The 55,872-nt window shown below is 71.7% G+C and carries 54 protein-coding genes and 2 pseudogenes (1 of these 56 only partly in view); 22 read left to right on the top strand and 34 right to left on the bottom strand.

Features of this window, described 5'->3' with window-relative positions:
- Positions 1-538, top strand: partial view of an NACHT domain-containing protein gene (locus JW613_RS30830; protein ID WP_209214164.1) — the 3' end only. Its footprint begins 2,039 nt before the window's first position; only the last 538 of its 2,577 coding nucleotides appear in the window; its start codon lies beyond the left edge, outside the window; it ends in the stop codon at positions 536-538.
- 102 nt (positions 539-640) lie between these two features.
- Here JW613_RS30830 and JW613_RS30825 read toward each other — a convergent pair whose 3' ends face one another.
- From JW613_RS30825 to JW613_RS30770, 12 genes are all read right to left on the bottom strand, one after another.
- Positions 641-3,166 (bottom strand): ATP-dependent Clp protease ATP-binding subunit, encoded by a 2,526-nt coding sequence (locus JW613_RS30825; RefSeq protein WP_099883327.1) that lies wholly within the window; start codon positions 3,164-3,166, stop codon positions 641-643.
- Between the two features lie 584 nt (positions 3,167-3,750).
- Positions 3,751-4,089: a histone-like nucleoid-structuring protein Lsr2 gene (locus JW613_RS30820; RefSeq protein ID WP_099883326.1), complete on the bottom strand. Its 339-nt coding sequence runs from the start codon at positions 4,087-4,089 to the stop codon at positions 3,751-3,753.
- Positions 4,090-4,249: 160 nt separating this feature from the next.
- Complete coding sequence (locus JW613_RS30815; RefSeq protein WP_099883325.1) at positions 4,250-4,774, bottom strand: amino-acid N-acetyltransferase; 525 nt, start codon at positions 4,772-4,774, stop codon at positions 4,250-4,252.
- A 9-nt stretch (positions 4,775-4,783) separates the two neighbouring features.
- Positions 4,784-5,194: a BlaI/MecI/CopY family transcriptional regulator gene (locus tag JW613_RS30810; protein WP_209214163.1), complete on the bottom strand. Its 411-nt coding sequence runs from the start codon at positions 5,192-5,194 to the stop codon at positions 4,784-4,786.
- Positions 5,195-5,320: 126 nt separating this feature from the next.
- On the bottom strand, positions 5,321-5,491 hold the full coding sequence (locus JW613_RS30805) for a hypothetical protein (protein ID WP_209214162.1): 171 nt from the start codon (positions 5,489-5,491) through the stop codon (positions 5,321-5,323).
- 147 nt (positions 5,492-5,638) lie between these two features.
- The gene (locus JW613_RS30800; protein WP_209214161.1) at positions 5,639-6,367 is read right to left on the bottom strand and encodes a hypothetical protein; all 729 of its coding nucleotides are present in this window, start codon (positions 6,365-6,367) and stop codon (positions 5,639-5,641) included.
- A 138-nt stretch (positions 6,368-6,505) separates the two neighbouring features.
- Complete coding sequence (locus JW613_RS30795; RefSeq protein ID WP_209214160.1) at positions 6,506-7,303, bottom strand: type III pantothenate kinase; 798 nt, start codon at positions 7,301-7,303, stop codon at positions 6,506-6,508.
- A complete protein-coding gene (gene nadC / locus JW613_RS30790) occupies positions 7,303-8,319 on the bottom strand; it encodes a carboxylating nicotinate-nucleotide diphosphorylase (protein ID WP_209214159.1) in 1,017 nt (338 codons plus the stop codon). The genes JW613_RS30795 and nadC overlap by 1 nt, the downstream gene beginning before the upstream one ends.
- Positions 8,316-10,094, bottom strand: coding sequence for an L-aspartate oxidase (locus tag JW613_RS30785; protein WP_209214158.1), 1,779 nt, complete (start codon positions 10,092-10,094; stop codon positions 8,316-8,318). Before JW613_RS30785 ends, nadC begins: the two co-directional genes overlap by 4 nt.
- Positions 10,091-10,957 carry a pantoate--beta-alanine ligase gene (panC, locus tag JW613_RS30780; protein WP_209214157.1) on the bottom strand — a complete coding sequence of 289 codons (867 nt, stop codon included), beginning with the start codon at positions 10,955-10,957 and terminating at the stop codon, positions 10,091-10,093. The genes JW613_RS30785 and panC overlap by 4 nt, the downstream gene beginning before the upstream one ends.
- Complete coding sequence (locus JW613_RS30775; protein ID WP_307866109.1) at positions 10,954-12,012, bottom strand: Rossmann-like and DUF2520 domain-containing protein; 1,059 nt, start codon at positions 12,010-12,012, stop codon at positions 10,954-10,956. Before JW613_RS30775 ends, panC begins: the two co-directional genes overlap by 4 nt.
- Before the next feature lie 65 nt (positions 12,013-12,077).
- Positions 12,078-12,278, bottom strand: a complete 201-nt coding sequence (locus JW613_RS30770) for a hypothetical protein (protein WP_209214156.1) — start codon at positions 12,276-12,278, stop codon at positions 12,078-12,080.
- Positions 12,279-12,446: 168 nt separating this feature from the next.
- On the opposite strand from JW613_RS30770, the gene JW613_RS30765 reads away from it, so the two are divergent.
- Positions 12,447-13,568, top strand: coding sequence for a DUF5937 family protein (locus JW613_RS30765; RefSeq protein ID WP_209214155.1), 1,122 nt, complete (start codon positions 12,447-12,449; stop codon positions 13,566-13,568).
- Here the strand turns inward: JW613_RS30765 and JW613_RS30760 are convergent.
- The gene (locus JW613_RS30760) at positions 13,565-14,242 is read right to left on the bottom strand and encodes a response regulator (protein ID WP_209214154.1); all 678 of its coding nucleotides are present in this window, start codon (positions 14,240-14,242) and stop codon (positions 13,565-13,567) included. The genes JW613_RS30765 and JW613_RS30760 overlap by 4 nt on opposite strands.
- A 52-nt stretch (positions 14,243-14,294) precedes the next feature.
- Positions 14,295-15,539, bottom strand: coding sequence for a sensor histidine kinase (locus JW613_RS30755; RefSeq protein WP_209214153.1), 1,245 nt, complete (start codon positions 15,537-15,539; stop codon positions 14,295-14,297).
- Between the two features lie 185 nt (positions 15,540-15,724).
- On the opposite strand from JW613_RS30755, the gene JW613_RS30750 reads away from it, so the two are divergent.
- Positions 15,725-16,774, top strand: coding sequence for an SAM-dependent methyltransferase (locus tag JW613_RS30750; protein WP_209214152.1), 1,050 nt, complete (start codon positions 15,725-15,727; stop codon positions 16,772-16,774).
- A gap of 131 nt (positions 16,775-16,905) precedes the next feature.
- Positions 16,906-18,297, top strand: coding sequence for a dihydrolipoyl dehydrogenase family protein (locus JW613_RS30745; RefSeq protein WP_209214151.1), 1,392 nt, complete (start codon positions 16,906-16,908; stop codon positions 18,295-18,297).
- Positions 18,298-18,313: 16 nt separating this feature from the next.
- Here the strand turns inward: JW613_RS30745 and JW613_RS30740 are convergent, their stop codons facing one another.
- Complete coding sequence (locus tag JW613_RS30740) at positions 18,314-19,495, bottom strand: ABC transporter ATP-binding protein (RefSeq protein ID WP_209214186.1); 1,182 nt, start codon at positions 19,493-19,495, stop codon at positions 18,314-18,316.
- 229 nt (positions 19,496-19,724) lie between these two features.
- On the opposite strand from JW613_RS30740, the gene JW613_RS30735 reads away from it, so the two are divergent.
- The 4 genes from JW613_RS30735 to JW613_RS30720 are packed head-to-tail and all read left to right on the top strand — an operon-like array spanning position 19,725 to position 23,247.
- Positions 19,725-20,486, top strand: coding sequence for an ABC transporter permease (locus JW613_RS30735; protein ID WP_209214150.1), 762 nt, complete (start codon positions 19,725-19,727; stop codon positions 20,484-20,486).
- A gap of 5 nt (positions 20,487-20,491) precedes the next feature.
- Entirely contained in the window at positions 20,492-21,181 is a 690-nt protein-coding gene (locus JW613_RS30730; protein ID WP_209214149.1) for an ABC transporter permease, read from the top strand.
- A gap of 38 nt (positions 21,182-21,219) precedes the next feature.
- Positions 21,220-22,254 carry an ABC transporter substrate-binding protein gene (locus JW613_RS30725; protein ID WP_245226566.1) on the top strand — a complete coding sequence of 345 codons (1,035 nt, stop codon included), beginning with the start codon at positions 21,220-21,222 and terminating at the stop codon, positions 22,252-22,254.
- Between the two features lie 51 nt (positions 22,255-22,305).
- Positions 22,306-23,247: a coiled-coil domain-containing protein gene (locus JW613_RS30720; protein ID WP_209214148.1), complete on the top strand. Its 942-nt coding sequence runs from the start codon at positions 22,306-22,308 to the stop codon at positions 23,245-23,247.
- Between the two features lie 106 nt (positions 23,248-23,353).
- On the opposite strand, the gene JW613_RS30715 is transcribed toward JW613_RS30720, so the two are convergent.
- Positions 23,354-24,502 (bottom strand): NADH-quinone oxidoreductase subunit D, encoded by a 1,149-nt coding sequence (locus JW613_RS30715; protein ID WP_372448024.1) that lies wholly within the window; start codon positions 24,500-24,502, stop codon positions 23,354-23,356.
- A gap of 70 nt (positions 24,503-24,572) precedes the next feature.
- On the opposite strand from JW613_RS30715, the gene JW613_RS30710 reads away from it, so the two are divergent.
- The 7 genes from JW613_RS30710 (at position 24,573) to JW613_RS30680 (ending at position 29,841) form a co-directional block, all read left to right on the top strand.
- Entirely contained in the window at positions 24,573-25,070 is a 498-nt protein-coding gene (locus tag JW613_RS30710) for a PH domain-containing protein (RefSeq protein WP_209214147.1), read from the top strand.
- Complete coding sequence (locus JW613_RS30705) at positions 25,067-26,473, top strand: PH domain-containing protein (protein WP_209214146.1); 1,407 nt, start codon at positions 25,067-25,069, stop codon at positions 26,471-26,473. Before JW613_RS30710 ends, JW613_RS30705 begins: the two co-directional genes overlap by 4 nt.
- 126 nt (positions 26,474-26,599) lie before the next feature.
- Positions 26,600-27,535 carry a dihydropteroate synthase gene (folP, locus tag JW613_RS30700; RefSeq protein WP_245226565.1) on the top strand — a complete coding sequence of 312 codons (936 nt, stop codon included), beginning with the start codon at positions 26,600-26,602 and terminating at the stop codon, positions 27,533-27,535.
- Entirely contained in the window at positions 27,532-28,068 is a 537-nt protein-coding gene (locus tag JW613_RS30695; RefSeq protein ID WP_099883304.1) for a nuclear transport factor 2 family protein, read from the top strand. Before folP ends, JW613_RS30695 begins: the two co-directional genes overlap by 4 nt.
- A 218-nt stretch (positions 28,069-28,286) precedes the next feature.
- A complete protein-coding gene (gene folB / locus JW613_RS30690) occupies positions 28,287-28,646 on the top strand; it encodes a dihydroneopterin aldolase (protein ID WP_099883303.1) in 360 nt (119 codons plus the stop codon).
- Positions 28,643-29,239, top strand: coding sequence for a 2-amino-4-hydroxy-6-hydroxymethyldihydropteridine diphosphokinase (gene folK / locus JW613_RS30685; protein ID WP_099883302.1), 597 nt, complete (start codon positions 28,643-28,645; stop codon positions 29,237-29,239). The genes folB and folK overlap by 4 nt, the downstream gene beginning before the upstream one ends.
- A 113-nt stretch (positions 29,240-29,352) precedes the next feature.
- The gene (locus JW613_RS30680; protein ID WP_209214144.1) at positions 29,353-29,841 is read left to right on the top strand and encodes a DUF3180 domain-containing protein; all 489 of its coding nucleotides are present in this window, start codon (positions 29,353-29,355) and stop codon (positions 29,839-29,841) included.
- A gap of 18 nt (positions 29,842-29,859) precedes the next feature.
- Here JW613_RS30680 and JW613_RS30675 read toward each other — a convergent pair whose 3' ends face one another.
- From JW613_RS30675 to dacB, 7 genes are all read right to left on the bottom strand, one after another.
- Positions 29,860-30,819, bottom strand: coding sequence for a hypothetical protein (locus tag JW613_RS30675; protein WP_307866108.1), 960 nt, complete (start codon positions 30,817-30,819; stop codon positions 29,860-29,862).
- Positions 30,820-30,885: 66 nt separating this feature from the next.
- A complete protein-coding gene (gene folE / locus JW613_RS30670) occupies positions 30,886-31,491 on the bottom strand; it encodes a GTP cyclohydrolase I FolE (RefSeq protein WP_099883300.1) in 606 nt (201 codons plus the stop codon).
- Positions 31,492-31,659: 168 nt separating this feature from the next.
- A complete protein-coding gene (gene ftsH, locus JW613_RS30665; RefSeq protein WP_099883299.1) occupies positions 31,660-33,681 on the bottom strand; it encodes an ATP-dependent zinc metalloprotease FtsH in 2,022 nt (673 codons plus the stop codon).
- 182 nt (positions 33,682-33,863) lie between these two features.
- Complete coding sequence (hpt, locus tag JW613_RS30660; RefSeq protein ID WP_209214183.1) at positions 33,864-34,403, bottom strand: hypoxanthine phosphoribosyltransferase; 540 nt, start codon at positions 34,401-34,403, stop codon at positions 33,864-33,866.
- 100 nt (positions 34,404-34,503) lie between these two features.
- Positions 34,504-35,745 (bottom strand): tRNA lysidine(34) synthetase TilS, encoded by a 1,242-nt coding sequence (gene tilS, locus JW613_RS30655; protein WP_209214143.1) that lies wholly within the window; start codon positions 35,743-35,745, stop codon positions 34,504-34,506.
- A gap of 201 nt (positions 35,746-35,946) precedes the next feature.
- A complete protein-coding gene (locus tag JW613_RS30650) occupies positions 35,947-37,104 on the bottom strand; it encodes an Rv3626c family coenzyme F420 biosynthesis-associated protein (RefSeq protein WP_209214142.1) in 1,158 nt (385 codons plus the stop codon).
- 153 nt (positions 37,105-37,257) lie between these two features.
- Positions 37,258-38,826, bottom strand: coding sequence for a D-alanyl-D-alanine carboxypeptidase/D-alanyl-D-alanine endopeptidase (gene dacB, locus JW613_RS30645; protein ID WP_209214182.1), 1,569 nt, complete (start codon positions 38,824-38,826; stop codon positions 37,258-37,260).
- Positions 38,827-39,109: 283 nt separating this feature from the next.
- On the opposite strand from dacB, the gene JW613_RS30640 reads away from it, so the two are divergent.
- A complete protein-coding gene (locus JW613_RS30640) occupies positions 39,110-39,601 on the top strand; it encodes an inorganic diphosphatase (protein ID WP_099883295.1) in 492 nt (163 codons plus the stop codon).
- A gap of 118 nt (positions 39,602-39,719) precedes the next feature.
- Here the strand turns inward: JW613_RS30640 and JW613_RS30635 are convergent, their stop codons facing one another.
- The 6 genes from JW613_RS30635 to JW613_RS30610 all read right to left on the bottom strand — a co-directional run bounded on the left by JW613_RS30635 (position 39,720) and on the right by JW613_RS30610 (position 46,364).
- Complete coding sequence (locus tag JW613_RS30635) at positions 39,720-41,372, bottom strand: threonine/serine exporter family protein (protein ID WP_209214141.1); 1,653 nt, start codon at positions 41,370-41,372, stop codon at positions 39,720-39,722.
- A gap of 222 nt (positions 41,373-41,594) precedes the next feature.
- Positions 41,595-42,353 (bottom strand): MerR family transcriptional regulator, encoded by a 759-nt coding sequence (locus tag JW613_RS30630; protein ID WP_209214140.1) that lies wholly within the window; start codon positions 42,351-42,353, stop codon positions 41,595-41,597.
- A gap of 103 nt (positions 42,354-42,456) precedes the next feature.
- Positions 42,457-43,062 carry a PadR family transcriptional regulator gene (locus tag JW613_RS30625; RefSeq protein ID WP_209214139.1) on the bottom strand — a complete coding sequence of 202 codons (606 nt, stop codon included), beginning with the start codon at positions 43,060-43,062 and terminating at the stop codon, positions 42,457-42,459.
- 92 nt (positions 43,063-43,154) lie between these two features.
- Positions 43,155-43,781, bottom strand: a complete 627-nt coding sequence (locus JW613_RS30620; RefSeq protein ID WP_209214138.1) for a DinB family protein — start codon at positions 43,779-43,781, stop codon at positions 43,155-43,157.
- Positions 43,782-43,944: 163 nt separating this feature from the next.
- Complete coding sequence (locus tag JW613_RS30615; RefSeq protein ID WP_099883290.1) at positions 43,945-45,402, bottom strand: aldehyde dehydrogenase family protein; 1,458 nt, start codon at positions 45,400-45,402, stop codon at positions 43,945-43,947.
- A gap of 56 nt (positions 45,403-45,458) precedes the next feature.
- Entirely contained in the window at positions 45,459-46,364 is a 906-nt protein-coding gene (locus JW613_RS30610; RefSeq protein WP_245226563.1) for a Sco1979 family transcriptional regulator, read from the bottom strand.
- Between the two features lie 301 nt (positions 46,365-46,665).
- Here JW613_RS30610 and JW613_RS36125 point away from each other — a divergent pair.
- A pseudogene (locus JW613_RS36125) lies at positions 46,666-47,043 on the top strand (ATP-binding protein); the annotation flags it as partial.
- Positions 47,044-47,295: 252 nt separating this feature from the next.
- Positions 47,296-47,484 (top strand): annotated as a pseudogene (locus JW613_RS36120) (ATP-binding protein); the annotation flags it as partial.
- Here the strand turns inward: JW613_RS36120 and JW613_RS30600 are convergent.
- Positions 47,447-47,686, bottom strand: coding sequence for a DUF397 domain-containing protein (locus JW613_RS30600; protein WP_209214136.1), 240 nt, complete (start codon positions 47,684-47,686; stop codon positions 47,447-47,449). The pseudogene JW613_RS36120 and the gene JW613_RS30600 sit on opposite strands and share 38 nt — an antisense overlap.
- A gap of 190 nt (positions 47,687-47,876) precedes the next feature.
- On the opposite strand from JW613_RS30600, the gene JW613_RS30595 reads away from it, so the two are divergent.
- Together JW613_RS30595 and JW613_RS30590 are read left to right on the top strand one after the other, a co-directional pair.
- Positions 47,877-49,796, top strand: a complete 1,920-nt coding sequence (locus JW613_RS30595; protein WP_209214135.1) for an ABC transporter ATP-binding protein — start codon at positions 47,877-47,879, stop codon at positions 49,794-49,796.
- Positions 49,797-49,944: 148 nt separating this feature from the next.
- The gene (locus tag JW613_RS30590) at positions 49,945-51,144 is read left to right on the top strand and encodes a rod shape-determining protein (protein ID WP_209214134.1); all 1,200 of its coding nucleotides are present in this window, start codon (positions 49,945-49,947) and stop codon (positions 51,142-51,144) included.
- Between the two features lie 56 nt (positions 51,145-51,200).
- Here JW613_RS30590 and JW613_RS30585 read toward each other — a convergent pair whose 3' ends face one another.
- Positions 51,201-51,671 (bottom strand): Crp/Fnr family transcriptional regulator, encoded by a 471-nt coding sequence (locus JW613_RS30585; protein WP_209214133.1) that lies wholly within the window; start codon positions 51,669-51,671, stop codon positions 51,201-51,203.
- Positions 51,672-51,786: 115 nt separating this feature from the next.
- Between JW613_RS30585 and JW613_RS30580 the strand changes: the two genes are divergently transcribed.
- A complete protein-coding gene (locus JW613_RS30580; protein WP_209214132.1) occupies positions 51,787-51,999 on the top strand; it encodes a DUF2277 domain-containing protein in 213 nt (70 codons plus the stop codon).
- A 21-nt stretch (positions 52,000-52,020) separates the two neighbouring features.
- Here JW613_RS30580 and JW613_RS30575 read toward each other — a convergent pair whose 3' ends face one another.
- The 3 genes from JW613_RS30575 to JW613_RS30565 all read right to left on the bottom strand — a co-directional run bounded on the left by JW613_RS30575 (position 52,021) and on the right by JW613_RS30565 (position 54,303).
- Positions 52,021-52,617 (bottom strand): MarR family winged helix-turn-helix transcriptional regulator, encoded by a 597-nt coding sequence (locus JW613_RS30575; protein ID WP_209214131.1) that lies wholly within the window; start codon positions 52,615-52,617, stop codon positions 52,021-52,023.
- 132 nt (positions 52,618-52,749) lie between these two features.
- Complete coding sequence (locus tag JW613_RS30570) at positions 52,750-53,208, bottom strand: carboxymuconolactone decarboxylase family protein (protein ID WP_209214130.1); 459 nt, start codon at positions 53,206-53,208, stop codon at positions 52,750-52,752.
- Positions 53,209-53,331: 123 nt separating this feature from the next.
- Positions 53,332-54,303, bottom strand: a complete 972-nt coding sequence (locus tag JW613_RS30565; RefSeq protein WP_209214129.1) for a LysR family transcriptional regulator — start codon at positions 54,301-54,303, stop codon at positions 53,332-53,334.
- A 171-nt stretch (positions 54,304-54,474) separates the two neighbouring features.
- Between JW613_RS30565 and JW613_RS30560 the strand changes: the two genes are divergently transcribed.
- Positions 54,475-55,833, top strand: a complete 1,359-nt coding sequence (locus JW613_RS30560; RefSeq protein ID WP_209214128.1) for an ANTAR domain-containing protein — start codon at positions 54,475-54,477, stop codon at positions 55,831-55,833.
- Positions 55,834-55,872 lie beyond the last annotated feature (39 nt).

Below are 55,872 nucleotides of genomic sequence, written 5' to 3'. Positions count from 1 at the left end.
GCCCACCACCCTGGAGGGCGCCCGCAGCCTGGGCTGGGTGGGCCCCATAGTGCTGGAGATGCTGCCCGAGCCCAGCAGCGTCCCGGACAAGGAGGCGCACCGGCTCGCCGTGACCGTCACCCGGATCAACGACGACGCGGCTATCCACTACCTCGCCCAGCTGCGGAACCGGGCGTCCCTGGAGCTGCGTGCCGAGCTGGCGCGGGGATGGCGGAACTTCGACACCGACCGGTACGCCGAGGAGATCATCGCCCACCTCGATCCCGAGGGGCTCTACTACCCCGTCTCCGACCGGTTCGAGCTGGCCGCGTTGCGGAAGCTGGGCGGGAGGGCGCGGGTGCAGATCGTCGGGCCCTTCACCCCCGACGAACTGCTGGAGGGGCTGGTGCACGATCAGCTCACCCATCTGTGGCTCGCCTACGACCTCGGCGTACCGATGGGGTGGCTCGCCGCCTTCCCCCAGCTGACGACACTGCGGGTCAACCCGCGGCTGCCGCGCGTGACCGGGGTGCCGGACGGTGTGCGCATCCTGGCGTGACCCGGCCCACGGTGCCGCAGGGCGCCCGCGCAGCACGAGAGGGACCGACCCACTGCGGGTCGGTCCCTCTCGTGCTGCGCAGCGCTCAGGCCGTCGAGCCGGTCACGCCTCCTTGCTCAGGTTGGGGCCGCCGCCTGCGGCGGACTCCACCGGAGGCGCGTCCGGAAGGGCGGACTTCTCCTCGCCGCGGAAGGTGAAGGACTTGGTCTCGCCCTCACCCTCGGTGTCGACGACCACGATGTGACCGGGCCGCAGATCGCCGAAGAGGATCTTCTCCGACAGCACGTCCTCGATCTCGCGCTGGATGGTCCGGCGCAGCGGCCGGGCACCCATCACGGGGTCGTAGCCCTTCTTGGCGAGCAGCTCCTTCGCGTCGGTGCTGAGCTCGATGCCCATGTCCCGGTCCTTCAGCCGCTCGTCCACCTGCGAGAGCATCAGGTCGACGATGCGAATGATGTCGTCCTGCGTCAGCTGGTGGAAGACGACGGTGTCGTCGACACGGTTGAGGAACTCGGGCCGGAAGTGCTGCTTGAGCTCGTCGTTGACCTTCGCCTTCATCCGCTCGTACCCGGCCTTGACATCACCCTGGCCGGCGAAGCCGAGGTTGAAGCCCTTGGAGATGTCCCGGGTGCCGAGGTTGGTCGTCATGATGATGACCGTGTTCTTGAAGTCCACGACCCGGCCCTGGGAGTCGGTCAGCCGACCGTCCTCCAGGATCTGCAGCAGGGAGTTGAAGATGTCCGGGTGCGCCTTCTCGACCTCGTCGAACAGGACGACGGAGAACGGCTTGCGGCGCACCTTCTCGGTGAGCTGACCGCCCTCCTCGTAGCCGACGTAGCCGGGCGGGGAGCCGAAGAGCCGCGAGACGGTGTGCTTCTCGCCGAACTCCGACATGTCGAGGGAGATCAGTGCTTCCTCGTCCCCGAACAGGAACTCGGCCAGCGTCTTGGACAGCTCGGTCTTACCCACACCGGAGGGGCCGGCGAAGATGAACGAGCCACCGGGGCGCTTGGGGTCCTTCAGACCCGCACGGGTGCGCCGGATCGCCTGGGAGAGCGCCTTGATGGCGTCCTCCTGGCCGATGACGCGCTTGTGCAGCTCGTCCTCCATGCGCAGGAGCCTGCTGGACTCCTCCTCGGTGAGCTTGAAGACCGGGATGCCGGTGGCCGTCGCCAGGACCTCGGCGATCAGCTCCTCGTCCACCTCGGCGACGACGTCCATGTCGCCGGCCTTCCACTCCTTCTCCCGCTTGGCCTTCTCGGCCAGCAGCTGCTTCTCCGTGTCACGGAGAGAGGCGGCCTTCTCGAAGTCCTGCGAGTCGATCGCCGACTCCTTGTCCCGGCGCACGTTCGCGATCTTCTCGTCGAACTCGCGCAGGTCCGGCGGAGCGGTCATCCGGCGGATGCGCATCCGCGAGCCCGCCTCGTCGATCAGGTCGATCGCCTTGTCGGGCAGGTAGCGGTCCGAGATGTAGCGGTCGGCCAGCGTGGCCGCACCGACCAGGGCGGCGTCGGTGATGGAGACGCGGTGGTGCGCCTCGTACCGGTCGCGCAGGCCCTTGAGGATCTCGATGGTGTGCGGCAGCGACGGCTCCGCGACCTGGATGGGCTGGAAGCGGCGCTCGAGGGCCGCGTCCTTCTCCAGGTACTTGCGGTACTCGTCCAGCGTCGTGGCACCGATGGTCTGCAGCTCGCCGCGGGCCAGCATCGGCTTGAGGATGCTCGCCGCGTCGATGGCGCCCTCGGCGGCGCCCGCGCCGACCAGGGTGTGCAGCTCGTCGATGAACAGGATGATGTCGCCGCGCGTACGGATCTCCTTGAGCACCTTCTTCAGGCGCTCCTCGAAGTCACCGCGGTAGCGGGAGCCGGCGACCAGCGCGCCCAGGTCGAGGGTGTAGAGGTGCTTGTCCTTGAGGGTCTCGGGCACCTCGCCCTTGACGATGGCCTGCGCCAGCCCCTCGACGACGGCGGTCTTGCCGACGCCGGGCTCACCGATGAGCACGGGGTTGTTCTTCGTACGGCGGGACAGGACCTGCATGACCCGCTCGATCTCCTTCTCGCGCCCGATGACCGGGTCGAGCTTGGACTCGCGGGCAGCCTGCGTGAGGTTGCGGCCGAACTGGTCCAGGACGAGCGAGGTGGACGGCGTGCCCTCGGCGGGTCCGCCGGCCGTGGCGGCTTCCTTGCCACCGGAGTAACCGGACAGGAGCTGGATCACCTGCTGGCGCACCCGGTTCAGGTCAGCGCCGAGCTTCACGAGGACCTGGGCGGCAACGCCCTCGCCCTCGCGGATCAGCCCCAGCAGAATGTGCTCGGTACCGATGTAGTTGTGGCCGAGCTGAAGGGCCTCGCGGAGCGACAGCTCCAGCACCTTCTTGGCACGAGGAGTGAAGGGGATGTGGCCGGACGGCGCCTGCTGGCCCTGTCCGATGATCTCCTCCACCTGCTGGCGGACAGCCTCAAGCGAGATCCCGAGGCTCTCCAGTGCCTTAGCGGCGACACCCTCACCCTCGTGGATCAGGCCCAGAAGGATGTGCTCGGTGCCGATGTAGTTGTGGTTGAGCATCCGGGCTTCTTCCTGAGCCAGGACGACAACCCGCCGCGCGCGGTCGGTGAACCTCTCGAACATCGTTAATCGCTCCTCAGAGCGGTCAGGCAGTGAGGGGACGCTCCCCTCGCTGTCCTTCCGCAGCTTAGTCCCGCAACGGGGGACCGCTCATTCCAACTGCCGACTGCGGCCCGGTCGACCCGGTCGATCATGCGCCTCCTGCCCAGGACAGCCGACACCAGTTCCAACCCGATGGTGCGAGACGATGTTCCCGCAGGCCAGGCGTATTCACCTGGATCCACTACGCCGAAGGCGAACACCCCCGCACCGACGCATGCGCCGTGCGGCGACACCTGTCACCGAGCACCCCCGCTCCGCCCCTGCCACCTGGGGCTTCCTGGCCGTCAGAGCCTTCTTACCCGCTCGCAGTGACAATCCATGCGGCATCCGCCGGATACGGCGCCCCACATCCGCTGAGGGCGAACAGGCGGGCGCTCCTCCCGGAAGAAACCGTAGAGCGAGCACGGCGGGTGACGGGCATCAACAATGTGTGACAAGGAGGGCGGCGGCGGCTGGGCCGGGGTCCCTGGGGGAGGCCGCCGCACGGGGGCCTCCCGAACCGGGACGGCCTTCGGCGTCGAAGTCGACCGCTGGGCCGGAAAGCGTCAGCCGTTGGCCTTCTCGTACGCCTCGCGAATGCTGGCCGGAACACGACCGCGGTCATTGACCTCGTAACCCTGCTCCTTGGCCCACGCGCGGATCTTCGCGGTGTCCTGGCTGCTGCCGGAAGCGGAGCCGGAGCGGCTGCCCTTTCCGCGCGAGGAACGGCCACCGGTACGCCGGCCGTTCTTCAGATAGGGCTCAAGAGCGGAACGGAGCTTGTCCGCATTAGCGGTGGTGAGGTCGATCTCGTAGGACTTACCGTCCAGCGCGAACGTCACCGTCTCGTCCGCCTCGCCGCCGTCGAGGTCGTCGACAAGAAGAACCTGAACCTTCTGTGCCACCTGCTACTCCCATTCGTCCTTGGATAACGGATTACAGATACCGACGTGGAAAGCAAACCGCTTTTTCCGGAGAAACACAAACCCTGTGCTGAGTTTGCTCCGCGACTCCGCTGGGATTGGCGGGACCTTTCGGACATAGTGGCGGCGTACCGTCCACGGTTCACAGATGCAGCAGCATGCGACTGTTACCCAAGGTGTTGGGCTTCACTCGTTCGAGACCGAGGAACTCGGCCACGCCCTCGTCGGGGGAACGCAGCAGCTCGCTGTAGACATCCCCGTCCACCGGAGTCTCGCCGATCTCCGTGAAGCCGTGCTTGGCGAAGAAGTCGACTTCGAAGGTGAGACAGAAAATGCGCCGCACCCCGATCCACCGGGCGGTGCGCAACAGCTTCTCCAGCAGCAGATGACCGACGCCGGTTCCGCGCTGGGAAGGGTCCACCGCCAGGGTCCTGACCTCCGCGAGATCTTCCCACATGACGTGCAGCGCGCCGCATCCGACGACTTCCGCGTCCGCATCCCGTTCGGCCACCCAGAACTCCTGGATGTCCTCGTAAAGGGTCACGGTGGCTTTGTCGAGCAGGATGCGGTCGCGCGAGTAGGAGTCGATCAGGCGGCGCACCGCCGGGACATCGGCCGTACGTGCCCTTCGGATGGTGACCTGGGATAGCGGTGCGCGTTCTGCCATGAACGGACGCTATCGACCCTCGCCCTCGCCGCCCGCAGCGGGGGGATCGAGATGCACACCGTTCAGATGTACGACGCGCAAGGCGTTGCGGAGCACATCGACCTGTTCCGGCGACATCATCCCGAAGAAGTCGACAAGTGCGGCGGCGGGGTTGTCGCTGGCCGACCATGCCTCGTGCATGAGAGCCGCCGAGTATGCGGCCCGGGTGGAGACAGCCGCATATCGATAGGCGCGGCCTTCTTGATCCCGCCTCAGCCAGCCCTTCTGGCGCAGGTTGTCCATTACGGTCATCACCGTCGTGTACGCGACGGTGCGTTCGTTCTGGAGATCTTCGAGGACTTCCCGCACAGTGACCGGGCGGTTCCAGCGCCATACCCGGGTCATCACGGCGTCTTCCAGCTCTCCCAATGGCCTCGGCACAGAAGAATAATAGTGGAAAATGTCCGAATCGAGGGAATTACCCGGAAGGCGGGCGGGGTCGGCCGGAGACGGCTGCGACCCGGCACCGGTTCGGCATCGGCCGTCGGCGCCGACGGCGGCGCCGGTTCAGTTCCGGCGCTTCTGGCGGGCGACCTCACCACGCGGGACGGCGGCGTTCACGATGCCGTCCTCCTTGGCCTTGTTGGCGCCGCCCTGGGTCCTGACGATCGTCACGATGAGCGCCGTGAATGCCACTGCCATCACGAGCGGCGGAGTGAGTGCGGCGACGTAGTCCATGACTGGGCCTCCTCGGTGGACGGACCCCCAGGGTAACGCCGGGCCCGCACGCCTTACGGGCCCCCCTGCCGGGCGGGTCCGCCCGGCCCCGTACCGGCGGGGGCCGGGCGGCGGCGCTGCCGCGCGGGGGCGGATCGGTCGGAGCGGTCAGGCGGGAACGGACAGGTGCCGCGGGCCGGGCGCCGATTCCTCCGTGTCCGTCTCCCCGGGAGGCGGCTCGGAGGGGGGCGTGGGCGGGGACTGGCGGCGGCGGGGCGGGAAGACCTCGGCGGGGGTGGGCACCGGCCGGGAGGGCGCGGGCTCCGGGGAGCCGGGGCGCTTGGCCGGGCCGGGCTTCGCGGGGCCGGGCGACGGCTTCCCCTGCCGCTGCGGCGCCGACTCGGGCCCGTCGCCGCCCTGCTCGTCCTCCTCCGACGCCCTCCCGGCGGGGATCCGGACACCCGGGAGGCGGGCGGCGGAGTCGTCGCGGGGTTGGCGGCCCCGGGGGATGCGGGCCGCCTCGGCGCGCCGGAGCAGGTCCTGGCGGCGGGCCCGCTCCCGGGCGCCCGCCGGCCGGGCGGTCAGGGCGCGGAGCGCGGACAGGTCGGCGGGTACGGGGAGGTAGCCGGTGGCGAGGGCCGCCTCCAGCTGGTCCAGATAGCCGGCGGCGGCACCCGGCAGCGCCGCGCGGTAGCGGGCGAGGTCCGCCCGCACGAAAGAACGCAGCCGGGCACCCTCACGGACCGTCTCGTCCACGGCCTGGGCGAGCCGCAGATACTCCCGGGCCTGCTCGGGCGCGGGGTCGGACTGGAGGGCGATGGCGAGAGCGCCGCCGAGCACACGCAGCTCGTGCGGGCCGAACGCCACGCCGCCTCGGGAACCGTATGGCGTGGGCATGAGGCGACGATAGAGGACACAAGAGCTAAATGTGCTTATCGCCCGATTCACGGCGTGGCGCCCTACGGGCCGCCGAAACCGCCGACGGAACCACCGGCCCCGCCGGCCCCGTCAGCCCCGTCAGCCCCGTCAGCCCCGTCAGCCCCGGTCGATGTTGCGCTCGTACACCAGGCGCAGCCCGATCAGCGTCAGCCACGGCTCGTGCTCGTCGATCACCGCCGACTCGCCCAGCACCATGGGGGCGAGACCGCCGGTCGCGATGACGGTGACGTCCTCCGGATCGTCCGCCAGTTCGGCCGCCATCCGGTTCACGACTCCGTCCACCTGGCCGGCGAAGCCGTAGACGATGCCCGCCTGCATCGCCTCGACGGTGTTCTTGCCGATCACGCTCCGCGGCCGGGCGATCTCGATCTTGCGGAGCTGTGCGCCACGCACACCCAGCGCGTCCACCGAGATCTCGATGCCGGGGGCGATGACGCCGCCGACGTACTCACCGCGCGCCGAGACCGCGTCGAACGTGGTGGCCGTACCGAAGTCGACCACCACGCACGGGCCGCCGTACAGCTCGACCGCGGCCAGCGCGTTGATGATCCGGTCGGCGCCGACCTCTTTCGGGTTGTCCATCAGGATCGGCACGCCCGTCTTGACCCCGGGCTCGACCAGCACCGCCGGAATGTCGCCGTAGTAGCGCCGGGTCACCTCGCGCAGCTCGTGCAGCACGGAGGGAACGGTCGAACAGATGGCGATGCCCTCGATGTTGTCGCCCAGCTCCTCGCCGAGCAGCGGATGCATCCCCATCAATCCGTGCAGCAGCACGGCCAGTTCGTCCGCCGTACGACGCGCCTCCGTCGCGATGCGCCAGTGCTCGACGATCTCCTCACCGTCGAACAGGCCCAGCACGGTGTGGGTGTTGCCCACATCGATGGTGAGCAGCATCAGGGCTGCTCCTCTCGCAGGTCCAGGCCGATGTCGAGGATCGGCGCCGAGTGGGTGAGCGCTCCGACGGCGAGGAAGTCGACGCCGGTGGCCGCGTATTCGGCGGCGTTGGCCAGGGTGAGGCGCCCGGAGGACTCCAGCCGCGCACGGCCCGCGACCAGGGTGACCGCCTCGGCGGTCATGCCCGGGGTGAAGTTGTCCAGCAGCAGCAGCTCAGCGCCCTGATCCAGCACCGGCGGGATCTGGTCGAGGCTGTCGACCTCCACCTCGATGGGGAGGTCCGGGAACTCGGCGCGCACCCGCGCGAACGCCTCGGCGACCCCGCCCGCCGCGATCACGTGGTTGTCCTTGATGAGCGCCGCGTCCGACAGCGACATCCGGTGGTTGACGCCGCCGCCGCAGCGCACCGCGAACTTCTCCAGCGCGCGCAGCCCCGGCACCGTCTTGCGGGTGTCGCGCACCCGCGCCTTCGTACCCTCCAGCGCGTCCGCCCAGGCGCGGGTGGCGGTCGCGATACCCGAGAGGTGGCACAGCAGATTGAGCGCGCTGCGCTCGGCCGTGAGCAGGTCCCGGGTGCGGGTGCGGACGGTCAGCAGCCGCTGGCCCGCGGTCACCCGGTCGCCGTCCAGCGCGTGCCGCTCCACCTCGAACTCGTCCGTGCACACGACGGACAGGACGGCCTCGGCGACGCGGAGCCCCGCGACGGTACCGTCCTCACGCGCGGTGAAGTCGCCCGTGGCGACGGCGTCCTCCGGAATGGTGGCGACGCTGGTGACGTCCACGCCGCGGTCGAGATCCTCCTCGACCGCCAGATGCGCGATGTCCTCGACCTGCACCGGGTCCAGGCCCGCGTCGCTCAGCAGCTGGGCCAGGTCGGGGTCGAGACCGCACTCCAGCGGGTCCAGGTCGTCCGGGCCGGGCTCGGACGAGCAGCCGCAGCCGTCGCCGCAGCCACCTGACTCGGACGGTGCCGAGGGGCCCCTGCCGATCTGGAGGAGGGGGAGGTCGTCGGTCACTGTTGCTCCTTGGGCGGGGCGACGACCGCGGGGAAGCCGGTCGTCTGGGTCGTACGGAGGGTGAACTGGGCGTCGGGGCGCGCCGCGCCGTCCAGGCCGACGATGATGTGGCGGCGCCACACGGCGTCGTCGCGGCCGGGGTGGTCCTCGCGCCAGTGGCAGCCCCTGGTCTCCTCGCGGCGGAGGGCCGCCGCCACCAGCACCTGGGCGACCAGGTGGAGGTTGGCCGTCTCCCAGGTGTCGACACCCGGCTCGGGGTGCTTCTCGGCCGCTGTGGCGGTCAGGGCTGCCAGTCGGTCCGCCGCGCGGGTGAGGGAGTGCCCGCTGCGCAGGACTCCGGCGCCCGCCGTCATGATGTGCTGGATCCGGCCGCGGGCGGTGGCGGGCAGGAGAGTCGTCCCGGCTCCACCGCCGACGGCCGGGCCGCTGCCGACCGAGCGACTGCCGACCGCGCCGTCGTCGGCCACGGCGCCGGGCGGCGTCCGCACGGAGGCGAGCACCGAGGCGGCGATCCGTTCCGCGAAGACCAGGCCCTCCAGCAGGCTGTTCGACGCCAGCCGGTTGGCGCCGTGCACACCGGTACAGGCGACCTCTCCGCAGGCGTAGAGGCCGGGGACCGTGGTGCGCCCGGACAGGTCCGTTCGGACACCGCCGCTGGCGTAGTGGGCGGCGGGGGCGACCGGGATCGGCCGGGTGACCGGATCGATGCCGTGGGCTCGGCAGGCGGCCAGGATGGTGGGGAAGCGGGCCTCCCACATGGCGGCGCCGAAGTGCCGGGCGTCCAGATACATGTGGTCGGTGCCCTGCTCCGCCGCGCGCCGCATGATGCCCTTGGCGACGATGTCGCGCGGCGCCAGCTCGGCGAGGGGATGGGCGCCCTGCATGAAGCGGACCCCGGCGGCGTCGACCAGGTGGGCGCCCTCGCCGCGTACCGCCTCGGAGATGAGCGGCTGTTGGCCCTCCGCGTCGGGGCCGAGGTAGAGCACCGTCGGGTGGAACTGGACGAACTCCAGGTCCGAGACCTCCGCGCCGGCCCGCAGGGCGAGAGCGACGCCGTCGCCGGTGGAGACCGCCGGGTTGGTCGTCGCGGCGAAGACCTGGCCCATGCCGCCGGTGGCCAGTACGACGGCGGGCGCGCGGACGGCGCCGACACCGTCGTGCTGGCCCTCGCCCATGACGTGCAGTGTGACACCCGCCGTACGGCCGTCGGCGTCCTTGAGCAGGTCGAGGACGAGTGCGTTCTCGACGGTGCGGATACCCCGGTCGCGCACGGCGTCGACCAGGGCGCGGGAGATCTCGGCGCCGGTCGCGTCACCGCCCGCATGGGCGATGCGGTTGCGGTGGTGGCCGCCTTCGCGGGTCAGGGCGATCTCGCCGGTCTCGGCGGAGAGGTCGAAAGCGGCGCCCGCCGCGATGAGCCGCCGTACGGCAGCGGGACCCTCGGTGACCAGCGTGCGCACCGCGTCCTCGTCGCACAGCCCGGCGCCCGCCTCCAGGGTGTCGTCGAGATGCTGTTCGGGGCTGTCGCCCTCGCCCAGTGCCGCCGCGATACCGCCCTGGGCCCAGCGGGTGGACCCGGCGTTCAGCCGGGCCTTGGTGACCACGACGGTACGAGCGCCGCCTGCCGCGCAGTTCAGCGCGGCCGTCAGTCCCGCGACGCCCGAGCCGACGACCACCACGTCGGCGTCGATCGTCCAGCCCGGCTCGGGTGCGGGCAGCGCGCTGCCGGCTATGCCGGGTCCGACGGGTTCGCAGGGCCGGCCGTGGGCGGTCATCGCGCTTCTCCGAAGTGCAGGGGGACGTTGTCGATCAGCCGGGTCGCCCCCGCGCGGGCCGCCACGGCGAGGACCGCGGCACCGCGCCAGGCGTCGTCGGTGATCTCGGCGAAGCCCTCGCGGTCGACCAGCGCCACATAGTCCACGTCCAGGCCGTCGTGCCCGGCGGCGGACTCCAGCACCTGCCGTGCGGCGGCAAGGACCGCCGCCGGGCCCCGCGGCACGGCCTGCTCACCGGCGCGCAGGGCGCGGGAGAGGGCGAGGCCACTGGCGCGCTCGCCCTCGCTCAGATAGCGGTTGCGGCTGGAGAGGGCGAGGCCGTCCTCCTCCCGGACGGTGGGGACGGCGACGATCTCCACGGGGAAGTTCAGATCCCGCACCATGCGGCGGACGAGGGCGAGCTGCTGTGCGTCCTTCTGCCCGAAGAACGCCGCGTCCGGTGCCGTGAGGTGCAGCAGCTTGGCGACGACGGTGAGCATCCCGTCGAAGTGCCCGGGGCGGAACGCGCCCTCCAGCACGGCGCCCATCGGCCCCGCGGAGATCCGTACCTGGGGCTCGCCGCCCGGGTAGACCTCGGCCACGGACGGTGCGAACACCACGTCCGCGCCCTCCTTGCCGGCGACCTCCAGATCGGCGTCCAGGGTGCGCGGGTAGCGGTCCAGATCCTCCCCGGCGCCGAACTGGAGCGGGTTGACGAAGACGGTGACGACGACCTGTCCCTCGGGGCCCACCCGCTCGCGCGCGGCACGCACCAGCGCGGCGTGGCCCTCGTGCAGGGCGCCCATGGTCATGACGACGGCGCGCGCCCTCCCGCGGGCAAGGGAGCGCAGCTCGGCCGCCGTACCGACGACTCGCGGCGTCATGCGCCTGCCTCCCCGTCCTCGTCGCGGCCGACGCCGTCGTCACCGTCGTCGGTGTCGCCGTCGTGGCCGGTGGCGGAGGGGCGGTCGTCCGGGCGGCTGCCGCCGGGCGTGCTCGCCGCCGCGAGGACGTCCAGCAGCGCCTCGGCGGGCTCCGGCCGGAGCAGGCCGTGCGCGAGCGCGCGGTCGGCGGTGGCGCGGGCCATCGCGAGATAGCCGTCCACCGTCTCCGGAGCGCTGCGGCGCAGCTCGGCGACGTGTGCGGCGACGGTGCCCGCGTCGCCGCGCGCCACCGGGCCGGTCAAGGCGGCGTCACCGGAGCGCAGGGAGTTGTCCAGGGCGGCGCCCAGCAGCGGGCCGAGCATCCGGTCGGGGGCCTGCACACCGGTGGCGCGCAGCAGGTCCATCGACTGGTTGACGAGGGTGACCAGGTGGTTGGCGCCGATGGCCAGGGCCGCGTGGTAGAGCGGGCGGGCCTGTTCGGCGACCCACTCCGGCTCGCCACCCATCTCGATGACGAGGGCTTCGGCCGCCAGCCGCAGCTCGTCGGGCGCCGTCACCCCGAACGCGCAGCCGGCCAGCCGCTGCACGTCCACGGCGGTACCGGTGAACGTCATCACCGGGTGCAGCGCGAGCGGCAGCGCCCCGGCACGCAGCGCGGGCTCCAGCACCGAGACACCGAACCGGCCGGAGGTGTGCACCATCAGCTGACCGGGGCGGACGGCGCCGGTCCGCGCCAGCCCGGACACCAGATCCGGCAGCGCGTCGTCGGGCACGGTCAGCAGGACGAGCTCGGAGCGGGCCAGCACCTGCGCCGGGTCCATCAGCGGCACGCCGGGCAGCAACTCGGCCGCGCGGCGCCGGGAGGCGTCCGAGACGCCGGAGGCCGCCACCGGGCGGTGCCCGGCCAGCCGCAGCGCCGCCGCCAGCGCCGGGCCGACCCGGCCGGCGCCGACGACACCGACGGACAGCCGCGCCGGGCGGTCCTCGGCCCGTGCCGGGCCCGCTGGATCGGGCCCCGGCGGTCCGCCCGCGGGGTGGGATGGGTGTGCGTTCACGAAAGTGGCCTTCCGTATGCGTTCCGGTCCGCTCAGTTGCCGGTACCGGACGAGACCACGCCATGCTAAGCCCTCCGCGCGCGTCGGCGCGGGGTCCGGGTGGCGGTCCTCCGCGCGGTCGGGCCGAGCTGGTCGCGCGCCTCCTTGCGGGCCACCCACCACGCCCACAGGAGCTTCGCCTCGTGGGTGCCGGGTGCCGGGGGCGGCGCCTGCTGCTGGGAGCCGAGCCGCCAGGTGTCCAATGCGTACTGCTCAGAGATGCTCATGTGGACGACAGTGCGACGCGAAACGCACAGCAGCACGCGAATTGACGGGGCCGGTCAATCCACCCCCTCCCGATTGACCAACCTCGTCAATCGGGGAAGACACCGCGCCGGGGCAGGACCGGATCCGGACCGGAAAAAGGCGCTTGACCAGCGAGGCAGTATGGGGACATGAGCGTCACCATCGACATAGCGGGACTGCCGCAGGAGCGCATCGTCTTCGCCCCCTCGCCGCTGGCGGAACTGGGCACCGCGCTGCACACCCTGTCCGAGCCCGGGCACCACCCCGGGGCGCACGGCTGGGCGACCGCGATCAACGCCTCCCTCAAGCCGGACCTGGCCGACCGGCTGTGCGAGGGCGACTTCCTGTGGCGTACGACGTTCTCCGACATCCTGATGGGCTTCGCCGGGCTGCGGGACGCCTCCGTACAGCCCGGTGCGACGCTCACCGAGGACCTGGACCTGCTCGACAAGCTGGACGACGAGCAGTTCGTCACGGCCGCGCTGGAGTTCACCTGCGGCGCCGAGCACATGTACGAGGCGATGCTCTCGCCGCTGTCCGATCCGGCACTGCGGGAGCGCGCCGTCGAGCTGGCGTCAGCGCGCGGACCGCAGCAGCGACGGTTCACCCAGCGGCTGCTGGACGATCCGCCCGCGGTACGGGCCTGGATGCGGCGCCTGTTCGAGGACTGCGAGCAGGCGTTCTTCGCCGACACCTGGAAACGGGTGCGCGGCCAGCTGACCGCTGACGCACGGGAGAAGAGCGAACTGCTGCGCCGCCGAGGGCTGGCGGCGACCCTGGAGGCGGTCTCACCGTCGCTCTCGACCGACGAGCGGTGCTCGGTCATCTCCGTGGACAAGCTCGTCAGCGCGCGTGCCACAGCCGTGGACCCCGCGGTCGGCCCAGGAGTGACCTTCATCCCGTCCGTCCACCAGTGGCCGCATCTGCTGGTGCTGCACCGGCCCGGCTGGCGGCCTGTCGTGCACTATCCACTGGCGGCGCGCGAGATGCCGGGGGCACTCTCCGTCGAGCAGTTCCAGCTGCGGATGGAGGCACTGGCGCATCCCATGCGGATGCGGCTGTGCCGGAGTCTGGCGCGGGGCCCGTACACCACCTCGGAGCTGGCCGACCACTACTCGACCAGCTCCCCGGAGGTCTCCCGGCACCTGTCCGTGCTGAAGAAGGCCGGGCTGATCACCGCGCGGCGGCGCGGGCGCTATGTGCAGTACCAGCTCGACCTGAAGACGGTGGGACGGCTGGGCAGCGACTTCCTGGAGACGGTCCTGCGCTAACTTCCCGCCCGCACCAGTCCCGTCTCGTACGCCAGCACCACCGCCTGCACCCGGTCCCGCAGCTCCAGCTTGGCCAGGATCCGGCCCACATGCGTCTTCACCGTCGCCTCGGAGAGCACCAGCCGGGCGGCGATCTCGCCGTTGGAGAGGCCCTGCGCGATCAGGGTGAGGACCTCGCGCTCGCGCTCGGTGAGGCGGCGCAGCTCCTTGGCGACCGGTTCCGCGGCGGTGGCCGGCAGCACCGAGGAGAACCGGTCGATCAGCCGCCGGGTGGTGCTGGGCGCCACCACGGCGTCGCCGCTGTGCACGGCACGGATGGCGGCCAGCAGATCGCCGGGCGGCACGTCCTTGAGCATGAACCCGCTCGCCCCGGCCTTGAGCGCGGAGAAGGCGTACTCGTCCAGGTCGAACGTGGTCAGGATCAGCACCTTGGGGCTGCCCGGCCCGCCCTCGCCGCCCTCGCAGATCCGCCGGGTGGCCTCCACCCCGTCGACGTTGGGCATCCGTACGTCCATCAGCACCACGTCCACCGGCGTCTCGCGCAGCACCGCCAGCGCCTCCGCGCCGTCGCTCGCCTCCGCGGCGACCTCCATGTCCTGCTGGGCGGTCAGCACCATACGGAAACCGGTGCGCAGCAGCGCCTGGTCGTCGACGAGCATCACACGGATGGTCATATGGGGTCCTTCTCGAATAGGCCGAAGATCGAAGATGGGTCGCGGTGGGGCCTCAGTCTGCGCCCTTGAGGGGAAGGGCCGCGCGGATGCGGAATCCGCCGCCGGAGCGGGGCCCGGCCTCCAGCGCGCCGCCGACCATGCCGACCCGCTCCCGCATCCCGATCAGGCCGTGTCCGAGGCCGTCGGCCCCGCCTGCCTCATACAGCTCGTGCTGGGCGCCGCGGCCGTCGTCCTCGGCCAGTACGCACAGCTCGCCGTCGCCGTAGCACAGATGCACCGTGGCGCCCACGTCCGGACCGCCGTGCTTGCGGGTGTTGGTGAGCGCTTCCTGGACGATGCGGTACGCGGTCAGCTCGACGCTGCTGGGCAGCGGATGCGGGTCGCCCTGCACCTTGAAGTCCACCGTCAGACCGGCGCCGCGCACCTGCTCGACGAGATCGGCGATCTGCTCGACACCCGGCTGCGGCACGTACTCGTCCCCGTCCCGCCTGCCGGCGTCGCCGCTGCGCAGCACGCCCAGCAGACGGCGCATCTCGGCGAGTGCCTGGCGGCCGGTTCCCGAGATGGTCTCCAGCGCCATCCGCGTCTGCTCGGGCGAGCTGTCCAGCACATAGGCGGCGCCGTCGGCCTGGACGACCATCACGGACACGTTGTGCGCCACCACGTCGTGCAGCTCGCGGGCGATCCGGGCGCGCTCCGCGGCGACGGCCACCTTGGCCTGCGCCTCGCGCTCCTTCTCCAGCCGCTGGGCGCGCTCCTCCAGCTGCAGGTAGTAGGCGCGCCGGGTGCGCAGCGAGTCGCCGAGCACCCACGCCATCACGAACGCCAGCGTCATGAACAGCGTGCCGAAGATCTCGGCCGACACACTCTCGTTCGGCTGGTCGGGCCAGCGCAGCGTGTCGATGGTGGGGGCCAGCAGAGCGCCCGCCAGCGCGAAGCGGGAGGCCCAGCGGGTGTGCCGGGAGGCGACGGTGAAGATGATGACCAGGAAGGCGAAGTTTCCCGGGAAGGGGCCGACGTCGCAGATCAGCTGGGCGATGCCCGTGCCCGTCGCCAGCAGGAGCATCTTCTCCGGTGCCCGCCGCCGCAGCGACACCACGAGGCTCAGGGCGAGGGCTATCGGGATCATGGCTATCTGCTGGCCGGTCTCGTGCGGCAGCGGCGCCGGGTCCCGGGGGGAGGGGGGCGCGGTGAAGGCGGCGATGATCCACGCCGACGACAGCATCAGCAGGAACCCAGCCCAAAGGCTGTCCACCCAGGTGGGGTGCCTGCGTATGAAGTCGTAGAGCCGGTTCACGTAACTAAGCGTATGCAGGTCGAGTACGTGCAGAGGTCAACCGGACGGCCGATCCCTGGCTGCCGCGCATACTCCGGAAGGTGGAGGGTGGGGGTCCGCACCAACGGTGAGACCGGCCCGGCGGCGCGGCCCGGCGAGCACCGTGCGGCCGTGACCGCGGCGCGGGGCATGAAACGGTGAGGCCCATGAGCTCCGAGCCGCCCGGGTGGCGCACGGCCACCGAACGCGCACTGTACGGGCCGCACGGCTTCTACTCCCACCGGACGCCGGCGGCGCACTTCCGCACATCCGTGCACGCCTCAGCGCTCTTCGCGGAGGCGGTGGCACGCCTCCTGCTGCGGGTGGACGAGGCCCTGGGCCACCCCGAGCCGCTGGACCTGGTGGACGTCGGGGCCGGCGAGGGGGAGCTGCTGACCGGTGTACTGGCGGCGCTGTGGGAGCGGGAGGCGGCCGGTGCCGAGGTGGTGGCCCGGCTGCGTCCGCTCGCCGTCGAGCACCGGGAGCGGCCAGCAGGGCTGGACCCGGCGATCGGCTGGCAGCACGAGCTGCCCGGGCCGGGAGCTGCGCTGAAGGGCCTGCTGTTCGCCAACGAGTGGCTGGACAACGTGCCCGTGGACATCGCCGAGAACGACGCGGCGGGCACCGCGCGGCTGGTGCTGGTGGAGCCGGACGGCACCGAGCGGCTCGGGCCCCCGGTGGCGGACGACGACGCCGCGTGGCTCACCCGCTGGTGGCCGCTGGAAGGCGCGGGCGAGGGCGCGCGGGCCGAGATCGGGCAGCCGCGCGACGCCGCGTGGGCGCGGGCGGCGAGCGCCCTGCACCGGGGGGTGGCCGTCGCCGTCGACTACGCGCACGAGCAGGCGGCCCGGCCGCCCTTCGGGACCCTCACCGGCTTCCGGGACGGTCACGAGTGCCGCCCGGTACCGGACGGCTCCTGCGATCTGACCTCGCACGTGGCCCTCGACGCGGTGGCCGCGGCCGCGCCCGGCGCCACCACGCTGCTGACCCAGCGCGCGGCGCTGCGTGCGCTGGGCGTCACAGGACGCCGCCCCGCGCTCTCGCTGGCCGGCAGCGACCCCGCGGCGTATGTGCGGGAGTTGAGCGCGGCCGGCGAGGCCGCGGAGCTGCTGGACGCCGGGGGCCTGGGCGGTTTCGGCTGGCTGGTGTGCGAGGTGGGGTGCGGGGCGGGGTTCGAGGCGGAAGGCGGGTACGGGCCGGCGCCGGGGCTGCCGTAAGGCGCGGCCCCCGGGACCGGCGTGCGGGATGCCCCCGGCGGCGGTGGCTCTTATGCTCGCCGCAGGGCGTGGCACGGTCTGACGCGGGGCGGTGGCATCCGGCCGGGCCGACGAGCGAGGAGGCCGGGCGTATGGCGCGGGAGTGCGATGTCGTCGTGCTGGGGATGGGCCCCGGCGGCGAGGCGGTGGCGGGGCAGTTGGCCGAGGCGGGCCTGGACGTGGTGGGCGTCGAGGCCGAACTGCTGGGCGGCGAGTGCCCGTACTGGGCGTGCGTGCCCAGCAAGATGATGGTCCGGGCCGGCAATCTGCTCGCCGAGGCGCGGCGGGTGCCCGGCATGGCGGGCAGCACCCGGGTGGAGCCGGACTTCTCTCCCGTCCATGTACGCATCCGGGACGAGGCGACGACCGACTGGGACGACGCCGCGGCAGTCGAGCGGTTCACCGGCCAGGGCGGCCACTTCGTACGCGGTCGCGGCAGGTTCACCGGGCAGGGCCGGGTGGAGGTCGAGAGCGGGACGGGGCGGGAGACGTTCACCGCGCGACGCGGTGTCGTCCTGGCGACCGGCAGCGGCCCCGCGGTGCCGCCGGTCTCCGGCCTCGACCAGGTGCCGTACTGGACGAACCGCCAGGCCGTCTCCGCCGCCGAGGCCCCGGCCTCGCTGCTGGTGCTGGGCGCAGGCGCGGTGGGGGTCGAACTCGCCCAGGCCTACGCCCGGTTCGGCACCCGGGTCACCCTCGTCGAGGCGTCCGCGCGAGTCGTCTCGGTGGAGGAGCCGGAGGCCGGTGACCTGCTGCTGCGGGTGCTGCGCGAGGAGGGCCTGACCGTACGGACCCAGGCGCGTGCCAAGGCCGCGCGGTACGCGGACGGCGTCTTCACCCTCACCCTGGAGGACGGTGCGGAACTGTCCGCCGAACGGCTGCTGGTGGCCACCGGGCGGCGGCCCCGGCTGGACGCGCTGGACCGGGAGGCGCTGGGCCTGGCGCAGGACGCCCGCCGGGTGGAGGTGGACGCGCATCTGCGGGCCGCACCCGGCGTGTGGGCCGTCGGCGACCTGGTCGGCGAGGGCGCCTTCACCCATGTGGCGGTCTACCAGGCACAAGTGGCCGCACGCGCCATCCTCGCCGAGGCGGGGCTGGGCGAGCCCGGTCCCGGCGCCGACTACCGCGCGGTGCCCCGTGTGACCTTCACCGACCCGGAGATCGGCTCCGTCGGGCTGACCGAGGCCAGGGCACGCGAGCGGGGGCTGACCGTACGCACCGGGCTGGCCCAGCTGCCCGCCGGGGTCCGCGGCTGGATCCACAAGGCGGGCAACGAGGGCCTGGTCAAACTGGTGGAGGACGCGGACCGCGGCGTCCTGGTGGGCGCGACGGCGGCCGGGCCGATGGGCGGCGAGGTGCTGTACGGGCTCGCTGTCGCGGTCCGCGCGGCGGTGCCCACCGCGACACTGCGCGACATGATGTACGCCTTCCCCACCTTCCACCGCAGCGTCCTGGAAGCGCTGACCGACCTCGCCGCCGACTGAGCGGGGGCCCGCTGCCTCAGGAGCTCTCGATCGTCTCCAGCTCGACGTCCTGGCGGGCCACCGCGCGGGCGTCCGCGTCGACCGAACGCCGCAGCGCCTCGTGCAGCTTGGCCGGGGTGAGGACGCCGACGAACCGGTCCGCCTTGTCCAGCACGGCGATCCAGCCGGCGTCCTGCTGGAGCATCGTGCTGAACGCCTGCTTGAGTGAGGAGCCCAGCGGCAGCCACGCCTCCATGCGCCGCGCGTGGTCGCCGACCGTGCCCGAGCCGTCCGCGTCGCGGACCGCCGCCTCGGCGAGGGCGGTGGCGGAGACCCAGCCGTGCAGTTCGTCGGCGCCGTCCAGCACGACGGCCCAGCGGGCGCCGTCGGTCGCCATCCGCGCGGTCGCCTCGGACAGCCCGTCGCTCAGATGCAGGGTCGGCGGCTGCTCCAGGTCGCCGGTCTCTATCGGGGTGACCGACAGCCGCTTGAGGCCGCGGTCGGCGCCGACGAAGTCGGCCACGTACGGGGAGGCGGGAGCGCCCAGCACGGTGGCGGGCGAGTCGAACTGCTCGATGCGGCCCTCTCCGTAGACGGCGATCCGGTCGCCGAGGCGGACGGCCTCCTCGATGTCGTGGGTGACGAACAGCACCGTCTTGTGCAGCCGCGACTGGAGCCGCAGGAACTCGTTCTGCAGGTGCTCGCGCACCACGGGGTCGACGGCGCCGAAGGGTTCGTCCATCAGCAGCACGGGCGGGTCGGCCGCCAGCGCCCGGGCGACGCCGACGCGCTGCCGCTGACCGCCGCTGAGCTGCTCGGGGTAGCGGTCGCCGTACACGTCCGGGTCCAGGCCCACCAGGTCCAGCAGCTCCCGGGCGCGTTCGCGCCTGCGGGCCTTGGACCAGCCCAGCAGGTGCGGGACGGTGGCGGTGTTGTCCAGCACGGTGCGGTGCGGGAAGAGCCCGGTCTGCTGGATGACGTAGCCCATCCGGCGGCGCAGCTCGACCGGTTCGGCGCGGGCGATGTCCGCACCGTCGACCAGGATGCGCCCCTCGGTCGGTTCGATGAGCCGGTTGACCATCTTCATCGTGGTGGTCTTGCCGCAGCCCGAAGGGCCGACGAGAGTGACCAGTTCCCCCTCGGCCACCTCGAAGGAGAGCCCCTCCACGGCGACGGTCCCGTCGGGGTAGCGCTTGGCCACGTTCTCGAAGCGAATCATCTGCCCCATCCTCGTCTCCGGCCGGTCCGGCCCGGCTTTCCGGTTGTTCCGGGCGTACCGCACACCGAAACACGCGCCACCGACAATCCTCGGCCCAGAGGATGAACGGTGTGCTTCCGGGGTACTGCACTGCGGACCGATTGTCAGTCCGCCGGGATAGGGTCGGCCGTCGTCGTTGCATGACGCCCGGACCTCGTCGAGGACCGCACGGCGCAGGGAGGTGACCGGTATGAGCAGCGCGGCGGCAGGCGGCCCGCAGGGCTGCCTCGCGCAGAACGAGTGGCTGTGCGGGGAGTATCTGCGCACCCGGCAGAGCGAACTGCTCGACGCGACCGTGGAGCACATCTGGATCACCGCGCTCTCCATCGCCATCGCACTGCTGCTCGCCCTGCCGCTGGCGGTGGCGGCCCGGCGCTGGCGAGCGGCACGCGCCCCGGCGCTGGCGGTGACGACGATCCTCTACACGGTCCCCTCACTGGCGATGTTCGCGCTGCTGCTGCCCGTCTTCGGACTGTCGGCCGCCGTGGTGGTGACGGGGCTGGTGCTGTACTCCCTCACCGTGCTGGTGCGCAACATCCTGGCGGGACTCGACGCGGTGCCGGGCGAGGCCCGGGAGGCCGCGCGAGGCATGGGGTACGGGTCGGGAAGGCTGCTGTTCGAGGTGGAGCTGCCGCTGGCGCTGCCCGCGCTGCTGGCGGGCGTACGGATCGCCACGGTCACGGCGGTGTCGCTGACCACGGTCGGCGCGATCGTCGGTTACGGCGGGCTGGGCAATCTCATCTACGACGGTATGGAGAGCTTCTTCAAGGCACAGGTGCTGACGGCCTCGGCCATCTGCGTCGTGCTGGCGGTCGTCGCCGATCTGCTGCTGCTGTGGCTCCAGCGGGCGCTGACGCCCTGGACCCGCGCACGTACCCGCAAGCGCGCCGTACGCGGCCCGTCGGCACCGACCGCCGCCTCCACGCACGACCTGGTGGGGAAGGCGGGCTGAGCGGCATGGGCATCCTCACCGACGTATGGACCTGGCTGACCACGGGCTCCCACTGGACGGGCGACGGCGGCGTGCTCCAACGCCTGGGCGAGCACATCTATCTGACGGGTGTGTGTCTGCTGCTCTCCTGCGCGCTGGCGCTGCCGCTCGCGCTGTGGCTCGGCCATGTGGGGCGGGGCGGCGCACTGGCGGTGAACCTCTCCAACGCGGGCCGCGCCGTGCCCACCTTCGCCGTGCTGGTGCTGCTGTCGATGGGCCCGCTGGGCCGGTACGGCGACTGGGCGACGATCGTGGCGCTGGTGCTGTTCGCGCTGCCGCCCCTGCTGACCAACGCCTACACCGGAGTGCGCGAGGCCGACCGGGAGGTCGTCGAGGCGGCCCGGGGCATGGGGATGACGGGCCTGCAGCTGCTGCGCCAGGTCGAACTCCCCCTCGCCCTTCCGCTGATCATGACCGGGGTCCAGACCGCCGCGGTGCAGCTCGTCGCCACGGCGACGCTCGCGGCGCTGCCGGGCGGCGGCGGTCTCGGCCGGCTGATCACGGCCGGGTTCGGCAACTACGACACCCCGCAGGTGGTCGCGGGCGCCCTGCTCGTGGCCGTCCTGGCCCTGCTGGTCGAGCGCACCCTGACCCTCGCCGAACGGCTCCTGGACCCGATGCGGCGCCGGCCCGCCCGCAGCCCGGCGCCCACCTGACGGCCCCCACCACGAACCACACCTGGACGAATGGACGCATGATGGCCCCCTACCGCACCTCCCGGAGCGCGCACCCCACCGCCGCGCAGCACGACCCGACCGGGCAGCACACCACCACAGGGCGCAGAACGGTCACCCGGCGCGCCCTCGCCGCCGGCGGTGCCGTCACCGCACTGGCGCTCTCGCTGGCCGCCTGCGGCGGCAACGACCTGGAGAAGAAGGACGCCGGCTCCGGCGGCGGCAAGGGCAGCCTGGTCGTCGGCTCGGCGGGCTTCACCGAGTCGCAGATCCTCTCCGAGCTCTACGCCGGAGTGCTGTCCGAGGCGGGCTACAAGACCACCGTCAAGAAGGTCAAGAACCGCGAGCTGTACGCGCCCGAGCTGGAGAAGGGCCGCATCGACGTCGTACCGGAGTACGCCGCGACGATGGCCGAGTTCCTCAACGCCAAGAAGAACGGCCCCAAGGCGAAGCCGGTCGCCTCCAGCGACGCGGACAAGACCGTCGAGGCGCTGCGCAAGCTGGCCGGCCCGCGCGGGCTGAAGGTGCTGGAGGCCGGTGACGCGGTGGACCAGAACGCGTTCGCGGTCTCGAAGGACTACGCCGACAAGCACGACCTCAAGACCCTCAGCGATCTGGGCCGGTCCAAGCAGCGCGTCACCATCGCCGCGGGCGACGAGTGCGAGACCCGCCCGTTCTGCCGGCCGGGTCTGGAGAAGACCTACGGGATCGACGTCAAGGGCATCGACCCCAAGGGCGTCGGCACCAGCCAGTCCAAGCAGGCCGTCAAGGACGGCAAGGACCAACTGGTGCTGACGACCACCACGGACGCCACCCTCGACCAGTTCGACCTGGTGCTGCTCAAGGACGACAAGAAGCTCCAGAACGCGGACAACATCGTGCCGGTCGTCAACGCGAAGGACGCCGGCGGCAAGAAGGTCGCCGAGGCGCTCGGCAAGCTCACCCGCACCCTCACCACCAAGGACCTGACCGAGCTCAACCGCAAGGTCGACCAGGACCGCGAGAAGCCCGCGGACGTGGCCGAGGACTACCTCAAGAGCAAGGGACTCGCATGACACGGTTCGTCCGGTGTCGTCCCCGCAGCGGCACACGGTAAATTCCCAGCCATGCCACGTGGACGTCATCGCCATTCCCCGCCGCTGCACCGCCGCCTCCCTCCGGTGTCCGTGGCGGCGGCCGCGCTGGCCTGCGCCGGTAGCGCCTGGCTGATCGGTGAGCCGGGCGTCGCCGACTGGGAGACGGTCACGCTGCGCGCGCTCGCCGCCGCAGCGGCGGCCGCCGCCGTCACCGGTGCCGTGCTGCTGCGCCGCTGGGACCGCGCGGCGGGCAAACAGGTCGGCGACCTCAAGGCGCAGCTGGCCAGCTCGGCCTGGCGGGCCGAGGAGAAGCAGGCGGAGCTGGAGGGCGAGGCGGAGGAGCTGCGCGAGGCCCGCACCAAGCTGGACGGCAAGCTCCGCGAGAAGCGTGCCGAGCTGGCCCGGCTGCGCTCCGAGCACGCCGATCTGCTGCGCCGCTACGCCAACGCCGAGACGGAGCGGGCCAGTGCCCTGGAGGGGCGCAGACAGCTGGAGCTGGAGGCCGGCACCACGGGCCTGGCCAAGGCGCTCACCACCTCGGCCACCGACCACCGGCACAGCTCCGGGGCACCGACGCCGCTGACCTACCGGCAGGCGAACGAGGCCCTGGACGCGCTGGCCCGCAGCGCGGTGCGGCAGCGTGCGGAGGAGCGGCTGCGGGCCAGCCGGGCAGCCGCTGTCGTGCCGCCGCAGGCACAGCCGCGCACATGGGCGGAGGGTGAGCGGCCGGCCGGGCAGGAGAAGGCCGACCCCTCCGGCCCGGAGGCCCCCGGATCGGGCACCACCGGATCGGGCATGGCCGGTCCGGCCGCCATCGGACCGGGCTCCACCGGCTCGGGAGATGCCAGGAGCGACGTGAGCGGGTCCGGCGCCCCCGGGTCACCGGACGGCAGCGACGGCGACGACGGTGGCACGGACGGCGGTTTCGACTTCTTCGGCCGCAGCAGGCGCAAGGCACGCTCGTCGTCCTGACGGCGCCCTGACGGGACGGCGGGGCCGACGGCGGGACCGGGACCCCGCTCGGCCCCGGTCCGGTCTGCGCCCACGTGTCGCCGTCGGCCCACGTGTCGCCGTCGGCCTACTTGTCGATGTCGCCCACCACGAAGAAGAACGACCCCAGGATGGCGACCATGTCCGCGACCAGCGTCCCGGGCAGCAGCTGGGTCAGCGCCTGGATGTTGTTGAAGGAGGCCGAGCGCAGCTTGAGCCGGTGGGGTGTCTTCTCCCCCTTGGAGACCAGGTAGTAGCCGTTGAGGCCCAGCGGGTTCTCCGTCCAGGTGTAGGTGGCGCCCTCCGGGGCCTTGAGCACCTTCGGCAGCCGCTGGTTGACGGGGCCGGGCGGCAGCTGGGCGAGCCGGTCCAAACAGGCGTCGGCCAGGTCCAGGGAGTTGTGCGTCTGGTCGAGCAGCACCTCGAAGCGGGCCAGGCAGTCGCCCTCCTGCCGGGTGCTCACCCTCAGCACATCCGCCAGCTCGCCGTAGGCGAGGTACGGCTCGTCGCGGCGCAGGTCGAAATCGACGCCGGACGCCCGGGCGATCGGCCCGCTCACCCCGTACGCGTGCACCAGTTCGGGGCTCAGGACGCCGACGTCCCGGGTGCGGCCCCGGAAGATCTCGTTGCCGAGCACCAGTTTGTCGAAGGTGTCCATCCGGCTGCGGACGGCCGCCACCGCCTGCCTGGCCCGGTCCCGCCAGCCCGCCGGGAGGTCGTCCTTGAGACCGCCGACACGGTTGAACATGTAGTGCATCCGGCCGCCGGAGACCTCCTCCATCACGTTCTGCAGCTCCTCGCGCTCCCGGAAGGAGTGGAAGACCGGCGTGATGCCGCCCAGCTCCAGCGGATAGGAGCCCAGGAACATCAGATGGTTGAGCGCCCGGTTAAGCTCGGCGAGCAGGGTGCGGGTCCACACCGCGCGTTCGGGCACCTCCATGCCGAGCATCCGCTCGACACCGAGCACCACGCCCAGCTCGTTGGAGAACGCCGACAGCCAGTCGTGGCGGTTGGCGAGCACGATGATCTGCCGGTAGTCGCGCGCCTCGAAGAGCTTCTCCGCGCCCCGGTGCATATAGCCGACCACCGGCTCGGCATGCTCGATCCGCTCACCGTCCAGAACCAGCCGCAGCCGCAGCACGCCGTGCGTGGACGGGTGCTGCGGGCCGATGTTGAGCACCATGTCGGTGCTCTCCGCGGCACCGCCGATACCGACGGTCGTCTCCGTCTGAGTCATGACGCTCATCCTGTCAGCTTCCTCCTCCAGACGGACAAGGCCTCCTGCCGCCCGCTCGTACGCTGAACACATGACCGACCCCACATCGGCGGAACCGACCGGTCCGGGCCCCGAATGGCGCGGCGTCGAGCGGGCGCTGCTGCCGCTGCGCAGACTCGTGCTGCTGGGCTGGCTGCTGCCGCTCGCCGTGGCGCTGGGAGTCCTGCTCGCACTGACGGCGGGCCCGGTCTGGGCGCTGTTCGCGCTGCTGCCGCTGGTGCCGGCCGGTTGGGGATGGGGCGCGCTGGCCCGCAACTGGCGCTCGTGGCGGTACGCGGAGCGCGCCGACGACCTGCTCATCTCGCACGGCGTGCTGTGGCGCGAGACGACGGTGGTGCCGTACGGGCGGATGCAGCTGGTCGAGGTGACCTCGGGGCCGCTGGAGCGGCGCTACGGGCTGGCCAGCCTCCAGCTGCACACGGCCGCCGCGACCACCGACGCCACCATTCCGGGGCTGGGCCCCGCGGAGGCCGAACGGCTGCGTGACCGGCTCACCGAGCTGGGCGAGGCCCGTTCGGCAGGGCTGTGACCGCGGACCGGCCGGACACCGCCGGGCCGCGCTTCCTGCCGCGCCGGCCCGAGGGGAACCGGCTGCACCCGATCACGCCCTGGCGGCGGGCCTGGGCGCCGCTCGCCGCGCTGCTGGCCTTCGCCGCGCACGACTTCCGGCAGGCCCGCGAGTGGTCCGAGCAGCTGACCGCGGGCTGGGTGGGGCTGGGCCTGCTGGTGCTGCTGCCGGTGGCCGCCGGCTACGGCTTCCTGTCCTGGTGGTGCACCAGCTACCTGGTCACCGAGACCGAGCTGCGCATCCACACCGGGCTGCTGTTCCGCCGCGCCGCGCACATCCGGCTGGACCGTATCCAGGCCGTCGACATCTCCCGTCCGCTGCTCGCCCGGGTCGTCGGCGTGGCCAAGCTGAAGCTGGACGCGGTCGGCACCGACACCAAGGACGAACTGGCCTACCTCGGTGAACCGGAGGCCGTCGCCCTGCGCGCCGAGCTGCTGGCCCGGGCGGCGGGCATCGCGCCCGACGCCGCTCCCGAGGCGGGGGAGGCGCCCTCCCGGGAGCTGCTACGGGTCCCGGCACGCACCCTGATCACCAGCGTGCTGCTGCTCGGCGCCGGATGGGGGACGCTGGCCGCGCTGCTCGCCGTACCGACGCTGCTGTGGCTGGCGACGGAGAACGTGTGGACGGTGCTGGCGGCGGCCGTGCCCCTGGCGGGCGGCTGCTGGGCCGCGAGCGCCGGACGGGTCGTCCGCGAGTTCGACTGGACCGTGGCCGAGTCCCCGGACGGACTGCGGCTCGACTCGGGCCTGCTGGATCGGCGGCACGCGACGGTACCGCCCGGTCGGGTGCAGGCCGTACGGATCGTCGAGCCGCTGCTGTGGCGGCGGCGCGGCTGGGTGCGGGTCGATCTGGAGATCGCCGGCGTCGGCAAGGACGACGACGGGGGCGGCGTGCTCGTGCCCGTCGCGACCCGGCAGGACGCCCTGGACGTGCTCACCCGGGCGCTGCCCGGGGTCGACCCGGACGCCGCCGTCGCCGCGGTCACCCCCGCACCCCTGCGGGCACGCTGGTGCGCCCCGGTGGTCCGGCGCGGCTACGGGCACGGGGTGACCCCCGGCGCCTTCGTCACCCGCGAGGGGCTGGTCACCCGGCGCACCACACTGGTCCCGCACGCCAAGGTGCTCAGCGTGCGCTTCTCCCAGGGCCCGTGGGAGCGCCGGCACGGCCTGGCCGACATCAGCGTGGACCACGGCGCCAACGGGGCCACGACGGCACGGCTCCGCGACGCGGACGAAGCCCTCGCCCTCCTGGAGGCCCAGGCCGACCGCTCCCGCACGGGCCGCCGCACGGCGCTCCCGGACCGCTGGCTGACCACCCCGGAGCGCGGGAGAGCCGCCCCGGAGCATGGAGGAGGCACCCCGTAAGAGGCACCCCGTGACGGGCCCTGCGGCGGCGCGAGAGGGCCGGTGAGGGGAGGGGCCCCTGCCGGGACGGTGCGGCCACCAGGTGGCGGTCCCGCCCCGCGAAGGCGTGGCGCCTACCCTGGGCGCATGGGTGCGAGAACGCGTGGCCGCGTGGACGGCCTCCCCGAGTGGGACCGCTGCGCTGTGATGGGTGTGGTCAATGTGACCCCCGATTCGTTCTCGGACGGGGGGCGATGGTTCGACACCGAGGCCGCGATCAAACATGGACTCGATCTGGTGGCACAGGGCGCCGACCTCGTGGACGTCGGCGGTGAGTCCACCCGCCCGGGCGCCGCACGGGTCGGCGAGGACGAGGAGCTGCGGCGCGTGCTGCCCGTGGTCCGCGGGCTGGCCGGTGAGGGCGTCGTCGTCAGCGTCGACACCATGCGGGCCTCGGTCGCGGCACAGGCCGTGGCGGCGGGTGCCGTCCTGGTCAACGACGTGAGCGGTGGCCAGGCCGACCCGGAGATGGTGCCCGCCGTCGCCGAGGCGGGCGTCCCGTTCGTGGTGATGCACTGGCGCGGCCAGAGCATCGACATGAACAACCGCGCCGTCTACACCGATGTCGTCGGCGAAGTCCTCGCCGAACTGACCGAGTCGGTCCACCGCGCCGTCGAGGGCGGTGTCGACCCGGCCCGCATCGTGGTCGACCCCGGCCTGGGATTCGCCAAGCGCGCCGAGCACGATCTCGCCCTGATCGCGGCGCTGCCCCGGCTGACCGCCGAACTGGGCCACCCGATGCTGGTCGCCGCCTCCCGCAAGCGGTTCCTGGGCCGGGTGCTGTCCGACGAGAAGGGCGCTCCCCCACCGCCCGCCCGCGAGCGCGACGCCGCCACGGCAGCCGTGACCACGCTGGCGGCCCGCGAGGGCGCCTGGGCCGTACGCGTCCACGAGGTACGGGCCAGCGCGGACGCCGTCCGGGTCGTACGTGCCGTCCGGTCGGCCGCCGAAGCCCTGCCCGCCCTCCCCCAGCCGACGACCACCCAGGCAGAGACACCGGCAGAGACAGAGGCAGCGACGTGAGCGGCGCCCGTACGGACATCGAGGCGGTCGAGGCCGCCAACACCGCCCTCTACGACGCGGTGGAACGCGGCGACATCGAAGCCCTCTCCCGGATGTGGCTGGGAGAGGAGTCCGACGATCCGGCCGACCCGGAAGGCGGCGAGGGCGAACACGGCGTCCGCGTCGTCCACCCCGGCTGGCCGGTGCTCACCGGGCGCGGCGAGGTGCTGCGCTCGTACGCCCTGATCATGGCCAACACCGAGTACGTCCAGTTCTTCCTGACCGATGTGGAGATCTCCGTACTCGGTGACACGGCGCTGGTCAGCTGCACGGAGAACATCCTCAGCGGCGGCCCCGCCGAGGCGGACGGCTCCGCGGGCCCACTGGTCGGCGGGCTGGTGGTGGCCACCAACCTCTTCCGCCGCACCGAGGACGGCGAGTGGAAGCTGTGGTCGCACCACGGCTCGCCGGTCCTGGTCGAGCAGGACGACGAGGACGGGGACGGTCCCGGCGAGGGCGAAGGCGACCTCGGCCAGGGCGACATCGAGCTGTAGCCCCGCCCCGCACCCCGCCCGTGGAGCACTCGATCGGGGACGGGACCGGGAATGCGCGAGTGACCCCGGGCGCTGTGGGGTAGGCGGCGGCGCGAGCCGCTGAGCACGGCGGGTAGATTCGATCCGGTGCCGCGAGGCGGCTGCACCGTGTTCGTGTCCGAATTCGTACTCCTACCCGTATTCGTGTCCGTGTCCGTACGACCGACAGGAGTGATGGCGTGGATCGCGTCGCACTGCGCGGCCTCGCAGCGCGTGGGCATCACGGCGTGTTCGCAAGGGAACGCGAGGAAGGACAGACCTTCGTCGTGGACCTCGACATGGGCCTCGACACGCGACCGGCCGCCGAAGGCGACGACCTGTCCCGTACGGTCCATTACGGCGTCGTCGCCGAGGAGGTGGTGGCGGTCATCGAGGGTGAGCCCGTCGACCTGATCGAGACGCTCGCCCAGCGGATCGCCGACACCTGCCTGCGGCACGAGGCCGTGCACGAGGTCGAGGTGGTCGTCCACAAGCCGGACGCGCCGATCGCCGTCCCCTTCGAAGACGTGACCATCACTATCAAGCGGAGCCGCGCATGACGCCGAACAGTGACCCGACCGTACAGCCGGTGCCCGCCTCCGTGGTGCAGCAGGTGGACGCCGCCGACACGACCCTGCACAACCCGAAGACCGCCGTCCTGTCGATCGGCAGCAACCTCGGCAACCGCCTGGAGTCGCTGCAGAGCGCCGTCGATGCGCTCGCCGACACCCCCGGTCTGAAGGTCACGGCCGTCTCGCCGGTCTACGAGACGGAACCGTGGGGCGTCGCACCGGACAGCCAGCCGTCCTACTTCAACGCCGTCGTCGTCGTACGGACCACCTTGCCGCCCGGCTCCCTCCTCGAACGCGGCCACGCCATCGAGGAGGCACTGGAGCGGGTACGCGAGGAGCGCTGGGGACCGCGCCCCATCGATGTGGACATCGTCGCCTACCAGGGCGTCGTCTCCGACGACCCCCAGCTCACCCTCCCCCACCCGCGGGCGCACGAGCGGGCCTTCGTCCTCGTCCCGTGGCGCGACGTCGACCCCGCGGCCGAGGTCCCGGGACACGGCAGCGTCGAGGAACTGCTGGCCGAACTCGGCACCGAGGGCATCACCGCCCGCCCCGACCTGGAACTCAGCCTGCACGCCTGAGCGTTGCGCGGTCCGTGCCCCTCTTCCCACCGCGGCCCACGGGCGCCCTTCCCGCTTCGCCCCGGCTTTCTCCCCACCCGACGCCCGGACCGCACCCCCGAGGTGGAAACCCGATGAACCAACTCCGTATCCGCACCCTGGCGGCGGTCTTCGTCGTCGCCGGGGTCCTCTCCTGGAGCGGAGCGCGGCTGTGGGACGCACTGGGCACGCTGCCGGGGGTGCCCTTCGCCGCTCCCGTCGTGCTCGGCGCCATCGCCGCCGTCCTGCTGGCCACCGCGCTCTCGCTGCGCGCCCGGCTGAAGGCCCAGCGGGAGCGCGAGCCGGGCGCCAAGGGCGTCGATCCGATGATGGCCGCCCGCGCCGTCCTCTTCGGCCAGGCCAGCGCCCTGGTCGCCGCCCTGGTCTCGGGCATGTACGGCGGTACGGCCCTCTTCCTGATCACCGAACGCGCCGACATCCCGGCCCGCGCCTCCCAGGCCCTCTACGCGGGCCTCGCCGTGGTGGCCGGCATCGCCGTCATAGCGGCAGCCGTCCTCCTCGAACGCATCTGCCGCCTCCCCGAGGACGACGACGAGAACAATCCCCCCACAGCCGCAGCCTGACCGCCGACCGGGATCCGGTCACACCGCACCACAGAGGTGCCCGTTCACCAGAAAGTGCCGGTGAGGCTGCAGCCGGAAGCCGTAGAGCGTGAACGGCTTGGCCCCGCTCGCACGCCGTGGCCTGACCGCCCGGACCCGTACCCACTCCCTCTCGTCCAGTGGGAGTGGATGCTGCTCGGGGACGAAAGTCCCCCGATCAGCCCATCTGTCGATGACGCACAGATGCGAGGCGAGCCCCTGGGAGGCGGGAGTGAACCGGGCGCCGATGACAGAAGCCAGCTCCCGAAGAAACGGCACATTGGCGCTGACCAGCGTTCTCCCACGCCAACGCGGCATCCGGCAGCCGTCACCGTCCGCATAGCCGTCGAGAAAGCCGTCGAACGTCTCCCGGTCGCGCAGCACCACGCGCGGAAACGCCTGCCGAAGGTGGTGCGGATCCCCTCCCACGTACTGTCGGACGAGGTCGGCCAGGTAGGAGGAGACCACCCTGACCCGGAAGCCGGGCACATCCCGCTGCAGATAGCCGGAAGGGCGTGTCACCGCTTCGAGTCGGGCGGGCAGGCCCACAGCGGCGCGGAGGCTTTCGGCATAGCGGGCGGCGAAGGCTCCGTCGTTGACGACCAGCGAGACGTAGTTGTGTCCGACGGTGCCATCGGCGCAGGTGGCGCCGACGAAGTAGCCGAGCGGGTACCCGGGCACGACCGTCAACCTGCGGCGGTGAAGCTTGCGGGCGGGTGTCCAAGCGAGGCGAGCGCCCGCGACCTCGGCCGCCGGCACCCAGCCGTTCGAAGTGCTCAGCGGCTGGTCCGGCGCCGCATCGAATTCCGTGTGATCCGTGATGACGGTGACCAGCTCCCGTTCCTTGCGCACGGTCACCGAACTGACCACTGACCGGGTCGAGGAGGAGCCCTCCAGCGTCCGCAGTCGGTCACCGACGGCCACGTTCCGGGCGCGCACCCGCCCATCGACCGCGTTCACGGTCTGTCTGCTCGGTAATCCTCCGCCCATGGCCGAAGCCTAGGCGCGGCAGGGCGCGGAGGGGCCCTACTTGGCCAGGATCAGGCTCATGGCCTCGGCCCGGGTCGTCGCGTCGCGGAGCTGACCGCGGACCGCGGAGGTTGTGGTTTTGGCTCCGGGCTTGCGGACGCCACGGACGGACATGCACATGTGCTCGCACTCGATGACCACGATGACGCCGCGAGGCTCCAGGATCTGCATCAGCGAGTCGGCGATCTGGGTCGTCAGGCGCTCTTGCACCTGCGGACGGCGGGCGAAGACCTCGACCAGGCGGGCGAGCTTGGACAAACCCGTGATCTTGCCACTGGCGGACGGGATGTAGCCGACGTGTGCGACGCCGTGGAACGGCAGCAGGTGGTGTTCACACTGGCTGACGACTTCTATCTCCTTGACCAGGACCATCTCGTCGTGGCCCAGGTCGAACGTCGTCGTCAGCACGTCCTCGGGGCGCTGGTGCAAGCCCGCGAACATCTCCCGATAGGCACGTGCCACCCGTGCCGGGGTCTCCAGGAGTCCTTCGCGGTCGGGGTCCTCGCCCACGGCGATCAGCAGTTCGCGTACCGCGTTCTCGGCGCGCTTCTCGTCGAACGTGCCTATCGGGCTCTCCCCGTCCAGGGTCACCGGGTCGGTCATCTGGTCCTCGTTCCTCGACTTGCACAGCCGTCGAGCCCGCACGGTCCGTACGGTCCGTGACTGACTCGGCGCTGTCGCGTACACAGCGGAAAGCCGCGCCCCTCGAAGGTAACCCGAGGGGCGCGGCTGACATTCCGCGGCGGGGAGGTTACCCCCACCGACCTGCGGTTATCCGTTCTCCGGGTCCACCGGCTCGACGATGGCGTCCGAGTCGCGGGGGCCGATCTCCTTGCCGAGGTTCGGGTTGGAGTTGCCGTTGGTCAGCGCCGCGGGCGGGGCCGACACCGGGGGCCGGGTGGACGGGGTGCGCCGCGAGGAGCCGGTCCAGGCCGGACGCGCCGGCCGCTTGACGACCGGGGTGAAGATCTCGGCGATCTCCTCCTTGTTCAGCGTCTCCTTCTCCAGCAGGGCCAGGACGAGGTTGTCGAGGACGTCGCGGTTCTCCACCAGGATTTCCCAGGCTTCGTTGTGCGCCGTCTCGATCAGTTTCTTGACCTCCTCGTCCACCAGTCCGGCGACTTCCTCGGAGTAGTCCCGCTGGTGGGCCATCTCCTTGCCCAGGAAGGGCTCGGACTGGTCGGAGCCGAACTTGATGGCGCCCAGCCGCTCGGTCATGCCGTACTGGGTGACCATGGCCCGTGCGGTGGCCGTCGCCTTCTCGATGTCGTTGGCCGCGCCCGTGGTCGGGTCGTGGAAGACCAGTTCCTCGGCCGCCCGGCCGCCCATCATGTAGGCGAGCTGGTCGAGCATCTCGTTCCGGGTGGTGGAGTACTTGTCCTCGTCGGGCAGCACCATGGTGTAGCCGAGCGCCCGGCCTCTGGAGAGGATGGTGATCTTGTGGACCGGATCGGAGTTGGGTGAGGCCGCCGCGACCAGGGCGTGTCCGCCCTCGTGATACGCGGTGATCTTCTTCTCCTTGTCGCTCATGATCCGGGTCCGCTTCTGCGGTCCGGCCACGACGCGGTCGATCGCCTCGTCCAGGGACTTGTTGTCGATCAGCTTCTGGTCGCTGCGCGCCGAGAGCAGCGCGGCCTCGTTCAGCACGTTGCTCAGGTCGGCGCCGGTGAAGCCCGGAGTGCGGCGGGCGACCGCGCTCAGGTCCACGTCCTGCGCCATCGGCTTGCCCTTCTGGTGCACCTGGAGGATTTCCAGGCGACCCTGCATGTCCGGGCGGTCGACGGCGATCTGCCGGTCGAAGCGGCCCGGCCGCAGCAGCGCCGGGTCGAGGATGTCGGGCCGGTTGGTGGCGGCGATCAGGATGACGCCGCCCTTCACATCGAAGCCGTCCATCTCGACCAGCAGCTGGTTGAGGGTCTGCTCGCGCTCGTCGTGGCCGCCGCCCATGCCGGCGCCGCGGTGGCGGCCGACGGCGTCGATCTCGTCGACGAAGACGATGGCCGGGGCGTTCGACTTGGCCTGCTCGAACAGGTCGCGCACCCGGGAGGCGCCGACACCGACGAACATCTCGACGAAGTCGGAGCCGGAGATCGAGTAGAAGGGCACCCCTGCCTCGCCCGCGACGGCGCGGGCCAGCAGTGTCTTACCGGTGCCGGGCGGGCCGTAGAGCAGCACGCCCTTGGGGATCTTGGCGCCGACGGCCTGGAACTTCGCGGGTTCCTGCAGGAACTCCTTGATCTCCTGTAGTTCCTCCACGGCCTCGTCGGAGCCGGCCACGTCGGAGAAGGTCGTCTTCGGGGTGTCCTTGGTGATGAGCTTGGCCTTGGACTTCCCGAAGTTCATGACCCGGGAGCCGCCACCTTGCATCTGGTTCATCAGGAACAGGAAGACGACGATGATCAGCACGAACGGCAGCAGGGTCAGCAGCATCCCGACGAACGGGTTCTGCTTCTGCGGCGCGACCGTGTACCCCTTGGGGATCTCCTTCTGGTCGTACTTCTGCTGAAGCTCCTTGGCGATGTCGACGCCCTGGTCGTCGATGTAGCTCGCCTTGATCTTGTCGCTGTCCTCGACCTTGGCGCCGTCCTTGAGCTCGAGCTTGACGATCTGCTCGTCGCCCGTGGTGAGCTCTGCGGACTTCACCTTGTCCTGTCGGATCGCCTGTACGACCTGGCCGGTGTCCACCGTCTTGAAGCCGCCGGACGAGCCGACGACCTGCATCAACACGACCACGGCAAGGACGGCCAGCACGATCCACATGACCGGCCCGCGGAAGTATCGCTTCACGTCCATCCATACGGAGCGCGTGCGCCCCGTCCCTCCTGCCACAGTGAGTTGAAAAGCCTGACCTTCGGACGGTACCCCAGCATTGTCACCCGGCGCCGCCGAGGACGGTCAACTACACCGCCCTCCGTTGCTGCAACGAGGGGCACCGGCCCTGTGTTCCCGGCCCGCACGCCCGTACGCCCGCGGATTCAGCCGCCGTAGACGTGCGGGGCCAGCGTGCCGACGAACGGCAGGTTCCGATACCGCTCGGCGTAGTCGAGCCCGTAGCCGACGACGAATTCGTTGGGGATGTCGAACCCGACCCACTTCACATCGATCGCCACCTTGGCGGCGTCCGGCTTGCGCAGCAGTGTGCACACGTTGAGGGAGGCCGGCTCGCGGGAGCCGAGGTTGGACAGCAGCCAGGACAGCGTCAGCCCGGAGTCGATGATGTCCTCGACGATCAGGACGTGCTTGCCCTTGATGTCGGTGTCCAGGTCCTTGAGGATCCGCACCACACCGGAGGACTGGGTTCCGGCACCGTAGGAGGACACCGCCATCCAGTCCATGGTCGCCGGGGTGGACAGGGCCCGTGCCAGGTCCGCCATCACCATGACGGCGCCCTTGAGCACCCCGACCAGCAGCACGTCCTTGCCCGCGTACTCCGCGTCGATCCGCGCGGCCAGCTCGGCCAGCTTCGCGTCGATCTCTTCCTTGCTGACCAGCACCGACTGCAGGTCGGTGCCCATGTCTTTCTCGTCCACCCGTGCTGCTCTCGCTCGTCGCGGTCCGGTCGGCAGGGCCGCCGTTCGGCGCTCCGGTCCGCCCCGGTCGGTACCGGGGCGCCGGTCAGTTCGGTGAGCCGTGCCGGATGACCAGTCTGCCACCCTGCCGTGCGACCTCCACACGCCCGGGGAGGTTGAGGGCCCGCTGGCCCCGCCAGGCGGTGATGAGGCGGTCCATCTCCTCGATGTGCCGGGCGAACAGCGACCCGGCCGGTGAGCCGGCCTCGATCGCGGCCCGTCGCAGTACCCGCCGCCGTACCGCGGGGGGCAGCGCGTAGAGCCGGACGACGTCGAGTTCGACGGTCCCGTCGGCGCCGGGCGTGGCGTGCGCGCCGTCCGACCGGGTGCCGGGGCGGCCGGGCTGGGGGGAGCCGTCGGCCTGGTCGGGCACCCCGGCCTCGTCGGCGGGCGTGCTGCCGGGGGTGCGCACCACGGCGCGTTCGGCCTCGTCGGTCCAGGCGTCGAGCGCGTCCGCGTCGTCCCGGGACAGCTGTGCCGTACGGGCCAGCGCCTCGATGACGCCCTTGCCGAGCGCCTTCTCCAGTGCGGGCAGCGCCTCGTGGCGGACGCGGGAGCGGGTGTAGGCGGGGTCGGTGTTGTGCGGGTCGTCCCATACGGGGAGGGACTGGACCATGCACGCCTTGCGGGTGGTCTGCCGATCGATGGCCAGGAACGGGCGGCGGTAGCGTCCGCCGGGCCCGGATACCGCGGCCATGCCGGACAGGGAGCGGGTGCCGGAGCCGCGAGCGAGGCCGAGCAGCACCGTTTCCGCCTGGTCGTCGCGGGTGTGCCCGAGCAGCACGGCAGCCGCGCCGTGCCGTTCGGCCACGGCGTCCAGCGCGGCGTAGCGGGCCTCGCGGGCGGCTGCCTCGGGGCCGGTGTTGGTCCGTCCCACCTGGATGGCGATCGACTCGACGGGGGTCAGGCCGAGGCCGGTGAGGCGGTCGGCGACGTCCTGGGCGCGTTCGGCGGAGCCGGGCTGCAGGCCGTGGTCGACCGTGACGCCTCCGGCGCGCAGGCCGAGGCGGGGAGCTTCGAAGGCGAGCGCGGAGGCGAGTGCCATGGAGTCGGCGCCGCCGGAGCAGGCCACCAGAACGAGCGGTGGCGGCGGCTCGGTGGGGAGGGGGGCGGCGGGTTGGGGGGCTGCCGTCAGCTGTGCGCTGCGCACGCCGTGCGTGCCGGCGCCCTGTGCGCTGACGCCGTGGGTGCTGACGTCGGGTGCGCTGATGTCGTGCGCGCTGAGCACGTCGTGGAGTGTGCGGCGGACCGCCAGGCGTATTGCGGCGACCGCGGGGTGGGGACCCATGTCCGATTCACTTCCTCGTCAGGGATCTGCGCCGATCGCGGAGGGGGCTTCCGCGGATCCGGGGGGTGTGGTGTCGAAGCCGATTGCTGTCACGCTGCGTGTGTTGATGGTGACAGAGACGGACCGTATTCCCCGAGCATCGCACGCGCACCCCGCCCGCACGGTCCCTCGGAAGGGTGATTGGAGAGGCTTCCGCTCGCCTCAATCGGTCTTCCGGTGCACCCTCGCGATCCACTCCGCGGGCTTGGCGATCTCCGCCTTGGTCGGAAGGGTGTTCGGGGAGGTCCACACACGGTTGAAACCCTCCATGCCCACCTCGTCCACCACCGTGCGCACGAACCGCTCCCCGTCCCGGTACTGCCGCAGCTTCGCGTCCAGCCCCAGCAGCTTGCGCAGCGCCAGGTCGAGGCGGCCGGCGCCGGTGGCGCGGCGCTTTTGGAACTTCTCCCTGATCTCCGTGACCGTCGGGACGACCTGCGGGCCCACCCCGTCCATCACGTAGTCGGCGTGCCCCTCCAGCAGCGACATCACGGCCGTCAGCCGGCCCAGCACCTCGCGCTGCGCGGGGGTCTGCACCAGTTCGACGAGGCTGGGCCGCTCCTCCTCGCCCTCCGGCTGCTCGGCGCCCTCGCCTTCCTGGCCCTCGCCCGGCTTGCCGCCGGACAACGACTGGACGGCCTCGCGCAGCCGCTCCAGCAGCGTGGAGGGGTCGATGTCGGTCTGCTCCATGAAGGATTGGATCTCCATGCGCAGGTGGTCGCGCAGCCAGGGCACCGCCGTGAACTGGGTGCGGTGCGTCTCCTCGTGCAGGCACACCCACAGCCTGAAGTCGTGCGGGTCCACCTCCAGCTCGCGCTCCACGTGCACGATGTTCGGCGCCACCAGCAGCAGTCGGCCGCCGCCGTCGGCGCCGCCCGGCAGATCGCGGCCGGCGGGCGCGAACGTCTCGTACTGGCCCAGCACCCGGGAGGAGAGGAACGACAGCAGCATCCCGACCTCGACGCCGGTGACCTTGCCGCCGACCGCGCCCAGCACCGCCCCGCCGGGCATGCCGGTGCGGCGCTCCTCCACCTTGCTCAGCAGGGGCGAGAGCAGTTCGCGGAAGCCGGCGACGTTGGCCCGTACCCAGCCGGGCCGGTCCACCACCAGGACGGGCGTGTCCGCCACCTCGGGGTTGGCGGGGGCCAGCCGGGTGAAGCCGCGTACGTGCTCCTCGGACACCTTGGCGTGGCGCCGCAGCTCCGCGACGATGCCGCGGGCTTCCTCCCTGCTGACTTCCGGCCCCGGCCGCCCGAGCCGGGCCGCGGTCGCGACCGCGAGATTCCAGTCGACCATCTGTGCACCACCGAGGCTCGTCATTCTTTCACCGTACGTGCAGTGGGCGCGCCGCGGGAGGCACGCCTCATGGGCGGCCCACCAATCCCGCGTACCCCGCGATGGGGGCTGCGCTCGTCCACCCTGCTCCCCCAAGCTCTTCGAGCAGGGGGCACCCCCTCATCAGCAAAGGCGGCGTCATCCCGCCGAAGGCGAATCGCGGCAGCCGCAATTGGCCAGCGCCGAGGCGAGGCGGTCCAGGGACTTGTGCGCCGCGTCCCGCCCGGGCGCTCCGGTCGTCATGAAGGCGAAGGCCAGCATCCGCCCGTCGGCGTCGACCACGGTGCCGGCCAGCGTGTTCACTCCGGTGAGGGTTCCCGTTTTGGCCCGTACGAGACCTGCCCCCGGCTCGCCGCGCTCGCCGCCGTAGCGGTTGTCGAGAGTGCCGGTGAACCCGGCCACCGGCAGTCCGGTCAGTACGGGGCGCAGTCGGGGCCGGTCCGGGTCGGCCGCCAGGGCGAGCAGTCGGGTGAGCAGTGCGGGGGAGGCCCGGTCGGAGCGGTCCAGGCCGCTGCCGTCCGCGAAGCGGGCGCCCTTCACCGGCAGGCCCAGCTTTTCGAGGGTGTGCCGTACGGCGCGGCCCGCGCCCTTGAAGCCGGCGGGTTCGCCCTGGGCGAGTGCGGTCTGCCGGGCGAGGGCTTCGGCGAGGTCGTTGTCGCTGTATGTGAGCATCCGCTCGACCAGTGCGCCGAGCGTCGCCGAGCGGTGGACGGCGAGTTTCTCGGCCCCCTTGGCGGCGGTCCGCTCCTCGAGCGTGCCCCGGACGGTGACGCCCTCCTCGCCGAGTTCTTCGGCGAACGTCTCGGCCGCCTCCAGCGCGGGATCGGCGACGCGCGGCGCGGGGCCGTGGTGGCTGTGGTCGGCCCGGCCCTCGTCGACCATCAGCGGGGTGACCCGGGCCAGGTTCTCGTTGGGGCCGATGACGTGCCGTTCGGTGCCCGAGTAGCGGGAGGTGTCGTACCCGAGGCTGACCTTGTGGACACCGCGCTCGTCGAGGGCGCGGGCCGTGCGTTCGGCCATGGCGGCCAGGTCCCGTCGGCTCAGCGTGGGGTCGCCGCCGCCGACGAGTGTGACGCGGTCGCCCTTGCCGACGGCGCGGGTGGCGATGCGGTAGGTGTCGCCCCGGGCGGTCAGCGCGGCGACGGCGGTGGCCAGCTTGATGGTGGAGGCGGGCGCCGAGACGGCCTTCGCGTTCCGGGCGAACAGCTGCCGCCCGGTGACGGCGTCCACCACGGAGGCGTGCCGTACGGCGCCGAGCGAGCCGTCCTCGATCAGGGGTTCGAGGGTGTCGGCGAGGGCCGAGGGGGTGGGTGCCGGTACCCGCTCCGGGCGGGTACCACCGCGGCCGCCGGAGCCGCTGGGCGGGCCGCCCTCCCCCGTGCCCTGCCGCGGTAGGGGCCCGGCGGCGGCGAGGACCTGGGGTGCCATGGGGTACGCGCCGCCGCGGCCCGGGGTGTGGTCCGTGCCACTTCCGTGCCCCAGGCGGGCTGCCCGGACGCGCTCGGCCGTACGCTGACCCGAGTCCCACGGCCCCGCCACCGTCACCGCCACGAGCGCGACCACGAGTCCCAGTGCACCGGAGACGGCGGCCAGCCGGACCGTCTGCCGCTGCTGCGGAGCGGCCGCCCGCCAACGACGCCGGGCCTCGCGTGCCGCGCTGCGGGCGCGGGCGGTCGCGCGTGCGGCTGAGGCGCGGGTGGGTGCCATCGCGGCGGGGATGCCCGCCACCGCGGTACGGGTGCGAGCCGCCGCTGCACGGGTACGGGCCGCCGCGTTGCGGGCCGCTCGGACGGTGAGGCGGTATGCCCGGTTCGCGGTGGCACGCACCTTCGCTCCGGTGTCATGCACCTCGACCAGCCCCTTTCGCGAGCACACATGTGCGTGGGGGACACTTAATCACCAGACTGGAGTTCTTCTGGGGGACGGCCCCCAGGGCACACGAGTGCTGATGAGTGTTGATCTCATCTTGATCTATACGGAGGAGCCTCCCTTGGAGTTCGACGTCACCATCGAGATCCCGAAGGGCTCGCGGAACAAGTACGAGGTGGACCACGAGACGGGCCGCATCCGCTTGGACCGTCACCTGTTCACCTCGACCGTGTACCCGGCGGACTACGGCTTCGTCGACGGCACCCTGGGCGAGGACGGTGACCCGCTCGACGCGCTCGTGCTGCTGGAGGAGCCCACCTTCCCCGGGTGCATCATCAAGTGCCGCGCCATCGGGATGTTCCGTATGACGGACGAGGCCGGCGGCGACGACAAGCTGCTGTGCGTGCCCTCCTCCGACCCCCGGATGGAGCATCTGCGCGACATCCACCACGTGAGCGAGTTCGACCGGCTGGAGATCCAGCACTTCTTCGAGGTCTACAAGGACCTCGAACCCGGGAAGTCGGTCGAGGGCGCCAACTGGGTGGGGCGTGCCGAGGCCGAGGCCGAGGTCGAGGCGTCCATCAAGCGGCTGGCGGCCGAGGGCGGGCACTGAGACGAGGGGGCGCCCCTCACCCGGTCCCGCAGGCTGCGGGTGATCCCCCGAGCTCTTCGAGGAGGGGCACCTCCAGGTCGCGCGCGCAGTTCCCCGCGCCCCTTCGGGGCGCGGGCCCTTAGAACCCGCGGGTCCGCTTCGCCGCGCGGCGGCCCGGTAGCGGGGTCTCCTGACCGGGCGTCTTGATGAAGAGGCGGGCCAGTTCGCCGCCGAGGTTGACGCCGATGGCGATGGCCAGCGCGAGCGCCCCCGCCGTGGCGAGGTGTTCGAAGCCCTTGTTCACATCGCCCTGGGCGACGTTCAGCAGCCCGAAGTAGGTGTTGCTGCCCGGCAGCAGGGGCCCGATCGCCGCCGTGATGTACGGCAGCGACGAGGCGAACTGGTAGCGCGACAGCAGCTGGCCGAAGAGTCCGACGAGACCGGCGGCCACCACGGTGGAGGGCACCGGGGTGAGGTTCGCCTTGGTCAGCGCGCCGAAGATCAGCCAGGCCACGCCGCCGTTGAGGGTGGCCAGCACCACGGTGTGACGTTCCTGCTGGAGCAGCACACAGAAGGCCAGCGCCAGCAGCATGGCGGCCATCAGCTGGGTGACCGGCCGGTAGGTGTGGTGCACGATGTCGGGCGTCAGCCGGGCGTTCAGCCTGTCGCCCAGGTACAGCACCATCAGCACGCCGCAGACGATGCCGACGATGAGGTAGATGACCTCCAGCAGCCGCGCCGCGGCGGTGATGTAGAAGCCGGTGAGTCCGTCGTGCACGGCGGCGACCAGCGCACGCCCCGGGATCAGTGCGAAGAGGCCACCGGTGATGACCGCGGAGGCCTGGATACGGGTGTCGGTGTGCTGGGACAGCAGCGCGACGCCGACCCCTATCGCGGCCGGCGGCATGGCGGCGGCCGCGAACTGGTAGAACTCCGGCAGCCCGCGTCCGGCGCACAGCCAGGCGAGCCGGTCGCCGAGCATCGAGCCGAGTGCGGCGAGCAGGAACACCAGCGCGTCGCCGCCCACCAGCAGTGAGGCCGCGCCCGACAGGGCGCCGCTGGCCACGGTGAGGGCCCACTTGGAGTAAGGGTGCCGGTTGCGGCGCATCTCGGCGAGCCGCCGGTAGGCCTCCTCCAGTGACACCTCGCCCTGGGTGATGTCGGCGACGAGTGCGAAGACGCCCGACAGCCGGGTGTAGTCGGTGCCGCGCCGGCGTACGGTCCTGCTGAGCGTCACCGGGTCGTCGACCAGCGAGGGCTGGTGGGTGATGGACAGCAGGGTGAAGGTGACCTCGGGCTCGGTGCGGTCGAGTCCGTAGGCGTGGGCGACACCGAACATGGCGGCTTCCACGTCCTCGGCGCCCTCGCCGCCGGCCAGCAGCAGTTCGCCGATACGAAGCGTCAGGTCGAGGACGCGGGGGACGGGGGGCCCGCTGTCGGCACCCTCCTCGCTGCGCACGGCCCGCTCGGGCACGGGGCGCTCGGCGAGCGGCATCCGTACCAGGGAGCGCATCCGGTCCTGCCAGGGCGAGCCCGGCTTGGCCAGCGGGCCGACGACGGGAATGCCCTCGGGCGGCGTGAAGGCGCTGCCCGGTTCGTTCGTCGGAGGGGTGACGAGTCCTTCCGGAATGGTGAACTCGGAGGTCGGGTGCTCCTCCTCCGGTACGGGCGGAAGCGGCACGCCCAGGGGCGCCGTGAAGGCGCTGCGCGACTCGTCGGACACCGGCTTGGCGTCCTCCGGCTCACCACCCTGCTCTGCGGCGTCGCCGTTTCCCTTGGACTGCCCCACCACTCTCTGTCCGCTCCTTCCCTCGCTCTCCAGCAGTGTCACACGACCAACGCCGTGCCCGAGGGGGACTGTTCCACGGAACGGAAGCGTGCTACCTCACAGTGGAGCACGTGCCGACGACCCCGCGCCGAAGGCCCCCTGTACAGCACCTGTACAGGGGGCCTTCAGCCGGAAATCGGGCCGCGTCGGAAGGGGACGGACGGCGTGTCGGTCGGTGCGTGCGGACTACGCCCACTGCGCGGCGTTCGCCGCGATGGCGTCCCGCATGTACCGGGCCATGCCCGGTGCGATCGCCTCGTAGGTGGCGGTGAACCGCTCGTCCTGGACGTACATCTCACCGAGCCGGGTGTGCATCTCGTGGTCGCATGTGTAGCTGCTGCGGGAGATGAACAGCCGGTGCCGCTCGGCGAGGGCGACCACCTCGGGCGCGTCGGGCGGGTCGCCGGCCGTCATCCGGTCGGCGATCGCCTGGTGGATCTCGTCGCTCTCGCGCTTCAGCGCCTTCCAGTCCTCCTTGGTGTACGTGGCCGCGCGGCGCCGGGTCTCGCGGTACTCCTCGGTGTTGCCCCAGCGCCGTTCGGCCTCCTCCGCGTGCTCGTCCGGGTCGAAGTCCCCGAACACCTCGAACTTTTCCTCGGGGGTGAGATTGATGCCCATTTTGCGTGCCTCCATAGCGCGTTCCACGGCGGCGGCCATCTCCATGAGCCGGTCGATCCGCGCCGTCAGCAGCTCGTGCTGCCGGCGCAGATGGCCGACCGGATCGGCTGTCGGGTCGTCCAGCAGCGCGGCGATCTGCTCCAGCGGGAAGCCGAGTTCCCGGTAGAAGAGGATCTGCTGCAGCCGGTCCAGGTCGGCGTCGGTGTACCGCCGGTGCCCGACCGCCGTACGGTCCCCGGGAACCAGCAGCCCGATCTCGTCGTAGTGGTGCAGGGTGCGCACCGTGACACCGGCGAAACCGGCGACCTGTCCGACGGAGTGGCTCACTTCCGCCTCCTTGCTCGCTGCGGTCGCTTACGGGCATCCACGGTGCTCCCTCACGTCACGTGAGGTGCAAGCCGTATTTCCCGGGCCGGGCGCCGGCGCGCCCTCACAGCGGTGGCCGGTCCGTCAGCACGCTGAGGTCGCGTTCGCCCTCGCCCGCCATCACGAAGGCACCGTCCTCCAGCCGGGCGATCAGATCGCGGGCCCAGGCGGCGTCGCTGTCGGCGGTGTGCACCCACAGCTTCATGATCTCCGCGATGTGCCCCCACTCCCGCGGGGCGCCGCCGTCCGGGGTCCAGTCCCGGGTGATCTCGCGGCGCCAGCTCTCCAGTGCGGCGACCCGCTCCTTCAGCAGCGCGACGGCTTCCTCGCGGGGCAGGTCCACGAGGAAGCCGACAGCGGAGGTCAGCAGCTCCTGCTTCTCCTGAATGGCGGTCAGCGCGTACCGCAGCAGCCGGAAGAACTCCGCCTCGCCGGCTTCGGTGATCTCGTACTCGGTGCGGGGCGGGCCGCCCACCGTGCTGGGGGCGGTGTCGTGGGCCACCAACAGGCCCTGCTTGGCCAGCTGTTTGAGGGCGTGGTAGATCGACCCCGGCTTGGCGGTGGACCACTCATGGGCGCCCCAGAACCCCAGGTCGTTGCGGACCTGGTAGCCGTGCGCCCGCCCGCGCAGGCGCACGTCTCCCAGCACCAGCAGCCGGATCGCCGACATCGCTTTGCGCTCCCCTGCCCCGTCACACCGTCGTTGCTGTTGTCAAGCACCACCTTATGCGGGGCCGGGCGGCGGGGAGCAGCCGCGCGGGTTCAGCGCCGGCCGGCGTCGTCCTGCCCGGTGTCGCCCTGTCCGGTGTCGTACTGCCCGGCCTCGCCGCCGAACGCGGACCAGTCCGGCTCGGGCATCGCGCCGGTCTCGAACACCAGGTCGAAGGCGCCCTTGCCGTCGATCGTCTCCCGGACGATGTCGGCGTGCCCGGCGTGCCGCGCGTACTCCTCGATCAGGTGCAGCAGACCCCAGCGCCAGGAGAACTCGCCGCCCTTGTCCCACGGGGCGGGCGGTACCACGAAGGTCTCGTCGAGCGAGGAGAGCTCACCGACCGCCTTCTCGGTCTCGGCGGCGATCCGCTCACTGCGCTCGAGCAGCACCTCGACGGTCTCCTCGGTGGAGGGGGCGAAGCTGTGCTCCCACTCCGCCTTCTTCTCCTCCTCGGTGGCCTCGATGCCCCGGAAGGTGCGCAGCCAGCCGCTCTCGACCACGGTGACGTGCTTGAGGAGCCCGGCCAACGACAGTTCGCTGGCGGCGGGGGCGCTGCGGACCTGCTCCTCGGTGAGGCCGTGCAGGGCGCGGCGGACACCGCCGCGCTGGGCCTCCAGATAGGCCAGGAGTGCTCCGCGCTCGTCACCGCGCTGCTCGGCCTTGACGACTACCGGCATATTGCTCGCCACCTCTCGGATCGGACCGGGACGCCTGCTCCCCGGCTGCTGACCACAAGTTATGACGCGTTGTGGTCAGTTCCTGTCCTCGATGGTCCCGATGGCGGGCCCTCCTGCCCCTTCCCGGGCGTGCTCCCGGAAGGAGCACGCCCGCCGGTCAGGGTCAGAAGGGGAACTCGCTGCGCTCCCGCTGGATGGAGACCCACCGCGTGGTGGTGAACGCCTCCACCACCTGGGGCCCGTTCAGCCTGCCGAGGCCCGAGAGCTTCTCCCCGCCGTAGGGCACGGTCGGCTCGTCCGCCACCGTCGAGTCGTTGACGTGCACCATGCCCGCCTCGATCCGGCGGGCGACCGCGATGCCGCGCTCGATGTCGGCGCTGTGCACCGCACCCGCGAGCCCGTAGGGAGTGTCGTTGGCGACCCGCACGGCCTCCTCCTCGCCGTCCACCGGGATGATCAGCGCGACCGGCCCGAAAATCTCCTCGTGCAGCAGCGGTGAGTTCCTGGGCAGGTCCGTCAGCACGCTGGGCGAGACGAGGTTGCCGTCGACCGCGCCGTGCAGCAGCGCCGTGGCTCCTTCGGCGAGGGCCTGCTCGACGATGGCCGTCACCCGCTCCGCCTGGCGGGAGTTGATGAGCGGGCCGATGTGCGTCCGAGGGTCCTCCGGGTCGCCCACCACCAGCCGGCTGACCCGCTCGACGAACTTGGCGGTGAACTCCGGCTCCAGACGCCGGTCCACGATGATCCGGTTGGCCGCCATGCACAGCTGGCCCTGGTTGACGAAGCGGCTGTAGACCGCGGCGTCCACGGCGTAGTCCACATCGGCGTCGTCCAGCACCACCAGGCCGCTGTTGGAGCCGAGTTGGAGGATGACGCGCTTGAAGTTGCGGCCGGCGACGGTGGCCACATGGCGGCCGACGCGGTCGGAGCCGGTGAAGGAGATCACCTTGGGCACCGGGTGCTCGATCAGGGTGTCGCCGATTTCCGCGCTGTCGGTGATGACGACGTTCACCAGCCCCGGCGGCAGCCCGGCGTCCTCCAGCACCTTGGCGACCAGGGTGCCACCGCACACGGGCGTCGACTGGTGCGGCTTGAGAAGGACGGCGTTGCCCAGCGCGAGCGCGGGCGCGGCCGACTTCACCGCCAGCAGAAAGGGGTAGTTGAACGGCGAGATGATGCCCACGACCCCGACCGGGTCGCGGTAGACGCGGTTCTCCTTGCCGGGGACCGAGGACGGCAGGATCTCGCCGAGCGGATTGAGCGAGAGCTGGAGCGCTTCGCGGAAGAACTCCTTGACCATGTGGATCTCGAAGGCCGCCTTGTGCCGGGTACCGCCCAGCTCGGCGATGATGGCCTCGGTGATCTGCGGCTCGCTCTCCTCGATGACCCGGATCGCCCGCTCGAAGACGCGTCTGCGGGTGTACGGGTTGGTGGCCGCCCACTCACGCTGCGCGCGTGCTGCCGCGCGGTACGCCTCGTCCACCTCGTCGCGTGTGGCGACGGTGATGGAGGCGAGTTTCTCCCCGTTGTACGGGTTGAAGTCGATGATGTCCCAGGAGCCGCTGCCGGGACGCCACTCGCCGTCTATGCACTGGAGTGCCAGATCCGTGAAGTAGGACATGCCATTCCTTCTGGGGGTTGAAGGAGATGCTGCTGCTTGGTCATCGTACCGGCGAGTCACAGGAGTTGGCGGATTCTGTGGAGGTGATCCCGGGTGTGTTCGGGAGAAAGGCTGATATCCACCAGCCGCCGCAGCACCTGGTCGTACTGTGACACCTCGTCCCGCTTGTCCAGGTACAGCGCACTGGTGAGCTGTTCGAGGTAGACGATGTCGTTGAGGTCGGACTCGGGGAACCGCAGCAGGGTGAAGGCGCCGGACTCGGCGGCGTGCCCGCCGAGTTCGAACGGGACGACGTGCAGCCGCACATTGGGCTGCTCGGAGATCTCGGCGAGGTGGGCGAGCTGGGCCTCCATGATGGCTTTGCTGCCGAACGGGCGGCGCAGGGCTGCCTCGTCGAGGACGCAGACCAGGTCGGGGGCGTTCTCGCCGAGCAGCAGCTTCTGCCGCTCCAGGCGGAGCGCGACGCGGCGTTCGACCTCCTCCTCGGCCAGCGGGGTGCGGTGTCCGGCGGCGACGACGGCGTGTGCGTACTCGCCGGTCTGCAGCAGACCGTGCACGAACTGGACCTCGTACGTACTGATGTGTGAGGCGGCGCCCTCCAGTCCGACGTAGGTCTGGAACCAGCCAGGCAGCACATCGCTGTAGTTGTGCCACCAGCCGGCGACGCTGGAGTCCCGGGCCAGACCGAGGAGGGGTTCACGCTCGGCGTCGTCGGTGACGCCGTAGAGCGTGAGCAGATCCTCCACGTCCCGGGCCTTGAAACTGACCCGGCCCAGCTCCATCCGGCTGATCTTGGACTCGGAGGCCCGGATCGAGTAGCCGGCAGCCTCGCGGGTGACGCCGCGGGCCTCGCGCAACCTTCTGAGCTGGGATCCGAGCAGGATGCGCCGGACCATCGAGCCGCTGGAGCTGTTCGCCCCCTTCGCCCCTCCGGTGCCGCTCTGTGCCGATTCTGCTGTCATTTCGATCAGCCCTCCACCCCTGCTTGAAGGGAAGTGTGCCATCCCCGCGCTCCGTTGCGTGCCCGCCCGATTACACACGATCGAAAGTCTCTCGTGCACGTGCATCTGCCCTTGCATCTGCTGTGGGCATTGGGAACCATGGGGATGGCACAAGTGGACCCGTCGGCAAGGAAGTTGGCCGCGCGGGTTGCGCTGTGACGCCCCGCACCAGGCGGGGAAGCACGGCCGACAGGATCCGCGCAGGATCATCAACTGCCGCTGACGCCAGGAGTGGCCCTTGTTGGGGACCGAAGGATCGACGGTGCTGGAGCCCTTATGGGAGGGGCTCCCCACGCCGGGTGCCGCCTCGGTCTCCGGCTCCGCTTCCTGCGCGCTGCCGCCGTGTTACGAAGCGGTCTCCAGCGCCCGGAAGTTCACCCGAAGGACGCTCCAGCGCTGGGGCCTGACCGAACAGTTCGACGACGTGGCGCTGGTGGTCTCCGAACTGGTGACCAACGCCATGCGGCACGGCCTGGCCCCCGGCGCCGATCACGGGGCGGCGTCGGGGGACGAGGGCGACCCACCGGTCCGGCTGCATCTGATGCGCTGGTCGGCCCGGCTGGTCTGTGCCGTACGGGATCCCAGCGATCGACCGCCCGACACGACGGCCGTACGACGTGCCGCCCATCGGGGGGCCCACGGGGGATTCGGGGAGGACCCCGGGATGCTCGGCGGTCACGGGGGCCGCACGGCACTCCCGGACTCCATGGAGTACGGGGGCTCCATGGATCGAGGGGGTTTCCCGCCCGTCGGGGACCCCCTTGGGCTCGGGGATCCGCTCGGCCGCGAGCGGGTCCCCGGAAACGGGGGAAACGGGGGACACGGGGGCGCCGTGGAAGCCGTAGACGCGTTCGACGCGTTGGGCGCCTTGGACTCCGAGGAGTTCGAGGTGCCCGGCTTCACGGCGGAGTCGGGCCGCGGACTGTGCCTGGTCGACTCCTTCAGCGACGCCTGGGGCTGGCACCCCCTCTCCGGGCCGCTCGCCGGGAAGATCGTCTGGGCGCTCTTCCGGCTCGGCCGCGAGACCCGCGAGGGGTCGGTGCTCAGTGAACCACCAGGTCGTCGAACTCACCGTCCTTGACACCGAGGAGCAGCGCCTTCACCTCGGCGGGCGTGTAGATCAGCGCGGGCCCGTCGGGGAAGCGGGAGTTGCGCACCGCGATGTCCCCGTTGGGCAGCTTGGCGAACTCGACACAGGTTCCCTGCGAGTTGCTGAACCGGCTCTTTCGCCATACGACCCCCTCCAGGTCCCTGGCGGCCATGCCGTTGAACGCATCGGGCACTTGGATCTCCTGAGGGGTCGAATGTGCGGGACCGGGTCATGCAGCCGTCAACTGCCAACTTCCCGGGATCATAACTTCGTTCACGTACTGATGCATGTGCGGATGCACGTGCACGACCCGGGGTCGCAGGGTCATCACAGCCGGTCAGGGCCCTTGACTTGAAGTTCTCTTCAAGTTCTAGCGTCCTTCCATGAGCATGGAGATGACCGCCTGGCACGCGCTCTACAACGCGCGCCACGCCCACCAGGACCAGCACCCCTTCTCCGCGACCACGGTCCGCCGTGTCATTCGCTTCGCGCACCGCCACCACCGCAAGCTGGTCGCGTTCATGCTGCTCAGCAGCGTGCTCGCCGTGCTCACGGTGGCCACACCGCTGCTCGCCGGACAAGTGGTGAACGTGATCGACCAGGGAGCGTCGCCACCCGGCGGCGGCAAGAGCGACTCCAGCAGCACGGTGCTGCTGCTGGCCGGCCTGATCGCGGCCATCGCCCTGGCAGAGGCCGGAGTCGGCATTCTGACCCGCTGGCTGTCCGCGCGCATCGGGGAGGGACTCATCCTCGATCTGCGTACCTCCGTCTACGACCATGTGCAGCGGATGCCGGTGGCCTTCTTCACCCGCACCCGTACCGGCGCGTTGGTCAGCCGTCTCAACAACGATGTCATCGGTGCGCAGCGCGCCTTCTCCTCCACCCTCTCGACGGTCTTCAGCAACCTCGTCACCCTGCTGCTGACACTCGTGGTGATGTTCAACCTCTCCTGGCAGATCACCCTGCTCACCCTGGTGCTGCTGCCGCTGTTCGTGGTGCCCGCCCGGCGGATGGGCGCCCGGCTCGCCCGGCTGGAGCGGGAGCGGGCCGACCACAACGCACAGATGAGCACCCAGATGACCGAGCGCTTCTCCGCCCCCGGCGCCACCCTCGTCAAACTGTTCGGGCGCCCGGTCGAGGAGTCCGCCGAGTTCGCCGCCCGTGCCGACCGCGTACGCGACATCGGCGTGCGCACCGCCATGGTCCAGGAGGTCTTCTTCACCGCGCTGACCCTGATGGCCGCCCTCGCGCTCGCCGTCGTCTACGGGCTCGGCGGCTACCACGCACTGCGCGGCGACCTCGACCCCGGCGCCGTCGTCTCCCTCGCGCTGCTGCTCACCCGCCTGTACGCGCCGCTCACCGCACTGGCCAGCGCCCGGGTGGAAGTGATGAGCGCGCTGGTCAGCTTCCAGCGGGTCTTCGAGGTGCTCGACCTCAAGCCGCTCATCGAGGAGAAGCCCGACGCCGAAGAGGTGCCCGCCGGTCCCGTCTCCGTGGAGTTCGAAGACGTCCACTTCAGCTACCCCTCCCCCGACAAGGTCTCCCTCGCATCCCTGGAAGAGGTCGCCACGCTCGACACCAGGGGCGGCGAGGAGGTGCTGCACGGCATCTCCTTCCGCGCCGAGCCAGGACAGATGATCGCCCTCGTGGGCTCCTCGGGCGCCGGCAAATCCACCCTCGCCTCGCTGGTCCCCCGCCTCTACGACGTGGACAGCGGCGCCGTACGGCTCGCGGGCAAGGACGTCCGCGACCTGAGCGCGGCCACGATCCGGCAGACGCTCGGCATGGTCACCCAGGACGGCCACCTCTTCCACGACACCATCCGCGCCAATCTGCTCTTCCCCCGCCCCGACGCCACCGACGAGGAGCTGTGGTCCGCGCTGCGCCGGGCCCGCCTCGACGGCCTCGTCGCCGCCCTCCCGGACGGCCTGGACACCCTCGTCGGCGAGCGGGGCTACCGGCTCTCCGGCGGTGAGCGGCAGCGGCTGACCATCGCCCGACTGCTGCTGGCCAGGCCCCGGCTGGTGCTGCTGGACGAGGCCACCGCCCACCTGGACTCCACCTCGGAGGCCGCCGTGCAGGAGGCGCTCGGTGAGGCGCTGCAGGGCCGAACCTCCCTGGTGATCGCGCACCGGCTGTCCACCGTACGGGCCGCCGACCAGATCCTCGTCCTGGAGGAGGGCCGGATCGTGGAGCGGGGCACCCACGAGGAACTGCTGGCCGCCGGCGGACGGTACGAGCAGCTGTACCGGACGCAGTTCCGGGAGACGCAGGACGGCGCCGAGGTGACAACCGTGGCCTGACGCGCCGAGGCGCCGTCACCCCGCCGGACGCGCTCGGCGCGCGCGGGGTGACCCGCGGGCACAGGCTGAGCTGTGGACCGTCCTCGGCACCGTCCCCAGGGACGGTCCACCGGCCCACGCCAGCCGCTTCCGGAAGGACACGAGCGCCATGAGTAGCTCCAGCCTTGAGTCCCTGACCCGCTGCTCCGTCGCCGTCGACCTGGGGGCGGCCAGGACCCGCGTCTACGCGAAGGGGGCGGGACTCATCGTCGACCAGCCGTCGGTCGTCGCGGTGAACAACCACTCCGGCAGTCTGATCGCGGTCGGCGAGGCGGCGGAGCGGATGGACGGCCGTACGCCGCAGCACATCCAGGTCATCCGGCCCGTCGCCAACGGCCACGTGGTGGACATCGACATGGCCCGGCGGATGGTGCGGACGCTCGTCGGCGAGAAGCTGCACGGCCTCAAACGGCGTCGGACCATGCAGCGGGCCCTGGCCACCGTCCCGCACGACGCCGACCCGCTGATGCGCCGCGCCGCCGTCGAGACACTCGCCGGGGTGGGCGCGCGCCACGTCGAACTGGTGGAGACCCCGATCGCCGCGGCGATCGGCAGCGGGCTGCCGGTCGCCCACCCGGAGGGAGCGATGGTGCTGGTGTGCGGGACGACCACCACGCAGGTCGCGGTGGTCTCGCTGGGCGCCGTCGTCGCGGGGGGCACGGTCGGCCTGGGCGGGGAGACCATCCACCACTCCGTGGTGCAGTACCTGCGCAACCGGCACGAGTTGCTGCTGCCCAGCCAGGACGTCCGCCCGCTCCACCTGGCGCTGCTGGGCAGCGGCGGGGTCGGCAACGGCGTCTACACCCACCCCATCGAGGTGCAGGGGCGCGATGTGGTCTCCGGACTCGCCCGCACCGTCACCATCGACCCGGAGGAGGTGCGCGGGGCCATCCAGACCCCGCTCACGGGCCTCATGGACACCATCCGCGTCGTCCTGCACCGCTGCCCGCCCGACCTGGTGGCCGACCTCGCCGAGCGCGGCATGGTGCTGGCGGGCGGCACCGCACGGCTGCCCGGTCTCGCCGACCAGCTGCGGGAACACACCGGGATGGCCGTCCAGGTGGCGGAGGAGCCGGAACTGTGCGCCGTCAACGGGCTCGCCGCGATGATGGCCGGCCGGGTCATGCCCTACCTCGCCGAGCCGACCGTCGCCGGGGACGCGGGCGCCGCCGCCGGAGCGGGCGCCGCGCACGCGCAGGACGGACTGCCCGGCTCAGGTCCCCTGGCGGGAGGCCGGGAGGTGATCGGCGCCCCGGACCCGGTGGGGGCGGCGGACGCGGTGCCGGTGCCGGAGCAGGACGCCGGGTGACCCGACAGCCGACAGCCGGGCCCCGGATCGGACCGGGCCCGCTTCGGACGGGTCCGTCAGATCGGGCCCGCCGCGCGGTCCTGCGGGGCGTACGGCCCGAACAGGTCCACCAGCCGGGCACGGCAGCGTTGCAGTCTGTCACCCATCACCGCCGCGACGGTCCTGGTCATCGCCAGGCCCAGCGCCTTGTCCTCCTCGCACAGCACCCGCACCGAGAGCGCGTCGAACTCCAGCGCACGCACCGGACTGTCCGCCTGGGCGGCGAGTGACCACACATACGGCTGGAACATCCACGACCAGCCGAGCAGTTCCCCGTGGCGGACATGGTCGATGGCCACGTCACGGTGTCCGGGAATGTGCATGGCCAGCGTCGCCGAACCGGTGTGCAGTATCCAGAAGCGTTCGGCCTTCGAGCCCTCCTCGAAGATCCGTTCCCCGGCATCGAAGTGCACTTCGTATCCCAAGGAGCGCACCCGCTCTCGCTGCTCGGGGGTCAGCTCGCCGAGCAGTCCCGTCGTGGTCTGCATGGCCCGCCCTCCCTTCCGGGAACGGAGCGACGTATTCCCACGTCACGGCCTTTTCACCGTACCTCGCATCACCCGAACAGGCGAGTTCGCGGGGACGGAACGTACCGTCGGAAGTATGTGCAGAAGCATTCGGACCCTGCGTCCGCCCTACGCCGAAGTCGTCACCGAGCAGGACGTGCGGGCCGCCGCCCTCCAGTACGTCCGCAAGGTGTCCGGATTCCGCGCCCCGGCCGCGCACAACCAGGCTGCCTTCGACCTCGCCGTCGAGCGGATCACCGCAGCCACCGACGAACTCCTGGAGAGCCTGGTGGTCAAGGGCGCCCGCTGAGCGGGCGCGGGCCCCGAGGCCTCAGTGCCGTGCGCCCGCACCCGCCTGCTCGCGGCCCTCCAGCAGCCGCAGCAGTTCGCCCAGCATCCGGGCGAGCCCGTCCCGCTGCTCCTCGCCCAGCCCCGCCAGCAGCGACCGCTCGTACGCCACCTGCTCCGGCATGATCCGGTCCACCAGCTCGCGGCCGCTCGCGGTCAGCGACAGATGGGCGACCCGGCGGTCCCGCGCGTCCGCACGTCGCTCGATCAGCCCCCGCTCCTCCAGGGTTCGCACCCGCTTGGTGACGGCCGTGCCCGAGGCGTACGTCTCCCGCGCCAGCCGGCCGGGGGTCAGTTCGCGGTCCTCACGGCGCAGCGCGCTGAGGATGTCGAACTCCGGACGCGAGAAGCCCTCCCGGACCAGCGGCGCGTCCGACGCCTGCCGCAGCAGCGCCGCGCACCTGGTCAGGCGGCCGACGACCCCGATCGGCTCGGTGTCGAGATCGGGCAGCACCTCCCGCCACTGGCCCAGCACCCGGGCGACCACGTCCCTCTCGACATCCCCCTCGACCGCTCGGCCGTTCCCTTCCGCCGCTCCGGCTTTGTCGGCTCTTTCGCCGGGTGCGTCTTCCGCCGGCACACGCTGCCCCTCTCACCCGAGCTGTCACTCCCGTACCCGCCCAATTCTGCCGTCGGGGGACACGGCGGTACGGGAGCGGGGTCCCGCCGGGCGCACATGGCGTCCGACGGGCCCCGGGTGAAGGCGGCGGTCCTACCAGTCCTGCTGGTCGGAGGGCTGCCGGACCGGCACGTTGAGCCGGTTGAAGAGATTGGTGACACCGATCATCAGCAACAGCCCGGCGAGCTGCTCGTCCTCGAAGTGCCGGGCCGCCTCGTCCCACACCTCGTCCGGGACCGCGTCCGAACGGTCCGCCAGTCGCGTCGCCGCCTCGGCCAGTGCGAGGGCGGCCCGCTCCGCCTCCGTGAAGTACGGGGTGTCGCGCCACGCGGCCACCGCGTGCAGCCGCTGATCGCTCTCGCCCGACTTGCGGGCGGTACGGGTGCCCAGGTCCACGCAGAAACCACAGGCGTTGATCTGGCTGGCACGCAGATGGACCAGCTCCAGCGTGCTCCTGTCCACCCCCGAACCCTGGACGCTCTTCAGCAGCCCCTGGATGTGCTCGTTGACCTGGGGCAGCAGCGTCGCGGGGTTGGGCATCCGTGCGGTCATCTCTCGCTCCCTGTGTCCCACCTTCGGCGCTCCCGGCACCGGAGGCGCTCTCGCTTCGTCACCCGTACGACGGATCCAGGGCACCGGAATGTGACACGCGGACGCGCTGCCGTCCGCCCGGCGTCACGGCGCGGCCTCACGCAGCCGCCGCCAGCGGGTGTAGCTGGGGCTCAGCTCGGCGGCGCTGGTGTGCACGGCACGGGCGTGCGCCAGGACGGTCTCGGCCACCTCGGCGGCGGGCGAATCCGGATGCCAGCCCAGCACATGCCGCCACATCAGGGGCGACCCGCGCAGAGCCCGGGTCACCAGACCGGGAGTCGGCGGGAAGGTCGCCCGGCACAGGCCCACAGCACGCCCCACCTGCACCAGATGCACACAGGAGGCGGTGTCCGTCTCGTACACCGCCTCCGGTGTGAACCCGGCCCGCGCACACGCCGCCGCGAAACACTCCGCGAAGCAGCCGTCCCCCGGCACATTGGTCCAGCACGCGCCCGCCAACTCCTCCAGCGGCACCTCCTCGCAAGCGGCTAACGCATGCCCCTCCGGCAGCATCACGAACACCGGATCGGTGGCCACCCGGCGCCACACCAACGCGGCCCCGCCCGCCACCGACGGCGGCCGGCTCGGCCCGCACACCCCCGTCAGCGCGTAATCGATCCTGCCCTGCGCCACCAGACCGGCCAGCTCCCGGGACGACCACGAGGTGTACGTCGTCACCGACGCGGCCGGACAGGCGGAGGCCAGCCGGTCCACCAGACCGCCCAGCAGCGGCCCGTGCGTACCGCCGAGCCGGTAGCGGACCGGCCCGCCCCCACCCGCCGCCCGCCTGCGGCTGAACCGGCGCGCCTCCTCCTGCAGCTCGGCGACCGCGGGCACCAGCAGCCGCGCCCGCTCCAGCACCAGCTCCCCCAGCTCGGTGGGGCGCACCCCGTGCGGGCCCCGCACGAACAGCTCGCCGCCCAGCGCCCGCTCCATCCGCTTCAGCTGCGCACTCAGCGCGGGCTGCGCCAGCCCCAACCCGGTCGCGGCCCGCGTCAGACTCCCCGCCTCGGCAATGGCCGAGACGACCTTGAGGTGTCGCAGTTCCAGGTCCATGCCCATACGGTGGGGCGCCCACCGACCGCCGACAAGAGGGGTGCCGTCCCCTCTTCGGCCCCGCTTTCCGCACCTCCCCCGCCCCCCGGCGGGGACCGAGCTGCCGTGCCGCCCGACAAGTGAGTACCTTTGTCATGCTGCAAATGTTCCGGGGAGGAAGAAGGACGCGGTATGAGCAATACAAGCGGCCCTGACTTCGCACGGGCGGAAATGGTGCGGCTGCCGGGCGGGGACGGTCTGTGGGTGGTACGCGCGGAGGGCGACATCACCGGCGCCGACCATCCGGCGCTGCGCACGGCCGCCCGGCCCGCCCCCGGCTGCACCGCCGTGGTCATCGACCTCGCCCTGGTCGCCAGGGTCTCCGCCGCCGGCGTCCGCGCGCTGGTCGCCGCCGCACACGCCCTGGAGGAACGCGGCAACAGACTGCTGACGGCCACCACCGATCCCCGGATCGCCCGCGTGCTGACCGAGGACGCCGCCCTCACCGTCGTGGACTCCGTCGCCGAGGCGACCACCAGCTGCGCCGGCCCCGACCCGGCCACAGTCGGGTCCGGTCCCGACCCGGCCGCCGTCGGATCCGGCCTCGACCCGGCCGCCGTCGGATCCGGCCTCGGCGTCGGTGTGCCCGCACCGAGGCGACCGGAGCAGACCGGCGGGCCCGGGGGCCTGGCCGTCACCACCGCGGCCCAGCACCCGGCACCGGCCGCCGCACCGGCCGCCGCACCGGCCGAAGAACTGATCCGGCTGCGCGCGGAAGTGCGCCATCTGCGGGCCAAGTCCCGCACCCACCCCCTGATCTCCCGCGCCCTGGGCATCCTGGAGGAGCGCTACCGACTGCCCGACGACCGGGCGGCGTTCGCCCTCCTGGAGGCCAGCTCGCAGCGGTTCAACGTACGGCTGCGCACCCTCGCCACCGCCGTGGTGACCGTCCCCGCCCCCCGCTCCTACGACTCCGAGTGGTTCCCCGGCCGCAAACGGCTCACCGCTCCCCCGCTGACCTTCGCCCGCGGGCTGCGGGCCGCCTCCGCCAACGCCGCCGAGGTCCTCTCCGCCGTGCTGCGCCACAGCATGGAGGTGGCCGAGACGAGCATGGGCAACGTGCAGCTCGTCGACCCGGTCACCGGCGACCTGCGGATCGAGAAGCACCGCGGACTGGACGACGACTTCCTGGAGTTCTTCGACCGCGTCGGCAAGGACGGCACCTCCTGCGCCCAGGCTTCGCAGCAGGTCACCCGGGTGACCGTCACGGACGTGGCCACCGACACCGTCTTCGACGAGCCCGCCAGGGAAGCGGTTCTCGCCGCCGGCAGCCGCGGGTGTCACAGCACGCCGCTGGTCGTGCCCTCCGGGCAGGTGGAGGGCATCGTCTCCACCCACCACGAGCGGCCGGTACGCGCTTTGACGGCTGCGCAGGCGCGGGCCCTGGACGAGATGAGTCTGCAGGCCGGGCGTTGGCTGGAGTGGTACCAGCGCACCGTTGTCCTCGACGCCCTGGAAGACCTCCACTTCGCGGGCAGCACCTGGCGATGACCCCCGCCTCCAATGGTTGAGGGGGCCCACTTGGGCCCC

It is taken from the genome of Streptomyces smyrnaeus, from assembly GCF_017676345.1.
GTDB lineage: Bacteria > Actinomycetota > Actinomycetes > Streptomycetales > Streptomycetaceae > Streptomyces > Streptomyces smyrnaeus.
This window is presented reverse-complemented; position numbering and strand designations above follow the sequence as displayed.

Coding starts and splice junctions, on each gene's coding strand:
- JW613_RS30825 (WP_099883327.1), bottom strand. CDS start 3,166: ATGTTCGAGAGGTTCACCGACCGCGCGCGGCGGGTTGTCGTCCTGGCT.
- JW613_RS30815 (WP_099883325.1), bottom strand. CDS start 4,774: ATGGCAGAACGCGCACCGCTATCCCAGGTCACCATCCGAAGGGCACGT.
- JW613_RS30805 (WP_209214162.1), bottom strand. CDS start 5,491: ATGGACTACGTCGCCGCACTCACTCCGCCGCTCGTGATGGCAGTGGCA.
- JW613_RS30800 (WP_209214161.1), bottom strand. CDS start 6,367: ATGCCCACGCCATACGGTTCCCGAGGCGGCGTGGCGTTCGGCCCGCAC.
- JW613_RS30795 (WP_209214160.1), bottom strand. CDS start 7,303: ATGCTGCTCACCATCGATGTGGGCAACACCCACACCGTGCTGGGCCTG.
- JW613_RS30785 (WP_209214158.1), bottom strand. CDS start 10,094: ATGACCGCCCACGGCCGGCCCTGCGAACCCGTCGGACCCGGCATAGCC.
- panC (WP_209214157.1), bottom strand. CDS start 10,957: ATGACGCCGCGAGTCGTCGGTACGGCGGCCGAGCTGCGCTCCCTTGCC.
- JW613_RS30770 (WP_209214156.1), bottom strand. CDS start 12,278: ATGAGCATCTCTGAGCAGTACGCATTGGACACCTGGCGGCTCGGCTCC.
- JW613_RS30765 (WP_209214155.1), top strand. CDS start 12,447: ATGAGCGTCACCATCGACATAGCGGGACTGCCGCAGGAGCGCATCGTC.
- JW613_RS30760 (WP_209214154.1), bottom strand. CDS start 14,242: ATGACCATCCGTGTGATGCTCGTCGACGACCAGGCGCTGCTGCGCACC.
- JW613_RS30750 (WP_209214152.1), top strand. CDS start 15,725: ATGAGCTCCGAGCCGCCCGGGTGGCGCACGGCCACCGAACGCGCACTG.
- JW613_RS30745 (WP_209214151.1), top strand. CDS start 16,906: ATGGCGCGGGAGTGCGATGTCGTCGTGCTGGGGATGGGCCCCGGCGGC.
- JW613_RS30740 (WP_209214186.1), bottom strand. CDS start 19,495: ATGATTCGCTTCGAGAACGTGGCCAAGCGCTACCCCGACGGGACCGTC.
- JW613_RS30735 (WP_209214150.1), top strand. CDS start 19,725: ATGAGCAGCGCGGCGGCAGGCGGCCCGCAGGGCTGCCTCGCGCAGAAC.
- JW613_RS30730 (WP_209214149.1), top strand. CDS start 20,492: ATGGGCATCCTCACCGACGTATGGACCTGGCTGACCACGGGCTCCCAC.
- JW613_RS30725 (WP_245226566.1), top strand. CDS start 21,220: ATGATGGCCCCCTACCGCACCTCCCGGAGCGCGCACCCCACCGCCGCG.
- JW613_RS30720 (WP_209214148.1), top strand. CDS start 22,306: ATGCCACGTGGACGTCATCGCCATTCCCCGCCGCTGCACCGCCGCCTC.
- JW613_RS30715 (WP_372448024.1), bottom strand. CDS start 24,502: ATGACTCAGACGGAGACGACCGTCGGTATCGGCGGTGCCGCGGAGAGC.
- JW613_RS30710 (WP_209214147.1), top strand. CDS start 24,573: ATGACCGACCCCACATCGGCGGAACCGACCGGTCCGGGCCCCGAATGG.
- folP (WP_245226565.1), top strand. CDS start 26,600: ATGGGTGCGAGAACGCGTGGCCGCGTGGACGGCCTCCCCGAGTGGGAC.
- folK (WP_099883302.1), top strand. CDS start 28,643: ATGACGCCGAACAGTGACCCGACCGTACAGCCGGTGCCCGCCTCCGTG.
- JW613_RS30680 (WP_209214144.1), top strand. CDS start 29,353: ATGAACCAACTCCGTATCCGCACCCTGGCGGCGGTCTTCGTCGTCGCC.
- folE (WP_099883300.1), bottom strand. CDS start 31,491: ATGACCGACCCGGTGACCCTGGACGGGGAGAGCCCGATAGGCACGTTC.
- ftsH (WP_099883299.1), bottom strand. CDS start 33,681: ATGGACGTGAAGCGATACTTCCGCGGGCCGGTCATGTGGATCGTGCTG.
- hpt (WP_209214183.1), bottom strand. CDS start 34,403: ATGGGCACCGACCTGCAGTCGGTGCTGGTCAGCAAGGAAGAGATCGAC.
- tilS (WP_209214143.1), bottom strand. CDS start 35,745: ATGGGTCCCCACCCCGCGGTCGCCGCAATACGCCTGGCGGTCCGCCGC.
- JW613_RS30650 (WP_209214142.1), bottom strand. CDS start 37,104: ATGACGAGCCTCGGTGGTGCACAGATGGTCGACTGGAATCTCGCGGTC.
- dacB (WP_209214182.1), bottom strand. CDS start 38,826: ATGGCACCCACCCGCGCCTCAGCCGCACGCGCGACCGCCCGCGCCCGC.
- JW613_RS30625 (WP_209214139.1), bottom strand. CDS start 43,062: ATGTCGGCGATCCGGCTGCTGGTGCTGGGAGACGTGCGCCTGCGCGGG.
- JW613_RS30620 (WP_209214138.1), bottom strand. CDS start 43,781: ATGCCGGTAGTCGTCAAGGCCGAGCAGCGCGGTGACGAGCGCGGAGCA.
- JW613_RS30615 (WP_099883290.1), bottom strand. CDS start 45,402: ATGTCCTACTTCACGGATCTGGCACTCCAGTGCATAGACGGCGAGTGG.
- JW613_RS30610 (WP_245226563.1), bottom strand. CDS start 46,364: ATGACAGCAGAATCGGCACAGAGCGGCACCGGAGGGGCGAAGGGGGCG.
- JW613_RS30595 (WP_209214135.1), top strand. CDS start 47,877: ATGAGCATGGAGATGACCGCCTGGCACGCGCTCTACAACGCGCGCCAC.
- JW613_RS30590 (WP_209214134.1), top strand. CDS start 49,945: ATGAGTAGCTCCAGCCTTGAGTCCCTGACCCGCTGCTCCGTCGCCGTC.
- JW613_RS30585 (WP_209214133.1), bottom strand. CDS start 51,671: ATGCAGACCACGACGGGACTGCTCGGCGAGCTGACCCCCGAGCAGCGA.
- JW613_RS30580 (WP_209214132.1), top strand. CDS start 51,787: ATGTGCAGAAGCATTCGGACCCTGCGTCCGCCCTACGCCGAAGTCGTC.
- JW613_RS30570 (WP_209214130.1), bottom strand. CDS start 53,208: ATGACCGCACGGATGCCCAACCCCGCGACGCTGCTGCCCCAGGTCAAC.
- JW613_RS30565 (WP_209214129.1), bottom strand. CDS start 54,303: ATGGACCTGGAACTGCGACACCTCAAGGTCGTCTCGGCCATTGCCGAG.
- JW613_RS30560 (WP_209214128.1), top strand. CDS start 54,475: ATGAGCAATACAAGCGGCCCTGACTTCGCACGGGCGGAAATGGTGCGG.